Here is a 57,338-nt window from a genome sequence, read left to right on the forward strand (position 1 = left end):
TGCCGGGCCGTCAGGCGGGCTGGACGGTGATGGTGCAAAGGCGCTTGGTGGCCCGGGTCAGGGCTACGTACAAGTCCCTTTCGCCGCCGGGGCGGTTGGTGATGATTTCCTCGGGGTTCAGGACGACGACCGTGTCGAATTCCAGGCCGCGTGCTTCGGACGCCGGCACGATGCGTGCGTGGTGAGCGATGCCCTGGGCCGTCAGTTCGCTCACCCTGGTGTCCGCGCAGATCACTCCCGCAAGCTCGCCCGGGTACGCGGCGCTCTGGGCGCGGAGTTCGTGAACGACGGCGGTGACCAGCCCGTCCGGAGGTGTGGTCACGGTGCGAGGGTTCTCACCGCTTCGCAGTGATCGTGTGGGCTTCTGGTCCGGAGCGATCCGGGTGAGCAGGTCCCGGACGCTTGCCAGGATCTCCTGCGTGGTGCGGTAGCTGACGGTCAGGTTGTGCAGTTTGAACCTCGGTCCGGCGTGGGGGCCCAGTGCTTCCTTCCAGTCGCGTGCCGTCGCGACCGGGCCTGCCTGGGCGAAGTCACCCACCAGCGTCATCGACCTCGACGGGCAGCGGCGGACGATCATCCGCCACTGCATGGCGGTCAGTTCCTGCGCCTCGTCGACGACGACGTGCCCGTACGTCCGCTCGGGTGGGCCGTCGACCAGGCTCGCCGCCTCGTCCAGCAACGGCGCATCGGCAACGGTCCACGGGTCGTCCGGGCCGCGCAGCAGAAGGGACCGCTCGTGCGCGGTCAGGCGGGGCAGGTGCTCGGCGAGAGCTGCGGCGTTCGTCAGGAGTGCCTTCACGAGGTCACCGGGTGCCAGCCGCGGCCACAACACCTCGACCGCTCGGTCGACGCCGGCGTCGTCGAGGAGATCGGCCCGGACGGCGTCCAGGTCCAGTTCGTGGGCCGGGCCGGGATCGGCCGCGCCTTCGACGCGGCGCTGGGCGGCTCCCGTGAACCGGTCGAGGTTGATGCCCGTCATCCTTTCGGCATCGGCGTCGATCTGCTCCAGGAGGTCACCCATGTCTCGTCGCATCGCGTCGGTGACGGCGTCGGCCAGGAGCTCTTTGAACACCTGGCGCGCGGGGTTGTGCCCCGCAACGGCTGCCACGGCGGCGTCGCGTGCCGTGGCGACCTCCTCGCCGGAGAGGTGAACCAGTTCCTGTCCGACCCGCACGGTGAAGTCACCGGCGGGGGCTTGGTGGACGCGCAGCAGGCCGGCCAAGGCGTCGGCGAGGCCGGAGCCGCCCTTGAGGCGCGCCGTATCGAACGGGTCGACCGTGTCCGTGGACGCTCCGGCCAGTTCCCGGCAGGTCGCCAGGACGACGTCGTTCTCGCCGAGCGAGGGGAGGACCTGGCAGATGTAGTCGAGGAACCGGGCGTTCGGCCCCACCACCAGGACACCTTCCTCCGCGGCGCGTGGGAACGCGTACAGGACATAGGCCGCCCGGTGCAGGGCGGCCACCGTCTTGCCGGTGCCGGGGCCGCCCTGCACCACGGTCACCCCGCGGTGGGCGGAGCGGACGATCTCGTCCTGCTCGGCCTGCAGCGTCGCGACGGCCGCGTGCATCCTGCCCGTACGCCGTGCCGACAGAGCCTCGGTCAACGGGCCGTCCCCCACGATGTCATCGTGGGTCGGGGCGGTCCCGTCCAGCAGTTCGTCGCTCACCGAGATGACCGTGCGCTCCTCGAGGCGCAGGTGCCGGCGCCGCCGCAGGCCCATCGGGTGGACCGGTGTCGCCTCGTAGAAAGGCCGCGCCGCGTTCGCGCGCCAGTCGACGAGCAGAGGCAGGTCGTCCTCCTCCGTATGCAGTCCGATGCGCCCGATGCGCAGGGCCGTGCCATCCGTCCAGTCGATGCGTCCGAAGACCAGCCCCTTTTCGGCGCCCTCCAGCCGGCCGATCTCCTTCGCCAGACGCTCGGCGGCGATTTCCCTCGCGTACGCCTCACCGGGGCTGCCCGCCGGGGCCTTCAGCACACTCGCCCGGTGTGCTCGCGCCTCGCAAAGCCGCTCGGTGAGCAACTCGTACACGGAGGACACATAATCCTGCTCCAAGTCAACCGCACGCACAGCTGGGTCATTCATCTTCGACAACAGGGAGGCTCCTTCGATTGGAGCCACACCATACGACCAAGGATTCCGAAAGGTAAGTCTTGACTTACCTGGCGAGCCATGTCATTACGTCTGAATCCGTGACGGCTGACCGTGTGGCGTATCACGCATTCCGCCGTTCCGTACATCGCCAATCGCGCTCCCGGTGCCCGCCTGCCTTATGGGCGAACCCGCCCTTGAACGCCGGCGGTGTCTTTCCGCGCCATCGAGTTCACCACTGCCCGGCCTGGATTCGCCGGTCACCGGCCTCCGCGCTTTCATGTCGCCGTAGGAAAGAATGACGACAGGCCCGGCGGGGCCCGATGGACCGGTCTTTTCCGGGCTCCGGTCCAAGGAGATCCCATGAAATCCGATGACGGCCGGGAACAGGGTCCACTGGCGGCTAAGGCCCGATCCGCCGGAGCATTCCGACACAGCCGGCGTGCGATTTTCCGCGGGGTGTGTCCGGCGAGGACGCGTTGTGGTGCGAGGGATACGGCGTCCGGGGAGAACACGGTGGAGACCGGGTCGGGCACGCCCAGACCGAGCGCGGCCCGCGCGGCGTCGTCCAGTTCGACGGTGCGGAGGAAGTTCCCGGACCGGTCCGGCGGTCTCACCGGGGCGCCGGGGCGGCAGATCAGGCGCGGGCCGTGATCGCTCGTGTGGGCGGGCGGGCGGAGCCGCCGCGGATCATGTTGTGCGTGCCGGTCCGATCTGGTGGGTTCCGGTGAGCAGAGCTTCGGCGTGTTTGCGGAAAGCGGTGACCAGACGGCTGCGGTCGCCGGCGCGGGTGGCGAGCACGACCTGGCTCGGTCCGACCCCGCGCAACGGGACCGTGGTGAGGCTGGGATGCAGCCCGGTCGCGTAGTCGAGGGGGCGGCCCGATGGCCACGGCCTGCCCGGCGGCGATGAGTTCGTGTTCGTCTTCGAGGGCTTCGAGCAGGGGGCCGTCGGGCGCGGGCCGCCCGTCGGGCCGGGGATCGAGGCGCCAGTAGGCGTTCAGCAGCGGGTCGGACCGGCGTACGCGGGGGATCGGCTCGTCCACGATGTCGTCGAGGGTGACCGACTCCTTGCCGGCCAGACGATGGTCCCGCGCCACAATCAGCACGCGCGGCTCGTCGTAGAGGACGGTGACGCGTAGCTGGCCGGTGGGGAACAGCAGACGCGTCACCACCGCGTCGACGCGGTGCTCCAGCAACGCGCCGCGCGAGTCGTTCCAGGCGAGCAGGCGGGTGTTGACCTCGGCACCGGGATCGCGGTCGCGCAGGGCGCGCACCGCCGGAGTGATGATCAGCCCCTTGGTGTAGCCGATGGTGACGCTGCTGGGCCGGGACGCGGCCCGGGTGCGGGCCATCGCCTCGACCGCGGCACGCAGCAGCCCCTTGGCCCGGGGCAGGAAGATCTCGCCGGCCTCGCTGAGCCGGGTGCGTGCGTGGTGCGGTCGAGCAGGCGGACGCCCACTTGCTGTTCGAGGCGGCGGATCTGCCGGCTCAGCGACGGCTGCGTGGTGTGCAGCGCCTCGGCGGCACGGCCGAAATGCCGGTGCTCGGCGACGACCGTGAAGCACTGCACCAGCCGCAGGTCGAGGTCGACGGGCGCGGGGAAGGGCTCGGACATCAACCCACCCTAACTGGCATTATGCAAACCCCGTATGACGTTTTGCGGAACAATCATTGGACCGCGAACCCGTGGTGGCCGCACCGTGGTGATCGTGACATCGAACAGCGTGACACCTTTTCGCATCGCCATTCCGGACAGTGCCCTGGAGGATCTGAAGGACCGGCTCCACCGGGTACGCCTGGCCGGCCGGCAGACAGCACCGGACAACAGCCAGGGGGTGCAACGGGAGCGCCTTGAAGAGCTGTTGGAGTACTGGGCCACCGGCTACGACTGGCGCAAGCTGGAGCGGCAGCTCAACGAGCTGGGCCAGTCCCGTACCACCATCGACGGCCTCGGCATCCACTTCACGCACGTGCGCTCGCCGCACCCCGACGCCACCCCCCTGCTGCTGCTCCACGGGTGGCCCGGCCCGTTCCTGGAGTTCCTGGGGACCGTCGGCCCGCTCACCGGCCACGGCTTCCACCTCGTCATCCCCTCGATGCCCGGCTACGGCTTTTCCGACCAGCCCACCTCCACCGGCTGGGGCCCGGACCGGATCGCCCGCGCGTACGGCGTACTCATCCAGCGCCTCGGCTACGACTCCTACCTGGCCCAGGGCGGCGACTGGGGCGGTGTCATCGCGACCCGCATGGGGGCGCAGCGCCCGGCAGGCCTGCGCGCGATCCACCTCAACTTCCCCGAATTCCTCGCCGCGCCACCGGTCGGCGACGACCCGACCCCCGAGGAGAAGGCCGCACCCCAACAAGGCAGCCGCTTCCTCACCGTCCATTCCGGATACCACGTCGTGCAGCGCACCCGGCCGCAGACCATCGGCTACGCCCTGACCGACTCCCCCGCCGGGCAGGCCACGTGGATCTACGAGAAGTTCCTCGACTGGACACGGCCCGACGCCCTCACCCCCGACGAGATCCTCGACCACATCTCCCTGTACTGGTACACCGGCACCGGCGCATCCTCTGCCCGCCTGTACTGGGAGTACGCCCGGCAGCCACTCGCCCTGACCGAGCCGGACCTCCCCGTCGGCGTCAGCGTCTTCCCGGACGAACTGACGCGCACCCCGCGCATCCGGGCCGAGCGCGCCAACCACGACCTGCGCTACTTCACCGACGACATCCCCGCGTGCGGCCACTTCGCCGCCCTGGAGCAGCCGGAGTTGTTCGTCGAGGAGATCGTCAAGTTCGCCCGGACGGTGACCCCGTGAGAACAGTTGGGATCACGAAGACTCCACCACTACACCCGGGGGGCCTTGCCCGATGAGGCGGGTCAGCTACCGCTCCACCGACGGCTCCACACGCTGCGGCGTGGTGCACGACAACACCATCCACGCCCTGGGCACGAACCTGCTGGAGCAGCTGCGCGCCGAAGGCGGGCTGCAGACCGCCGCGACCAGGGAACCCACCGAGACCGTCGAGCTGGCCACGGCCCACCTGCCGGCGCCGGTACCAGTGCCTCCGGCAGTCCGGAACATCACCACGTTCGAACACCACATCAGCAACACGGGCAAGGCAGCCGGCGGCCACGGCACGGTCAGCCCGGTCTGGCACGAGCATCCGCTCTTCTCCTTCTCGAACCCGGCCGCGATCAAGAGACCCCACGACAAGATCCCCATCGCCCCGGACGCGCGGTCGTGGGACTACGAGGTCAAGGCCGCCGCGGTGATCGCCGGGGATTGCTCGAACCTCGACGCCGCCACGGCGGAGGAACACATCGCCGGCTGCCTGGTCTACTGCGACTGGAGCGCACGCGATGTCTCCGCGAGCGAGACGGGGTTCGTGTACGGCCCGTCCAAGAGCAAGGACGCCTCGACCAGCCTCGGCCCCTTCCTCGTCACACCCGACGAGTTGGAGCCCTACCGCTCGGGCAAGGGCTACGCGTTGCGGATGGACGGATACGTCAACGGCGAGCATTACGGCGGCGGCAGCTGGGAGGAGATCCACTGGTCGTTCGGCGAGATGCTGGCGCACGCGTCGCGCGGCACCACACTGCGAGCCGGCGCATCCTCGCCAGCGGTCCCGTGGGCACCGGCTGCGTCCAGGAGTTGTCCGGCCACCGTTCCTACCTGTCGCCGGGGGACACGGTCCGGATCGACGTGGAGGAACTCGGCGCGATCTCCGCACGGATCACCGCGCCGGAGCCGCCCACCGTTGCGCCGCCCCCTCACCGACGTTGATCCTTCGACCTGCCAGGAGACCACCAGCGATGCATCTCACCAGCACCTTTGGGCGTGCCACCATGGACATGCACGCCGTTCGCGAGGTCAGCCTCGCCATCAACGCGGCCCACCTGTTCATCTACTTCATCCCCGAGGCACCCCAAGAGGCTGCCAAGCTCGGCGTGACCGAGTACGGACCGGCGTACTTCGCGTTCCGGTCGGCCCCGATGGGCGCAGTCCCGTGGCAGGTCACGCTCGCTGCCTTCTACAGCTTCAGCGCGCGGTCGGTGCGGGCCATGGAAGGCGTGTGGGACACCGCGACGCCAGGGCAGTGGCAGGCCGCTCGCTTCGCGGCCGTCGACCGTGCGGTGCGGCGCGTCAGCGTCAGCCTCACCGCCGATCGGATCGCCGAGGCACGATCGCCGATCGACCCGGTCGTCGCGAGCGCCGACTACGCCGGGAAGACGATGGCTGCCGCCAACGCCTCGGTCCCCCTCCCGCCCGATCCACTCGTCGCCCTGTGGCAACAGATCACAGTGCTACGCGAGTGGCGCGGCGACGCGCATGTCACCGTGCTCGCCGCCAACGACCTCGGGCCGTGCGACTGCAACGTTCTGCAGACCGCCACAGGTCACTTCCCGGAAGCGATCGCACGCGCCACCCGGCTGTGGAACGACGAGGAGGTGGCTGCGGCAACAGCCCGCCTCGCCGCACGCGGCTGGCTCAACGCCGACGGCACCACCACCGAGACCGGCATCGCGGCGCGCGAGCGGATCGAGGTCGAGACCGACGAGCACTGCGCCGCGCTGTGGACGCCGATCGGCGACACCAACGTCCGACGCCTCACCTCGCTCATCACGCCGATCCACGACGCGTTCACCGCAGCCGGGACATACCCCTTCCACGTGGAGACGGCAGACACGCAGCCCGCCGATCCGCAGACCGCCAGATAGCCCGGATCCCGCCGGCCAGCCACCCCCCGGCTCAAGGGCGCGCCCGCCCCGACGAGGTGCTGTACCTGAACGCGGCGGACCTGGAGCCGGGCCCACCGGCCCGGAACGGTCAGGAGACGAACTCGGAGCTGCGGCGGAACTCGTGCGGGGTGGTGGGGAACTGGGACCACAGGATTTCGGAGCGGATGGTGGCGTCCAGAACGCCGACCAGGAACCGGGTGCAGGTCATGTCGAAGCGTTCCCACGCGTCCGGTACGACGCTGTACTGGATGACTTCCCCGTTCTCCACAGTCCCCTGATACCACCGCACCAGGCCCCAGAGCACGCGCCCCGAGGATGGCCGCCATGCGCAGCACCCGGGCGCCGGGGGACGTGCCGCTCACACGGGCGCCGACGATACGCGCCGTGCCGCGCGTCTCCGCCGCGGGCGGGCAGCCGGGAACGCGGGGTACGCCGTTTCCCGCGACCGGTGTCGTACCGGTGTCGTACCGGGGTACGACACCGGTCGTACGGTCCCGCCGCGGCTGTTCCGCCTGGTGACGGTCGTCAGGCGCGGCGGCGACCGCATAGCGTGGGGCCGTCCCCGCGGCACCCGCCGGGGTGCGACGCCCCGTCCAGGAGGAAGTACGGATCCCGCATGATCGAAGCGACCGCACTCACCAAGCGCTACGGCGACCGCACCGCGGTCGCCGACCTCAGCTTCACCGTCCGGCCCGGTGTCGTCACCGGATTCCTCGGGCCCAACGGCGCGGGCAAGTCCACCACCATGCGCATGCTGCTGGGGCTGGACGCCCCCACCTCCGGACACGCCACCATAGGCGGTCGTTCCTACGCCGACCACCCGGCCCCGTTGCACGAGGTGGGCGCCATGCTGGAGGCACGGGCCGTGCACACCGGGCGCACCGCCTACAACCACTTGCTGGCGCTCGCCGCCACCACCGGTATATCCCGCCGCCGGGTGGACGAGGTGATCGGCCTGGTCGGCCTCGGCGACGTGGCACGCAAACGGGCCGGCGGCTTCTCGCTGGGCATGGGACAGCGTCTCGGCATCGCCAGCGCCCTGCTGGGCGACCCCGCCACCGTCATCCTCGACGAGCCGGTCAACGGGCTGGACCCGGAAGGGATCCGCTGGATCCGCAACCTCCTCAAGGGGCTGGCCGCCGAGGGGCGCACGGTTTTCGTCTCCTCGCACCTGATGAGCGAGATGGCGCTCACCGCGGAGCAGTTGATCGTGGTCGGCCGAGGCCGGCTCATCGCGGACATCTCCGTCGAGGAGTTCACCCACCAGGCGTCGACCGGCTCCGTGCTGGTCCGTACCCCGGACGCGGAACGGCTGCGGGCCGCGCTGGCCGGGCCGGACGTCACGGTCACCAGCGAGCGGCCCGGCGAGCTGGTCGTGTCCGGACTCGGCAGCGAGCAGATCGGCCTGGCCGCCGCGGAACACCGGGTGGTCCTCCACGAATTGACGCCGCAGCGTGCCTCGTTGGAGGAGGCGTTCATGGAACTGACCCGGGACGCCGTCGAGTACCAGGCCGCCGCCCCCGCCGCCACCGGACTGATCAGCGAAGGAACCGCAGCATGAGCGCCGCGACCGCCCCCGTCGCCACCGCCCCGGCCACCGGGCGCCGCCGGGTCACCCTGCCCCGGGTGGTCACCTCCGAGTGGATCAAGTTCCGCTCGCTGCGCTCGACATATCTGACCCTGCTCATCGGCGTGGTGGTGATGATCGGCATCGCGGCACTCGCGTGCTGGGCCACCGCCAACCGCTGGCCGCACCTGCCGATGGGGGAGAAGGAGGGCTTCGACGCCGCCGGACGCAGCATCGACGGCTTCATGTTCGCGCAGCTCGCGATCGGCGTCCTCGGGGTGCTCGTGATCAGCGGCGAGTACGCGACGGGCATGATCCGCGCCACGCTGGCCGCGGTGCCCAAGCGGCTGCCGGTGCTCTGGGCCAAGCTGCTCGTCTTCGGCTCGGTGACCCTGGTGGTCACCGCGGTGGCCTCGCTGGTGTCGTTCTTCGTCGGGCAGGCGATGCTGTCGGCCCAGCACATCCAGACCTCGCTGTCCGCCTCCGGCGTGCCCCGGGTCGTGCTGGGCACCGCGCTCTACCTGACGCTGGTCGGACTCTTCGGTGTCGGCATGGGCACGGTGACGCGGTCGACGCCGGGCGGTATCGCCGGTGTCTTCGGCACGGTCCTCGTGCTGCCGCTGATCCTGCACGCGCTGCCGTCCTCCTGGGTCGACGCCATCGGCCCGTACCTGCCCAGCAACGCCGGCCAGGCGCTCACCGTGCTCCACGCCGAGCCGCACCAGCTCGCGCCGTGGACCGGGTTCGGGGTGTTCTGCCTGTACGTGGCCGCGGTGATCGCCGCCGGCGCCGTCGTCCTCAAGCGACGGGACGCGTGACGCGGTCGGAGGCGGCCGTCGGCCCCGGTGCGGAACAGCCGCGCCGGGGCTCCGGCCTGTCCGGTGTTCTCGCCCGCCACACGGCGGTGGCCGACGCGCTGCTGACCGGCGGGCTCTTCCTGGTGCTCACCGCGGGCATGCACCACTACCTGCTGAGCCATCCGCCGCTGCTGCTCCTGCAGGCCGGCCTGGTGGTCCCGCTGATGTGGCGGCGGCGGTGCCCGTTCGCGGTCTTCGCCGTCATCGCGGCGGTCGCCTTCGTCCAGTGGCTGTGCGACGTGCTGGTCCTCAGCGGCGACATGGTGTTGTTGTGCGCCCTGTACACCGTCGCCGCGCACTGTTCCCGTCTTCGCGCCGCGGCCGCGGCTGCCGTGCTGGGGCTGGGCAACCTGCTGGAGGCGACCCGGTTCCCGGACGTGGAGCGCGGCGTGAAGGGCTTCGCCGCGCTGTGCGCCATGGCGGTCGCGGCCGGCGCGATCGGGCTGTACGTGCGGGGCCGGCGGGCCTACCTCGCCGCCCTGGAGGACCGCGCCGCCCGCCTGGAACGCGAACGCGACCAGCGGGCCCAGCTCGCCGTGGCCGGGGAACGCGCCCGCATCGCCCGGGAGATGCACGACATCGTCACCCACAGCCTGTCGGTGATGGTCGCACTGGCCGACGGCGCCGCGTTCGCCACCCGGCACGCACCGGACAAGGCGGTGGCCGCCATGGCACAGGTCTCCGGCACCGGTCGCCAGGCCCTCACCGACATGCGCCGCTTCCTGGGCGTACTGCGCGCCGACGAACCCGACGCGCTGCGGCACCCGCAGCCCGGGCTGGCCCAGCTCCACGACCTGGCCGCCCAGGTACGGGCCGCCGGCCTGCCGGTGCGGCTGACGGTCGACGGCGACGTGACCGCCGTACCCGCCGCGGCCCAGCTGACCGTCTACCGGCTGGTGCAGGAGGCGCTCACCAACACCATGAAGCACGCCACCGCGGTGAACGGCGCGACGGTACGCGTAAGCTGCCCCGGTGACCGGGTCGAGGTCGAGGTCCACGACGACGGGCGGCCGGCCGGCGGGACGGCCGAGGGCGGCCACGGGATCGTCGGCATGCGCGACCGGGTCGCCGCCTACGGCGGGGTCCTGCACGCCGGACCACTGCCCGAAGGAGGGTGGCGGGTGGCCGCCTGCCTGAAACTGGAAGGGGAGTCGTGACCATCAAGGTCCTGCTCGTCGACGACCAGCCGCTGATGCGGGTGGCGTTCAACCTGGTCCTGGAATCCCAGCCCGACCTGACCGTGGTCGGCGAGGCCGGGGACGGCGCGGAGGCGGTCCGACTGGCCCGGCGACTCCAGCCGCAGGTGGTGCTGATGGACGTCCGCATGCCCGGTGTCGACGGCATCGAGGCCACCGAAGAGATCATCACCGCCTGCCCGGAAACCCGGGTACTCATCCTGACCACCTTCGACCTGGACGAATACGCCTTCGCGGCACTGCGCGCCGGAGCCTCCGGCTTCCTGATCAAGAACGCGCTCCCGGAGGAACTCCTCTCCGCCATCCGCACCGTGGCCACCGGCGACGCCGTCGTCTCCCCCCGCGTGACCCGACGGCTCCTGGAGACCTGTGCCCACCAACTCCCGGTTCCGGAGGGCCCGTCCGACACCCGCCTGTCACCGCTGACCGCACGCGAACGGCAGATCCTCACCGAGGTCGCCAAAGGCAAGTCCAACTCCGAGATCGCCACCGATCTGCACCTCGCCGAAGCCACCGTCAAAACCCACCTCGGCCGCGTACTCGCCAAACTCGGCCTGCGCGACCGGGTGCAGGCCGTGGTCTTCGCCTACGAAACCCGGCTGGTCAAACCCACCTGACGGCGGCGCGCCGAGGAACCACTGCCACCTCGGAACGGACCCGCAGCCGTGACCGCCCCCGCCCGTCCGAGAGTCCGGCCCCGGTACGCGCGGCAGCCGTCCAGGGCCGGTGAGGCTCCCTTCCCCTGGGGATACGGGTTCAGCGGCGCAGGGAGGTCTCATGCTCCAGGCGTGACAACTTGCCGGGGTTGCGCACGAAGTACACCCCGGTGATCAGGTCGTCCTCGGTCCGCACCGCCAGGACGCCCTCGATCTGGCCGCCGATGCGTACGATCAGTGCCGGGTGGCCGTTGACCTGCGCCGACTGCACCGCCGCGGTGCCTGCGATCCTGCCCAGCCCCGCTGTCAACAGGGCGGCGACCAGTTCCGCGCCGACGACGGGTTCCAGGGCCGCCTGGACGACTCCGCCGCCATCGCTCAGGAAGACGACGTCCGGGGCGAGTTGGTCGAGCAGGCCCCGCAGGTCGCCGGTTTCGACCGCGCGCTGGAACGCCAGCAGGGCTGCGCGGTTCTCGGCCTGGGAAACAGCTGTGCGCGGGCGCCGAGCGGTGACATGGTTGCGGGCCCGGTGTGCGATCTGCCGGACCGTGACCGGGGTCTTGCCGACGGCCTCGGCGATCTCGTCGTAGTCCAGGCCGAACACCTCCCGCAGTACGAACACGGCACGCTCGGTGGGTGTCAGCGTCTCCATCACCAACAGCATCGCCATCGAGGCACCTTCGGCCAGTTCGATGTCCTCGGCCACATCGGGCGCGGTCAGCAGTGGCTCGGGCAGCCAGGGGCCGACGTAGGTCTCCTTGCGCCTGCGCAGCGAACGCAGCCGCATCAACGCCTGCCGGGTGGTGACCCGGATCAGATAGGCGCGCTGATCGCGCACTGTGCCGTGGTCGACATCCGTCCACCGTATCCAGGTCTCCTGCAGGACGTCCTCGGCGTCAGCCGCCGAGCCGAGCATCTCGTAGGCAACCGTGAACAGGAGGTTCCGGTGGGCGACGAAGGTCTCGGTGGCGTGATCCGCGCGGTCACCTCCGGTGGTCGGTTCGGTCGTCCGTATGGATCCGTCACCGCGCTCGCTCATTGTCGGCTCCCACCCGTTCTGGATCTTCCTCGTGCCGCACGCAGGATGCCGGTGCCGCCGGTCCCGTGACATCCGATCACGGTGATGCACGTCAAACCATCGTCGGTGTCACGCCGCTCGGGCCACCGGCATCTCCTGTTCGACCTCAAGCCCAACGACGACGAACAAGGGGCACACCATGACCGTTCGTTTGAGCCTGCTCGGCAACCCGGACGCTCCCGCGGCCAAGGCCGCCGACCACTTCGGCGCCGCGAGCAGGACGATCCTCCAGGACTCGACCCTTCCCGCCGCACTCCAGAAGCTGGTCCTGCTGGGGGCCAGCCAGATCAACGGCGACGCCTACGCCACCGACGTGTGGGCCAAGAACGCCGCAGCCGCCGGAGAGAGCCCCGCCCGCATCCACCTGGTCGCCGCCTGGCACGAGTCCACGGTCTTCACCGACGCCGAACGCGCGGCGCTGGCACTGACCGAGCAGGGCACCCGCATCGCCCACGCGGCCGGTGGCGTCGGCGACGAGGCCTGGACGGACGCCGCCAAGCACTACGACCAGGACCAGCTGGCCGACCTGGTGATGCTCATCACCCTGATCAACGCGACCAACCGCATGAGCGTCATCGTCCGCCGGCCCGGCGGCGACTACGAGCCCGGCGGCCTCGGACAGCGCTGATGCCTGCGCCGGCGCGACCACGACACCCGCCACCCCGACGTACTCGCCGCCCGACGACGGAAACGTACCCGTAACCACAGCGAGAGGGGCATCCGGTGAGTGGACCGACGTCTCGCAGCCGATGTCGTCCGGCCGCTCCACCCGGACGTCACACGCCCCTCGGCTGCTCACGGACCCGGCCGTCGTGCGGGCACGGCCTGCGTCACACCCCCGAACAGTGCGCCGAGGCCTTCTTCGACGCCGCGTGGACGGGCGTCACCGAACGGTTCATCACTTCAAGCAGCACAGGCCCCTGCCGGGAGTTCGGCAGGGGCCCACGGTGCGGTGAACTGCGGAGGGCCGGGACCTGTCCTCGGCGAGCGGAATGCCGGCCGAACGTCAGCTACCGTCTGCTGCCGGCCTGGCGGCCCGCGCTCACTTCAGATGTCGGGTGAAGAACTGGGCCACGGCGTCTCCCTCGAACTGGGGGACGCCGGTGTGCCCGCCCATGTTGGCGTGCAGGGACTTCTCCTTGGAGCTGAAGGCGTCGAACAGGTCCAGGGCCGCCTGCCGGTCGTTGCCTTCGTCGTCCCACTGCAGCAGGACGTGCAGGGGGATGGTGACCTGGCGGGCCTCTTCGAACATGGCCCGGGGGACGAAACTCCCGGCGAACAGAGCGGCGGCCACGATGCGCGGCTCGACCACCGCGAGCCGGACGCCGATGGAGATCACTCCTCCCGAGTACCCGACCGGGCCGCCGATCTCGGGCAGCGAAAGGAGGGCGTCCAGGGCGGCCTGCCATTCCGGGACCGCCTTGTCGACCAGCGGGAGGATGAGGGCGTCGATGATCTCGTCGCTGACCGCCTCGCCCGCCTCCAGCGCCCGGCGCAGGTCGGCGCCGGCCTGCTCGGCGGCGGGCCAACGGGGCCGGTCGCCGCGTCCGGGAAGCTCGATGGTGGCGGTGGCGAAGCCCTCCGCCGCGCAGTGCCGAGCCCGCGCCACCAGCCGGGGGTACATCTTGCGCAGTCCGAGGGGAGGGTGGCCGAGCAGGATCAGCGGCACCGGCGCGGACGCGGATGCCGATGCGGGTGTCCACAGGATGCCGGGGATCTCGGCGAGGGTGAATTCACGCTCGAAGACGCCGTCGTCGAGGCGCCGTGCTGAAGTGAAACGCATGGTCGTGCCTTTCGGGAGTGCACTGGAACGGCGCTCCCGGACGACCTGTCCTATCGCCCGACCGTGACCCCGGAGGGGAGCACCCATGTCGATACTGCGTTCACGGGTACCACCTCCTCGATCTCTCGCACGGCCTCCGGAAAAACGTAGCAGTGGCCGTCCTCGTCCGCCAAACGGATTTCCGCGGTGTCCCCGTGGCCGGGTGCCGCCGAAGACACCGCGTAGAGCTTTCTTGGGGTGCCGTCGACGTCCCGTCCGGCGGCGCCGCGACGGCGGGTGTACCGGCGCTGTCGTTCCTCAACCGAACACGACGCACAGCCGACGCCCCCCGAACTGGCAACCCCATGCGGAGGCCGCCTCAGGCCAGTTCGCGCAGCGTCTCGCCGAGTGTCGCCACTCCTTCGGTGATCGTCCCCGGCGGGGTGGCCGCGTAGCCGAGGACGAGTCCAGGTGGGCCGGGGAGCTGCCGGTGCCACGACAGCGGCTGGCACTTCACGCCGCGGGCGAGCGCGGCAGCGGCGAGCTCGACGTCGGGTACTTCCAGCGCATAGGTGACGGTCAGGTGCAGGCCGGCCGCCGCACCGTGTACGACCGCACCCGGCAGATGCTCGGCGAGGGCATCGATCATCGCGTCGCGTCGGCGTCGGTGACGTCCGCGCAGCACACGCAGATGCCGCTCCAAGCCGCCGGACTCCATCAGCCGGGCGAGCACCAGTTGCGGCAGCACGGCGTTGCCCAGGTCGGTGAAGCGTTTCGCGTCGGTCAGCGCGTCACGGTAGCGCGGCGGCGGTACCATCCAGCCGATCCGCAGCGCGGGCGCGAGCAGCTTGGACACGCTGCCCATGTAGCACACCTGGTCGGCCAGGAGCGCGCGCAGCGCGGCCACCGGCGGCCGGTCGTAGCGGTGCTCCGCGTCGTAGTCGTCCTCCAGGATCAGCCCGCCGTCCCGCGCCCAGGCCAGCAGCGCGCGGCGGCGCTCCCCGCTGGTCACCACGCCGGTGGGGAATTGGTGGGCGGGCGTGAGCAGCACCGCGCGGGCGCCGGTGGCGCGCAGTGCGTCGACGCGCACGCCGCCGTCGTCGACGGGGACCGGTGGGGTGGCCAGGGCCCCGTTGCGCAGGTGCTGGCGGGTGCCGAGCGAGCCGGGGTCCTCGACCGCGACACCCTCGATGCCGTCCGCCCGCAGCACGGGGTGCAGCAGCGTGAGCGCCTGCGCGGTACCGGCGACCACCAGCACCTCGTGCGGCTCCACCCGGATACCGCGGCTGGTCGCCAGCCATCCGGCGACAGCGCGACGCAGTTGCGGGGCTCCGCGGGGATCGCCGTAGCCGAGGTTCCCGGCCGACAACTCGGCGAGCACGGCCCGTTCGGCGCGCAACCAGGCCGCGCGGGGGAACGCGGTGAGGTCCGGCAGGCCGGGGGTGAAGTCGACGCGCGCACGGGTAGCGCGCAACGCGTCGAAGACATCGGCATCCGGTTCACCGGCGAACAGCGCGCCTGGCACCGTCAGGCCGGCGGCGACCGGCTCCGGGACCCGGCACGGTCTGCTGCCGCTGGGCACCGACGGCTGCGAGAAAGGTGCCGCGACCACCACCGTCCCGCCGCGCCGGCGCCCCTCAACGTGGCCGTCCTCCGCCAGCCGCCGGTACGCCTCGGTGACCACCCCGCGCGAGACACGCAGTTCGGCGGCCAACACCCGGGTGGGCGGCAGCCTGCCGCCCACCGCCAGCCGGCCATCGGCTATCGCCTCCCGCAGCCGCCGAGCCAGCCAGTCCGCCTTGCCACCGGCAGGTGCGTCACCAGCGTCGAGCTGCAGGAAATCGCAGCCGTAGGCCGGGGATCCGCAGTTGGCCAACGTGGCTGCCGTCACGGGCCCGCCGGCCGTTCCGTCCGCTGCCCGTCTCCCCTCATTCACCTCACCGATGGTGTCATACGCCACCGCAGCCTCCGCTAGCTCACCAGGGGCCTACCCGCCGAAGACGACTTCCGGTGCCAGTCCGGTGAGAACAGCCGTCGCCGGGTCGGTCGGCCAGTGCGCGGCCAGTTCCTCGGCCACCATCCTCAGCAGTTCCGGGACGGTCTCGGCTCCGCCGCCGTGCACGGCCTTCGCCACCACCAGGATCCGGCTGGTGCGCTCACCGACCGCGCAGCGGCCGCTCTGCCGATTGGTCCAACGGCGGACGTGCGCCCGTCCGGAAGAGCCGGTGAACGTCACCTCGCCGGGCCGGAGATGCTCGGTGCCGCCGCCGAAGATCGTGCAGTGCTCGTCACCTCGGGCACAGCGCACCTCCAGCAGAGGGCCGACGATGCGGTCCGTGTCGAAGACCGCCACCGGCACCGCGTACGCGACCCGATATCGCGTCGCACAAATCGACCACCGGGTGGATGCGCGGCAGTTCTTCCCTCGTCCTCAGCCGCCGCAGCAAAGACTCCGAGGCACAGCGGTACTGCGTCGGCTTGAGCCCCGTCCGGCCGAACGCCCGCCGCCAGGCCAGCACTTCGGGGAACTCACTCTCGGCGGCAGCGGCGAACCGGGCAGCGGCACGGGCCGTGTATTCGGTAACGCGCGGGCCTACATCGGCTGCGGCACCAACACCGGCGGCCCACATCGCACCAGCGGCGAGTCCGAGTTGGCCGGACCAGATCGCGTCCGCGTGCCGGAAACGCATCTCACGCCACCGCCAGCCATGCGCTCAAACCCACGAAACAGGCGGCGAACCCCCGGCGGATACCGGTCATCACCCCCGGCCTGGCCAGCACACGGTGCCGTACGGCGGCGGCACACATCCCGTACGCGGTGAAGACGATGAATGTCAGCGCCATGAACACAACGCTGAGCCGGAGCATCGCACCAACGGAACCGGACTCGCCGGCCGGCACGAACTGCGGCAGGAAGGCAACGAAGAACAACGTGAGCTTCGGGTTGAGAAGGTTGATCAGTACCCCGGAAGCGATCACACGCCCCGCCGACCGCGGCTCGACCTCCCCCTCGACGGCCAGCACCTCCTTGTCGCGAAGCGTCGCCCACGCCATGTACAAGAGGTATCCGACACCGAGGTACTTCACCACCTCGTAGGCGACAACACTGGTGTGCAGCAGCGCGGCGAGGCCGGTGATCGTCGCCACCAGATGCGGCACGATGCCAAGCGTGCAGCCGAGCGCAGCCACCACGCTCGCCCGGCGACCGTGGGACAACCCGGCAGCCAGTGTGTACACCACCCCGGTGCCGGGAGTGACCACCATGACCAAGGCGGTCAGCAGGAACGCGATGCTCAAGGAGACCTCCACAAAGTTCAAGGTCTTCCCACCCTGTCCCGGCCATGGCTCGGCGGACAGAGCCAAAGTACGCCCAGTCCACTGGTCCATAACGTCGAGTCGACAACGCAGTACGCCGCCCACTTCAGGCGTATCGTCTACGCCCGCACAGGGCATTGGCGGACTGGGCGCCGCTCTACGGGCATAGGCTCTGCCCTCCCAGCTCCGCGTACTGCCGCCACACCCGATTCCGACAGCCGGCAGACGGCGTCGCCCACGGCGACTTCGTTGCCCCGCCATGCCGGTCGAGCCCGACGACCCGGATGCCGGTCGGCAGACACGGCGGCCACGGTCCCCACGGACGAACCCACGCGATCACGAGGGCCTTCGTCCTCGGCCTGGGCGGCCTCGCACGCCTCCAGGGCGACGACGTCCGCCGCGGTGGCCACTCCGGCGACCAGGTACTCATACGGGATGTACCGGTCCAGCAGCACCTCGATCAGGGCTCGGGGGTAGTCCCGTTCGCCGTGGACCGTTCGGGCTCGGGTCCGCGGGCAGGTTCGAGGGCAGTGGCCCCGGACGACAGCGACGACAGCGGCTTGCGTACCGTTCGGCCAGGCGACGTTGTGCTCGCGCTCCAGCCCCCGCATCGTCAAACCGGCCCGGCGCTCGCGGCGGTGCCCGCACCTTCACACCGAGCGGCCGGTGCGAATCGGGTACGCAGGGACGCCGACCGCCCGCCAGGAGCCGACGAGCCGGTGTGGAGCGGTGAGGGGCAGAATGCCCTCATGACACTCCACTGCGCAGTGCTGGACGACTACCAGGGCGTCGCCCTGTCCTTGGCGGACTGGAGCCCCCTCGTCGGCCGCGTCGAGGTGCGCACGCTCCGCGAACACATCACCGACCGGGACGACCTCGTGGCCGATCTCGCCGACTGCGAGATCGTCGTGGCCATGCGGGAGCGCACCCCCTTCGACGCGGACCTGCTGCGCCGCCTGCCCCGGCTGCGCCTGCTGGTGACCACCGGCATGCGCAACGCCTCCATCGACCTGGCCGCGGCGGCGGCCCAGGGCGTGACCGTCTGCGGCACGGCGAGCAGTCCCACCCCGACCGTCGAGCTGACCTGGGCCCTGATCCTCGGTCTCGCGCGGCACATCACAACCGAGAACCGGGCCCTACGGGAGGGCGGCCCTTGGCAGTCCACCGTCGGCCAGGACCTGCACGGCCGCACCCTGGGGCTGCTCGGGCTCGGCAGGATCGGCACCCAGGTAGCCCGCGTCGGCACCGCCTTCGGCATGGAAGTCCTCGCCTGGAGCGAGAACCTCACCGCCGAGCGGGCGGCCGACGCCGGGGTCCGGCTCGCCGAAAGCAAGGAGGACCTGCTGCGGCACAGCGACTTCGTGTCCGTCCACCTCGTGCTGTCCGACCGCACCCGCGGCCTCCTGGGCGAGCCGGAACTGCGCGCCATGCGCCCCCACGCCTACCTCGTCAACACCTCCCGCGCCGCCATCGTCGACCGGACGGCACTGCTGCGCGCCCTGCGGGACGGCTGGATCGCCGGAGCGGGACTCGACGTCTTCGAGACCGAACCGCTCCCCGCCGACGACCCCCTGCGCTCCCTGCCCAACGTGCTGGCCACACCACACCTCGGCTACGTCACCGAGCGGAACTACCGCGCCTTCCACGCGCAAGCGGTCGAAGACATCACCGCCTTCCTCGCCGGTACCCCCATCCGGCAGCTGACGGACGGCTGAGCTTACGCGCCCTGGCGTGACCGGGATTTCACCGGTGACAGCAGCACGTGCCCCCCGTACTCGGACTGGGGTGAGGATCACGAACCCGTTGCGGCGATAAAGGCGGGCGGCAAAGGCAGTTGACCGTGCTCCGGGTGCTTTGAGACGCTCGCGGGGTGACGGTGATCCGGAGGTTCGAGTCGGGTGACCTGCTCGGTGTCCTTCGTCTGTGCGAGGCCGAAGGCTGGCCTTCCTTCCCGGCCGATCCGCCCCGAGCGATGAGGATCCTCACAGCACCCGGCGTCACTACCGTCGTCGCCGTTGACGACGGTGCCGTCATCGGCTTCGCCGAGTTGTTCAGTGACGGACACCTGCAGGCCTACCTTGCCAACCTGGTCGTTGCCGCCGATGAGCGCGGCTCGGGCATTGGGCGGCGACTGGTAGGCGAAGCACTGCGGTTGGCCGGCGGTGAGCGGATCGACGTCCTCAGCACAGAAGAGGCGATCGGCTTCTATCGTTCGCTCCCCCACACCGACAAACCCGGCTTCCGGATCTATCCCTTCCACGAAGGCCCATAGAGTTTCACGGGTCTGATCTCGCAGGAGGGCCGGCGGGCCGCGTAGCCGGAGAACGCATCCGCGCAGGTGCAGCCCGGCGGCGCAGGTCTCGGGTGTCTTCTCGACCGCAGGAAGAAGGGGCGTTCAGGGGCCGCCCGATCAGCTACGACGTCACGCTCCGCGAGGACCACAACGTTGACTGCCTCGTCGGCCTTCTCCGGGACCAACGCCTTGATGGTGCGTCTGCGCAGACGGCGGCGTTCCCCTCACCTACGCCGCGTCGGCCCCGGAAGGCCCAGGTCCATGCGGTCGCCAGCGTCATATCGGCTGTCAGGAGGCTGCCGGGGTCGTAGCGGGGACGAGGGCCGTCACGCGGCGACACCCCACCACACCGCCCACGGTACGAACCCGACCGCGGCCAGCCCGACCGGCGCCAGACGCAGCCAGACCGCCCAACTCGTCGTCAGCCGCCGGCGCCGGAGTGCGGCAGCGCAGACGCAGGCGGACACCATCACGGCGACGGCGAGCCCCTGCACCACCAGCCACGAAGCCGGACGGTCCCACACAACGGGCGCCATCGCGCCGTCCCCCGCCACGAAGACGGCGATCGGACAGGCCACCGTCGCCACGACCGCCAACAGGCCGAGCCCGGCCAGCCACCGCACCGGCCGCAGGACCGGGCCACGGCGCAGGAGGGCACCGACCGGATAGGCGGCGAAGCCCAGGAACAGCAGCGCCGGGGCGAGCCATGCGTACCAGGCACGGCCCGGTACGGGGGTGGTGGCGAGTGCCTGCCCGGGTGCGGGGGCGGCGCTCGACGCCGGTGGGTGACCGGCCGCCACAGCACGCACCCACGAGGTCATGGTCTGCGCATAACTCGGTGCCAGCTCCCCCAGCTTCTTGCCGTGGAAGAGTGGGCCGCCGATCCGGTCGAACCCGTCCGACGTGCGGTGCCCGTTGTGCGCACCACCGGCGACGAAGCCGATGACGGCGTGCCGGTTGCCCGCACGGGCCAGGGCCTCGCGGAAGATCCGTGCGCTCTCCTGGGGCGGCACCTGCGTGTCGTGATCGCCCCACAGCGCCAGCACCGGCGTTCGGTCGAGCCGCGCCAGCACCGGCAAGGGGTCGTAGCCGGCCGTGGGAAACAGCCCGGCCGAGGCCAGGAACTGGGCGGCGGGACCGGCCACGGTGCGGCGGAACGGCCCGCCCACCCCCTGATGGCGCAGATGGATCGTGAGGTTCCATGTCTGGGTGCGCAGCGGATCGTAGCCGGAGCCGCCGATGGTGACGACGAACGCGACGTCGGTCGAGCGCGACGCGGCCAGCGGCGCCACCCAGCCTCCCTCGCTGAAACCCCACAGCCCGACCTGGCCCGGGTTCACCCCACTGCTGGACCGCAACAACCGCACTCCGGCGAGCGCGTCGTCGGCCAGCAGTGCGAAGTCCCGGTGGAGCACGGAGTAGCCGACGGTCCGCTTGTCGTAGACGAGCGTGGTGATCCCGGCCCGGGCGAACGCCTCGGCCTCCTGCCGGTACTCCTCCCGGGGACCGGGGCCCGAGCCGCCGACGAGGACGATGCCAGGTTCCGCGCCGGTTGCTCCGTTCTTCCGGAGGACGGTGCCGTGCAGGACGAGTCCGCCCCCGCCCCGGAAGGTGACCTCCTGGCGGACCAGCCCGTCCCCGTCGGCGTACGCCATCGGCGCGGCCAGCAGGAGCAGGGCGCCGGCCAACGCCCCGGACAGCGAGGCCAGTACGGTGCGTATCAGTGTTGCGGACGTAGCCGAGAACAGCACGGCGCGTTCCCCCTTCGTTGTCGGATCGGGCCGCGCGGTCAGTCGGTTTCGGGAATGGCGAGGAGCCGGACGAGCACGGTCCGTGCCTCGGGCGCGCCCTCTCGTTCCGAGGACGAGTATCGGTAGAGCAGCGCGATGTACTCCTCGAAGAACGCGCGGAGTTGGCCGGGGTCCACCCGCAGCGTGCCGCGCGAGAAGAGCGCCGCGTCGGCCCAGGGCCCCAGCGTGTCACGGGCCTCCTCGAACCGCCGGGCGGAGTCGAGCAGTTCGGCAAGGTCGAGCCGGTGCATCTCGGTCAGCATCTCGCGCATCTGCGGCGTCTGCCGGCTGTACGGCGGGAGCCGCCGGTCCCCCGGCACTGTCCGCCACCACCGCTCCCGCCCCTTCGCCAGCTCCGGGACCTCCTCGACGAAGCCGTGCTTGGCCAGCTGCCGCAGGTGGTAGCTGACCAGTCCCGTGCTCTCGCCCAACTCGCGTGCCAGCGCGGTCGAGTTGGCCGGTCCGCGGCGCAGGCATCGCTCGATCTTCTGCCGCATCGGGTGCGCGAAGGCGCGCAGCGCCTCGGCATCGGTGATCTCTTGGGCAGGCGGTTGTTCGGCCATGCCGGAAGACTACGAGTTGCAAAGGCTATTTGCAAGGACTCTTTGCAACTCTGGTGCGACCGGACTGCCTCCCTCTCGCCGCACGTTGCCGACTGGTGCGTTGTCGAGTTGCCCCATGGCGCGTTCCGAGCTCAACGAACCGTGACCGGCGAGCCTTTGCGGGTTCGTTCAGGGGGTGGCAGAGGCTTCCGGCTGCGGCTGGATGCGCGTACGCGTCGGCCTGACCCGCGCCCGCCGTCACCGTGCTGTCGGGCACCGCGCTCGTACACACCGGCCGTCACGGTCGGCCCGGCGAGGTACCACCGCGCGCCGGCCGCCGCACACGGGCCGACCGCGCAACACAGGCGCGGCGATCGCGGGCGCATCGGGGGCCCGCCCCCGTGCCGCAGTGAGTTCGCCGGCGAGGCGGGCCACATACCCGTCCAGGCCCACCCGGACGGGCGGCCCCCGCCGGGGGCGCGCGGCCCGCCCTCACAACATCCATGCCCCGAGGGTGACGCCCGCCACCGACACACGGCTCCCCACACGCGGATTCGCTCGCCGCCTCGGCGTCCCCGTCTCCGCGCGTGGCGAGAGCCCTTGCACACGCGGACGGCTTCGGCATCCCGTACGCGGCGTCCGCGTCACCGCAGATGCTGATCGACCAAGCGCTCGAAGGCACGAGCCGCCGCGCTGGCAGAGCGGTTGCCGGGCGTGGCCAGGGAGATCGGCCAGTTGAGGTCCGCCCCGGTGATGGGCAGCGCGACGAGGTTGCCGTCGGGCCCGGCACTGCCCCGGGGCAGCAGAGCGACGCCCAGGCCGTGGCGGACGAAGTCGGCACCGGCCCCGATGGCGGTGATCTCGATGGCGACGTTGCGGCGAAGCCCGGCCGTTGCGAACGCGCGATCCGTCACGGCGCGGTTGCCGTAACCGCGGGGGAAGTCGATGAATGCCTCATCGGCCAGTTCCCCGAGCGTCACCCGGCTCCGCTCGGCAAGCCGGTGACCTGCGGGAACGACGAGGTACAAGGGCGTAGTGGTGAGGTTCCGCCACCGTACGCCGGGCGGCGGCGAGCCCGGAACGGAGACGAAAGCGAGGTCGAGCCTGCCCTCGGTGAGCGCCTTGACAAGCCCGGGGGAGGCGCCGCAGGACGCCGCGGTGGCCAGGCGCACGGAGACAGCGGGGTGCTCGCGGTGGAAGCGGCCCAGCAGCGCCGGCAGGTCGATCGACCCGAGAGAACTCAGCGTCCCGACGCGCAGGGTGCCACGGACGCCACCGTTGACGTCGTCGACGGCATCACGCGCGTCCCGGACGGCGTCGAGGGCCGCCCGGGCCTTCGGCAACAACGCACGTCCCGCGTCCGAGAGGTCGACCCGCCTGGACGTGCGCTCCAGCAGCCTGGTGTGCAACTCCCCTTCCAGCGCCGCGATCGTCGCGGACACAGCCGACTGCACGACGTGCAGGCGGGCGGCGGCGCCCGTGAAGCTCAGCTCTTCCGCTACCGCGACGAAGCACTCCAACTGGCGCAGTTCCATCTCCGTACCATCTCCCATCACGATGGCTGTTGAGCAAAATCATTCGTTGGACCTGATCCATCGAGGAGCGGAGTGTGAAGGCGTACGAGCCCACTTCTCCGGGAGCCGACCACCATGACCGCTGCACCGTCCGGCCTCCGCCACACTCCGCGCACCCGCCGCGAAATCCGGCTGGCCGCCCACCCCACGCCGAGGACGCCGCTCACGGACGACCTCTTCGGGATCGCCGAGGTCCCGATCCCCTCCCCTAACTGATCGTTTCAGAATGAGTTCAGCCGTGGGTCTTGCGCTCGACGATCTTGGTCGGCAGGGTGTCCGGGGTGCGTGCTGATCTTGTTCCTGACGATCTGTGGGAGCGGGTGGCCCCGCTGTTGCCGCCCGCTCCCGAACGGCGCCGTCGCCACCCCGGGCGGCTGCGTGTTCCCGACCGAGTGGCGCTCGCGGGCGTCCTGTACGTGTTGCGGACCGGTGTCGCGTGGCGGGATGTCCCTGCGGAGACCGTGGGCTGCTCCGGGGTGACGGCCTGGCGCCGGCTGCGGGACTGGACCGAGGCCGGTGTATGGCCCCGCCTGCACGCCGCCCTGCTCAGCGAGTTGCGCCGCGCCGATCTGTTGGACCTGGACGACTTTGCCGTGGACGGCTCGCACGTCCGGGCGTTGAAAGGGGGGATCACGTCGGTGCCTCGCCCGTCGACCGGGCCCGCCCCGGCTCCAAGCACCACCTGATCGTCGACCGTCACGGCACCCCGCTCGCCGTCACCCTCACCGGCGGCAACCGGCACGATGTCACCCAGCTCCTGCCCCTGCTGGACACGGTCCCGCCGATCCGGGGCCTGCGGGGCCGCCCCCGCCGCAGGCCCCGGCGGCTGTATGCGGACCGGGGCTACGACTCCGACAAGTACCGCCGCCTGCTGTGGAAACGCGGCATCAAGCCCATGATCGCCCGACGCGGCGTCGCCCACGGCTCCGGGTTGGGCAAGGTCCGCTGGGTGGTCGAGCGTGCCTTCGCCTGGCTGCACCAGTTCAAGCGACTCCGCATCCGCTACGAGCGACGCGCAGACATCCACCAGGGCCTGCTCGAACTGGCCTGCAGCCTCATATGCCTGCGCCGCCTACGAACCTCATTCTGAAACGATCAGTAAGCCCGGCCAACTCCTCGTCCGCAACGTGGTGATGAGCGTGGCCGCCGTCATGCGGACGCTCATGGACGAGTCGACCAACGTACCGATGCGACCCTTCGCACTCGGTGAGCCGCTGTACGGCCCCGCGATCGGCGAGGTCGTGTCCGCCCCAGGCACCGGTCTCGCCCCAGGCGATCTCGTGCGACACGACCTGGGCTGGCGCGAGTTCGCCTTGCTGGACCCCTCCGTCGCACAGCGCGTCGACCCGGGTCTGCTGCCCGACCCGGCCATCCTTGCGCATCAGCGTGCACATCGTCTCGTACCGCTGGAGCGAGCCGTCCTCGGCCTCCACGTCCCAGGAGTCGAGCTCGCGGCCGAAGGCCCGGTAGCCCAGGCGTTCGTAGAGGGCGCGGGCGCGCGGGTTGCTTTCCTCGACGCCGAGTTCGGCGCGGGTCAAGCCGCGGGCGCCGATCCGCTGCTCGGCGGAGCGGATCAGCAGGGTGCCGATTCCGCAGGACTGCAGGGCCGGGTGGACGCTGAGTTGCCAGAGCGTGCCGGCGCCGGGCGTGACCGTGTAGTCGATGCCGCCGATCGCCACCGGGAGCCCGGCCGGCGTGCACACCGCCAGGTAGTCGATCTCGCCCGCCTCGGCGCGGCGTATGTGACCGGCGAGTTCGCGCACGTGCTTGGGTGAGCCTGCCCAGCCGCAGGACGGCAGGTCAGCCTCGGTGAGGCCGCGCACCGACAGGCGCAGCCTGATCTCGGTCATCGCCGCATCCCTTCGTCTCGAACAGCGGCGTCTCCCATTGCAGCAGCCGGGTCCTCGTGCCGTCCAAGAGGTTTTCGGGCCGGCTCCGAGCCAATCGGCAGGGCTTGCGCTCGCGACCGGGGGCCGGGCCTCGGCGAGGTTCGGGGCGTCCGGGGGCCAGCAGCACGGTGACACCTGTGGTCAGGGGAACCGGGCCGAACTCAGCGGTGGTGACGGGGAGTTGCTCGGGCGGTGCCGGGCGGACAACCGGGTTCGGGCTCGGCGAGGACACTGGGCCTGACCAGGCGCGCGAGCTTGTGCCGGGTGCTCTCGGTGTACCGGCAACACGCGTGCCGTTCCTTGTCTGCCGCACGTGCGGGTCCCGCCGGAGGCGGTGGCCACGTGACCGGCACGTTCCCCGTTGCCCTGAGTGGGTGTGATGGTCCCCGGGTGGCCGGAAGGTAGGGCGGAGGTGCCTGTGGTCCGGGCGCATCCGTCAGCTACCGGACACGCTCGACCAGCTCGGCCCGTCGCCGACGCTCGCGGGCGCTGGTGGCCGGGAACCCGATCAGACGTGCGCGGCGTCTTCTTCGGCGAAGCATGAGAAGGAACGGGGTCGGCGAAGGCCGGGGAGAGGTGGACGCGATCGTGTGGGGCCGGCTGGTGCCCGTGCTGTTGGGGTTGACGGTGATCGGAATCGCTGTCTACGAGATCGCCCTGCAGTGTCGGCTGCGGCGCGAGGGGGTTCGCGTCCGGGGGGTGGTGGTTCGACACACCGTCAGCAGCACTGGTGAGACGCGTTCCCGGCACGCGGTGGTTGGCTTCGTCGATGCGGACGGTACGTCGCACGAGTACCGGAGCGCGCTGTCGGGCACCGGCAAGCTGCCGGTCGGCGGGGAGGTGCCGATGATCTACCTGCCCGGCGCACCGGCGAAGGCCCGCATCGACATCGCCTCCCGGCGCTGGGGGCAGGTCGCCGTCCTCATGCTGTTCGGTGTGGCGTTCACCGCGGTGGGCCTCCTCTCGATGGTCTCCGGCATCGGCGTGCGACACCACTCGCTGTAGCTCACCCGATCCCCCGTGGGCATCTGTGGCAGCGTTCCTGATCGACAAGCGCGCAGCAGTCGGCGGCGGCGGTGGTGGTGGTGGTGGTCCACGGGAAGGGGACCACGCGGATGCCCGCCTTCTGCGCAGGAACCCCGTTCGGCCGGCCCGTTCCACGTACGGCCGGCCGATGGGCGTTCCAGGTCACCAGGGAACCGTCTGGCCGTTCCGGTCCAGGTAGGCGAGGCCCTTGGCGGCGAGGTGTGAGAGCAGTACGTCCACGATGAGCGGGATGCTCTCTTCAACCGTGTACGGGGCGTCGTCGCCGCCGAGGTCGGTGCGGATCCAGCCCGGGGCCATGAGGAGCAGGGAGCGGTCGGTGTCGGTCTGCCGGGCGGCGTAGCTGCGCATGAACATGTTCAAGGCTGCCTTGCTGCCGCGGTAGACCTCGCGCAGTCCGTTGGTGTTGTTGGTGATGCTGCCCTGGCCGGAGGACATCGCGCCGATCAGGCCGGTGGGGGTGACCAGGTCGTCGAGTGCTTCGATGACGCGCAGCGGACTGAGCGCGTTGGTCACCATGACATCGATGAAGTCCTGGGTGGGGACGGCTCCGATGGGGGTCTGCTCGTTGTTGGTGGTGCCCGCGTTGACGAACAGGACGTCGAGTTCGGCTCCGGCCAGTCGCTTGTGCAGGGGCGCGAGTTCTTCGGGGTTGTTGATGTCGAGGTGTTCGATACGGATGTGGTCGGGGTGTTGGTCGGCGAGGTCGTGCAGCGGGGTACGGGCGCTGCCGCGGACGGTGCCGATGACCGACCATCCTCGGCCGACGAGTTCGGCCGCCATGGCGCATCCGAGTCCTCGGGACGCTCCGACGATCAGGGCGGTTCGGGTGTGCTCGATGGTGGGGGGCTGCGACATGTCGCATCATCTCCGTGGCGCTGGTGCGGGTGCTTGTGCGGCTCGGGTCGTGGGAGTTCGTCCCGTTCGGGCTGTTGGTCAGAGGGTCGTGGGGTCGATGCCGAAGAGGGCGGCGGCGTTGGCCGAGCGGACCTTGTGGCGGTCCGCGTCGGTGGCGAGTTGGCCGAAGAAGGTGTCGATCTCGGCTCGGGTGGGCTGCTGGAAGGGGTAGTCGGTGGAGAAGATCAGCCGGTCGGTGGTCGTGACCGTCAGGGCGTGGTGCAGCAGGGCGGGGTTGAGCATTCCCGAGGTGGTGAGGAAGAAATTGGTGCGGATGTAGTCAGAGACCGGCCGCTCGAGGTCGGCGATGCGGGCGAGGCTGTCGGCGCGGTCGAGCCAGAAGGGCAGCAGCTCACCCCAGTGGCCCAGCACGACTCGCAGTTCGGGATGGCGGTCGAAGGTGCCGCGCAGGATGAGCCGGAGTGCCGCGGTCGCCGCTTCCACGTGCCAGCCCCAGCCGAAGGTGGCCAGCGCGAGGTCGGTCATGGGGTCGAAGCCACGGTAGGTGGCGTCGCGCAGCGCGTCGGAGGGGATCTGCGGGTGGATGAAGACCGGTTGGCCCAGGCCGGCGGCGGTGGCGAAGAAGTCGTCGTAGGCACGGTCGTCAAGGAGTCGGTCGCCGGATCGGCCGTAGACCATGGTTCCCACGTGGCCCTGGGCCGCGGCGCGTTCGAGTTCGGCGGCGACGTGCCGCGGTGACGACATCGGCAGGGTCGACAGTGACCGGAAGCGTGTCGGGTGGGCGCGGACCGCTTCGGCTGCGGTGTCGTTCGCGAGGCGGCTGAGTGTGACTGCCTTCTCGGCGGGCAGGGCTTGGGTTCCCGGCGGCGTGAGGGCGAGGACGGCCAGGTCGATGCCCTGGTCGTCCATGGCGGCGATCCGGCCGGCGCCGAGGTCTTCGAGGCGCTCGCCGGCGTCACCGCGCTCGTTGAACAACAGGCTCTCGTCCGGGTGGACCACGGCCTTGAGGGCGGAGGTCAGCTCCGGCAGCGTCCAGTGTTCTTCGATGGCGATGAGGGGCATGCTCAGGGTTCCTTCGGTGTCGCGAGCGCACACTCCCGCGCTCTGGCGGGGGGACGACGGCGGTGCGGGGTCTCACCTGGTGCGGAGTGGCTCTGCCCGGCGGGGACGCCCTTGGGGAAGAGTGCGAACCAGGCAGCGGCCAGGCCGGCCGGGGCCACGCCGACGACGGCCGACCCGGCCCCGGTCGCGTGGGGTACCGCGTGGCCCGGCCGCGTATGAACCCCGGCTGCCTGGTACGGGAACGGGGAGGCCCGGCGCCCCAGGAGCCGGGATCCGCCCCGCCGGGCGGTGCCCCGACCAGCAATGGTCCCCGCCGGCCGTAGCCGTCGGACAGCGGCCCGCCTGCCCCGCGGCCGACCCCAGCAGGAACGTCCACCGCCACACGGGGAAACACGTCGATCCGAACGGAACAGCGCCGACCAGCACCGCGCATGGATACCGCAAACCTCCCTGCGGAGCGATTCCTGCTCACATATGGGCAAACCTAGGCCGACCGCAGTTACCTGTCAACCGATAGCTATCGACTGACAGGTAATCTACACTGGGGGACGTGGACGACAAGCAGAAGGACAGACTGTTCGAGCTGGCCGACCTGATCCTGGCGATCAGCCGGCACCTTCACGCGGCCAAGGCGGACGCGGCGGAGCCGTGGACGCCGCTCGAAGCAGCCGTCATGCGCTACATCGACCACCAGCCGGGCGCCACCGCGACCCAGGCGGCCGAGGCAACCCGGCTGATCTCCAGCAACTTCAGCCGGGCGCTCCGCAAGCTGGAGCAGAAGGGCCTGGTACGCCGCGAAGCCGACCCCGACGACGCCCGGCGCGTGCGCCTGTACCCGACACAGAAGGCGGCCGAAAACCTGCGGCACCTCCAGAACACGTGGAGCCGCCTCCTGGACCAGGCCGTCTCCGACGCCGCCGAGGCAGACGCGGTGATCACCGCGCTCCGACGCATCGAGTCCCAGCTACTCGGCCGAAGCTGAAGCGACGCATGCCACGGCGTCCCGAAACCGTCACCCAGGCGTGCCCGGGAGTCGGGCCATGCAGCGGAGCCACCGCGACGGCTCGGCGGTACGGCCGGGTTGGGCGAGGGTGACGTAACGCGGGCGCCTGCTCGGTGATACGGCGGGCGGTGCCGCACCGGTCACGCGGACATCCCGCGGACGCCGCGCGGCCCCGAACCAACAGAACTCGCCGCGACCGGATACGTCTGGCCCTTTCCGCCCTGTCCTCACCCGGCGCCCGGGGGGGGCGGGAAGCTGCCGGGTGCGGTCCCGGGCCTCTTGCTGTGCCGTATGACGAGCGTCGAGCGGGTTCGGGTGAGGTTGCGTCTGACGTCGCTACGGCGGGTGTCAACCCCTTCGGCCGACTCGCCCGCCGGAACGGTGCTCCGGCCGCATTCCACCGTGCCGTACCTCCGGCGGTTTCGCTCCGTGTGCCGGGGCGGCTTCCACTTCGTCCGAGCGCCGTCGCCGGAACGTCGCGCTCGATAATGTCCGGTGTGGACCAGACGCGGAAGCACCCTGTTGACGAAGTCGACGTGGCCCTGCTGGACGCCCTGCACGTCAATCCGCGGGTGAGCTTCGAGCGGCTGGGGGCCGCGCTGGGGATCACCCCGGGGACGGCCGCGCGTCGCTGGCGGCGGCTGGTCGCCTCTGGTCACGCGTGGGTGTCCTCGGTGCCCGGGCCACGGCTGGCGATGACGTTCGGGGTGTGCGAGATCGAGGTGCGTCCCGGACGGGCGGACGAGGTGGGGCGGGCGCTGGCGGCGCTGCCGCAGGTGGCCAGCGTCTACCTCACCAGTGGCGAGTACGCCGTCCACGCGATGGTCTTCGCCGGGGACATGGCGTCCCTCGGCGCGCTGCTGCTGGACGAGGTTCCGCGGGTGGCCGGAGCGGTACGGGCGCGGACCCATGTCGGGACCGGATGGTTCAGCGGGACGCGGTGGCGGCTGGGGGCGATCGACGGCGACCAGCGGCGTTCGGTGACCGGGGCGGAAGCCGGGCAGGATCAGCGCCTCGCCGAGCGGTCGCTGGTGTTCGACGCGCCCGAGCGCGAGCTGTACCTGGCGCTTCAGCATGACGGCAGGGCGGGCTACCAGGACCTGGCGCGTACTCTCGGCGTGCCGGAGCACCAGGTCCGGCGGCGGATGGCCTCGTTGGTGCGGCGGGGCATGCTGGCCTTCCGGACCGACTTCACCCGTGGGGAAGGCGGCTGGCCCGCGGAGTTGGCGCTGTGGTTGTCGGTCCCCGGCGACCAGTTGGAGCGGGCCGGTGTGGAACTGGGTGGCTGGCCGGAGACCCGTGTGTGCATGTCCGTCGCCGGTGCGGCCAACCTTCTGCTGATGGTCCAGTTGCACCGGCTGGACGGTCTCGGTGCCGTCCTCGACCGCCTGTGCGCGACGTTGCCCGCGGTCCGGGTGGTCGACCAGCGGGTGGTGCTGCGTCCGGTGAAGTCGTGGGGCCGGCTGCTGGATGCCTCATGGCACGCCACGGGTGTGGTCCCGGTCGATCTGTGGGCGCCTCCCCACCGCGCGGAGGTGTAACCACCGGCACGGTCGGCCGCCCGTGTCGGTTTCCCGCACGGAGGATGCCGAGACGTCGTATTCCGTGACCGCCAGGGCATCCGTCACCGGTTTTCCGCGATTCCGGGGGGCTCGCACTCGCCCGGGGATTCACTTCCCGCATGAGTGAAGAGACCGTATCGGGCAGCGGCCGAGGGAGCCGGGCGTTCGAGTGCCGTCGGCCCGCGGGAAAGGGGTGGGACCGATGGGCATGACGATGATCGAGAAGCTGCTCTCCCGCAAGGCCGGGGTGCCCCGGGTCGGGCCCGGTGACGTGGTGACCGTCGAGGTCGACATGTGCGTGCTGATCGACCTTCAGTTCGCGACGGGGTGGGTCCAGCCCCTGCGCATCCACGATCCCGGCAAGGTCGCGGTGGTCATGGACCACGCCGTGCCGGCCCCCACCCTCAAGGACGCCCAAGGAGGCCCGCGGGCACGGAAGTTCGTCGCGGACTTCGGCATCGACCGTTTCTACGACGTGGGCCGGCACGGTATCTGCCACCAGGTCGTCGCGGAGAACGGGCTGGCCCGCCCCGGGGAGGTCCTGGCGTGCACCGACTCCCACACCTGCGCCGCCGGTGCCTACAACACCGCGGCGCGCGGGCTGGGCCCCGCCGAGGTCTACTCCATCCTGTGCACCGGCACCACCTGGTTCCAGGTCGCGCCGACCGTGCGCTACGAGTTCCACGGCGCCCTCCCGGCGGGCGTGAGCGGGAAGGACGTCTTCCTGTACCTGGCCGACACCTACGGTGACGCCACCAACCAGAACCTGGAATTCGCCGGCCCCGGTCTGGCGAGCGTCCCGCTCAACGACCGCCGCACCATCGCCACCCAGGCCGCCGAGGTCTCCGCCGACTTCGCCACCTTCGGCGCCGACGACGTACTGCGCGACTTCCTCACCGCACGCGGTGTGACCGACTACCGGGCCGCGGAGCCCGACCCGGACGCCACGTACGCGGACGTGCGCCGTGTCGACCTCGACGCCCTGGAACCGTACGTCGCCCGGCCCGGCACCGTCAGCCGCAACGGCGTCCCGGTCTCCCGCATCGAGCCCCGGCGCGTCGACCAGGCCTTCATCGGCTCCTGCGCCAACGGGCAGTTGGACGATCTGCGGGTGGCCGCGGAGGTGCTGCGCGGACGCAGGGTCGCGGACGGCGTACGGCTCCTGGTCACCCCCGCCTCCCAGGAGGTCTACCGGCAGGCGATGCGCCTGGGTTACCTCCAGGCCATCGCCGACGCGGGCGGTGTCGTCACCAACTCCACCTGCGGCGCCTGCTTCGGCTACCACATGGGGCTGCTCGGCCCGGGGGAGGTCTGCGTCACCTCCTCCACCCGCAACTTCACCGGCCGCATGGGCAGCACCGACGCGGAGATCTACATGGCCTCCCCCGCCACCGTCGCCGCCTCCGCCGTCGCCGGACACATCACCGACCCGAGGAGCGTGACCTCGTGACCCTTCTCGTCACCGGACGCGTGTGGGTGTTCGGCGACGGTCTGAACACCGACGCCATGTACCCGGCCTTCGCCATGAAGATGGACGTGTCCGAAGCCGCCGAGCACGTCTTCCACGAGGTGCGGCCCGGCTGGACGCGCCAGGTCACGCCGGGCGACATCGTCGTCGCCGGAACCAACTTCGGTCTCGGCTCCTCACGGCCGGTCGCCCAGCTCTTCCAGCATCTCGGCGTGGCCGCCCTGGTGGCCGAGGAGTTCAACTCCCTCTTCCTGCGCAACGCCGTCAACGCCGGCCTGCCCGCGCTGAACGCGCCCGGCGTCACCGCCCTGTTCCACGACGGGGACCGGGGCAGCTTCGACATCGCCGACGGCACGTACCGCAACGAGACCACCGGGGCCGAGGGCCGGGGCAAGCCGTTGCCGCCGCTGGTCCTGGAGATCCTGGCCAGCGGTGGTGTCCTCCCCCGGCTCCGGCGACAGGGATACCTGCCCCCGGAACCCCCCGGCACCGGGGCGACCCCCTGACCGGCCCCCGCGCCGACGCGCCCGGGTTCCCCGCGCGGGCCCCGGGACCCACCACCGGTTCGACACCCGCAGGCAGGACAGCGATGACCGTTCCACCGCACAACACCGACAGGACCACCTCACCCACCGCCGACCTGGCCGCCTTCGCGGCACACACCCGTTACGACGCCCTGCCGTCCGCCGTGGTCGAGCGCCTTCAGCAGTGCCTGCTCGACTTCGTCGGCGTCACGGCGCTCGGCGCCCGCGAGGCGGAGTCCAGCCAGGCGCTCCGGGACGGCGTCACGCACCTGGCCGGCCGGGACGGCGGGGCGATCGTGATCGGGCAGTCGCGGCGCCTGCCCACCGAGTACGCGGCCCTCCTCAACGGCGCCCACGCGCACAGCCTGGACTTCGACGACACCTTCATCGGCGGCGGGCTGCACCCCGGGGCCGCCGTCATCCCCGCGGCACTCGCCACCGCGCAGGACACCGACGTCTCCGGGCCCGGCTTCCTGACCGCCGTCGCGGTCGGCTACGAGACCAGTTGCCGCCTCGGCGCGGCCCTGGGTCAAGGGGCCTACCGCCGCGGGTTCCACCCCACCGCGATCGCGGGCGTGTTCGGAGCCGTGGCGGCCGTCGGCCGGCTCCGTGGCCTGGACGCCGAGCGGCTGGAGCACGCCTTCGGCCTGGCCGGGTCCATGGCGGCGGGATCCATGCAGTACCTGGCCAACGGCGGCTGGAACAAACGCCTGCACCCCGGGCTCGCCGCGCGCAACGCCCTGCTCGCGGTGGCCCTCGCCTCGGCCGGTGTCATCGGCGCCGCCCAGGCGATCGAGGGCGACCTGGGCCTGCTGGCCGGCTACAGCGCGGCGCCCGAGCCCGCGGCGCTCGTCGCGGGGCTGGGCACCGAGTGGCGGCTGACCGGCACCGGCATCAAGCCGTACCCGTCGTGCCGCCTCACCCACGGTGCCATCGACGCCGCCCGCCGCCTGCGGGACGCCCTGTCCGGCCGGCCGCTCGACGAGGGCCGGCTGACGGTCCGGATCTCCCCCGAGGCGTACGCCATCGTCGGCGCCCCGGAGGACCGCAAGGTCACCCCGGTCAACACGGTCGACGGCCAGTTCAGCGTCTACTTCCAGATCGCCGCCGCGCTGCTGGACGCCACCGTCACGTGGGACAGCTACCGCCGCATCGGCGATCCCGCGACCAGGCGGCTGGCCTCGCGGGTCAGCGTCTCGGCGGACGACGCCATCACCCCGGCCGGAGCGGTGCTGACCTGGCACGGGCCCGACGGCCGCGACATCGAGGCGCGCGTCGACGAGCCGTCCGGTGAGCCGGGCACCACCTTGTCCTGGGAGCTGGTCGAGGCGAAGTTCGACAGCGCGGCGGCGGCGGTCTACGGAGCCGGGACCCGCCGGGCACTGGCCGCCGAGATCCGGACCCTCCACCAAGCCCCTTCGCTCGTCCGGCTGCAACGCCTGCTCACCGCGGCCTGACCGCGTCACATCCCCACACCCGTCAGGAGGACACCATGGCAACCGGCGACCAGGCGGCCATCCGCTGCGTACTGATGCGGGCCGGGACGAGCAAGGGCCTGTTCTTCCACGACAGCGACCTTCCCCGGCCGGGCCCGGAGCGGGACCGGGTGCTCAAGCGCGTCATGGGCTCGCCCGACGTGCTCCAGATCGACGGTCTGGGCGGTTCCCGGCCGATCACCTCCAAGGTCGCCGTCATCGCCCTCTCCGGCCGCGACGACGCGGATGTGGACTACACCTTCGCCCAGATCGAGATCGAATCGGACGGCATCGGCTACGGCGGCAACTGCGGCAACATCTCCAGCGGCGTGGGCCCCTTCGCCGTGGACGAAGGACTCGTGCCCGCCGTCGAGGGAACCACCCGGGTCCGCGTGCACAACACCAACACCGGCACGATCATCGTCGCCGACGTCCCGGTCCGCGACGGCCGGGCCGAGGTGGCGGGCGACTTCGCCCTCCCCGGTGTGCCGGGCACCGGAGCGGAAATCGTCATGGACTGGTCGTCCACGATCGGCGCGAGCACCGGACACCTGCTGCCCACCGGCAACCCCGTCGACACGGTCACCCTGGACGGCGGCGCCCGCCTCCCGTTCACCCTGTGCGACGCCGGCAACACCGTGGTGTGGGTGCGCGCCGCGGATCTCGGCTGCTGGGGAAGCGAGTTGAAGGACGAGATCGACCAGGACCACGGGCTGCTGGACAGGCTGCGGGAGATCCGCGGCCGGGTGACCGCGCTGCTGTGCCCCGGCTACGACTGGCGTGGCGTCGACGACGACGCCACCCGCGGACTCCCCCTGATCGGGCTCGTCGCCCCGCCCGGCGGATACCCCACGCTCGACGGGGGCCGCGCCGACGCCGCCGCGATGGATCTGCGGGTCCGGCTGGTCTTCATGAACCGCCTGCACGAAAGCATCGCCGGCACCGCCTCGGTGTCGCTCGCCGCCGCCTCCCGCGTGCCGGGGTCGATCGTCGCCGAGGTGGCGCGGAACCTGGTCCCGGACACCTTGCTGATCGGCCATCCGTCCGGGATCACCGCGAGCCGGGTCAGGGCCACCACGACCGGCGAACCGCCCGGCGTCGCCTTCCAGTTGCTGGGTTTCAGCCGCACCGCGCGCCGCCTGATGGACGGCACGGCCTACGTCCCGGCCCGCTGAGGAAGGCGGCGCACCGCACGCGTCCGACGGAGCACCGCCTCCCCGGGCGGCAGCCGCCGACGGCCCCGACCCGCCCCACCGACACCACGTCACGAGGGAGACCATGACCACGACCAACAGCCCCGGGGCCCGCCTGCGCCACCTCCTCGCCGGACCCGGCCTGATCACCGCCCCCGGTGTCTACGACGGACTCGGCGCCCATCTGGTCGCCCGCTGCGGCTTCTCCGCCGCCTACCTCACCGGCGCGGGCGTGGCCGCCGCCGGCTACGGACTGCCGGACATCGGCCTGCTGACCGCCACCGAGATGGTGGACCGCGCCCGCGTCGCCGCCGAAGCACTCGGCGACGTCCCCCTGATCGCGGACGCCGACACCGGCTACGGCGGCCCCATGCACGTGGTCCGCACCGTGCGCGCCTACGAACAGGCGGGCGTCGCCGCCGTCCAGCTGGAGGACCAGGCGTTCCCGAAGAAGTGCGGCCACCTGCCCGGCAAGGAACTCGTATCGGCGCGGGAGTTCGAGGACAAACTGCGTGCCGCGCTGGACGCCCGCGCCGACGAGAACACCGTGATCGTGGCCCGCACCGACGCCCGCGGACCGCTCGGCATCCACGAGGCCGTCGACCGCGCCAACCGCTACGCCGCGGCCGGCGCCGACGTCCTCTTCGTCGAGGCCCCGCGGGACGTCGACGAGATCGAGCAGATCGCCGCCCAGGTCGAGGCCCCCTTGCTGATCAACATGGTGTACGGGGGGCTGACGCCGGACACCGCCCCCGGCACGCTGTCCGCTCTCGGCTACCGCATCGCGATCCACCCCGGTGCCCTTCTCGTCCCCGGTGTGCTCGCCGGTCTCGACGCCCTGCGGCGCCTCGGCGGTACCCCGCCCGCCGACTTCACCCCGGGGCCCCGGGGCCTGTTCGACCTCGTCGGCCTGCGCGAATGGTCCGCCGTGGCCGAGCGGTACCGGGCCGGCACCCCGGATCCGGCATGACGTCCGCGGCACGGCCGGGGCGGCAACCGGCGCGCGCCGTGGGCGTCACGGTCCGGACTGCCTCGCGGTGACCCGTCACGGCGTCCGGCTGGTCGACGTGCGGCCCGAGGCTCTGATCAAGGGGTCGGACCGGGAGTCGTTCGCCGCGACCGCCGAGGTCGCCATCGCCCGCGGCTGGCGCTACAGGGTCGCTGCCCGCCGGCGTGAGCACGCCTTCGCCGGTCCGGACGCGCCGGCCTCGCGGCGCCGACCGCAGTCCGACCCGCCGGGACCGCGCCCGGTGCTGTTCGCCGGGGTCGCCGACGGGCGGCCGTTGGGGGAACTTGCGCCGCTACCGTGCAACGGGAGCGGGGCGCTGGGCGGATGAGCCACTTCAGGCCCAAGTCCTCACAGGCCGCCTCGGCAGCCTCTGCTGGAGAATCCTGGCCAATTATGGTCTGGACCGCATGGCCAAGGTGCGTTTTGCTCGTACACCGACCGGCCCCACAGGGGCCGGAGGAACCGGGGGAAACACACTATGGCCCGTGTCACCAAGGCTCTCGCCGCGCTCGTCATGGCTGGGACATCCATCTTCTGCGCGACCTCGCAGGCGTCCGCCGACCCGAACCCGAACAACCACGGCCTCGCCCCGCAGTGGGTCCAACTGGGCGGCCCCGCCCACGTGGGCGTCTACATCGCCCCTGACGCGGGATCCAGCAAGTACGACAACATCACCCTCTCACCGGGCAACTCGGTCTACGTGGACTGCTGGGTGGCTGGCGGAAACGTCGGCAACGCCGGAGACGTCTGGTACCGCACCACGGCTGTAGACGATGGGGAGCCCCAGCCGGTCTACGTGGGCGATTCCTGGACCTTCGCACCCTACGTGGACGGCGCAGGGCTGTTCCACGCCGTGCCCGGTCTGCCCGCCTGCTGAACCAGCGGACAGACATACCGCGGGCCCGCGCACCGGGAACGGTGCGCAGGCCCGCGGATAGGCGCTTCGCACTTCATTTGGGGAGTTGCTCGAACAACGCGTCGCCCCGCGCGGTCAGACAGGCGTACAGCTCCGACCGGAAGCGCGACACGTCCGCGAACGCGTCCCGCAGGACACCCTGACGACCCAAACGCACGACCACGGCCTTCGTACTGTCCCGCTGCCTCTGTGAGGAGCACAGGATCGGACGAAGGCCACCTTCGCCTCTGATGAACCGCGAAAACGCTCACCGAGTTCGAGTCACGTTCGACACCGGGCCTTGAATGACAGGCTCATGGACACTCCCCCGCGTGTGAGCCGGGGCCGTTGGCTGGACGTACCACCCTCGCAGGGAGGTGACGATGTCGGCGGTGAGCCGGGAGCTGAGGGCTTGGACGTTGTCGAGGGGGTAGGTGTGGTTGCCGGGGAAGAGGCGCGGGGTGGCGGGCCGGCTGGTGATGTCGTTCCAGCCCGCCAAGGCATCCGGGGAGATGACGGGGTCGTCCTCGCCTCCGTAGAGGGCGAGTTGGGTGTCCAGCGGTGGTCCCTGGTGGGGCGGGGACTGGAGGGCGAGCAGCAGATCGGCGAGCTTCGGGATCCACGTGTTGATCAGCGCCCTGGGGTCGTGGGCGGCGTGGTCGGGCAGGCGGCCGAAGAGCTTCTCGATGCCCTCCCGGCCGCCGAGCAGGACGTCCGGAGCCCGCGCGGTGAAGTCGGGGTGGTGGGGGGCGGCCATGGCGGACAGGGCGAGCAGGGTGGGCGGGCGGTGTCCCTGCCGGGTGAGGGATGTGACGGTCTCGTGGGCGATGAGCGCTCCCACGCTGTGACCGAACACGGCGTACGGGTGGCCGTCGTCGTCCTGGCGGATGCGTTCGGCGAGGAGCTGTCCGAGGCGGTGCGGGTCGGTGTGCACCGGCGTGCCGGTGGCGCGTCCGCGTCCGGGCAGTTGCAGGGCGTGCACGCTGATGGTGGTCGGCAGGTAGGGGGTGAAGGCTTGGAAGTAGGCGGCGTTCATCCCCGCGGGCGGCATGCAGTAGAGGCGTAGGAGGTGTTCGTCACCGGTGGCCGGGCGCAGGGTGACGAAGTCCGGTTGGTCGATGGCGGTGGTGGGACGGGCCGGATTGCCCGTGGGAACGTGGGCGTTCACGCGTGTTCACTCCGCTCCGGGACGGCGACGGTCGTGGTGGGGTCGGGGGAACCCGGCCGCTGGATGCGGTGCAGGGCCCGTTTGGCGATGTCGGGGAGGTGGGCGGCGCCCATCAGTTCCAGGGTGGGGATGTCGCAGCCGAGGTGCCGGTGCAGTGCCGTGGAGAGTTCGAGGAACATCAGGGAGTCGATGCCGAGCAGGTCGAGGCGGCTGGTGCGGTCGATGCGGTCCACGGAGGTGTGCAGGACGGCGGCGGCGAGCTCGGCGACCTTGTCCTCGATCAGGACGATGGCCTCGTCGCCGCTCATCGTGGCCAGTTCGCCGCGCAAGGTGGTGAGACTGTCGGTGCTCACCTGACGCTGTTGGAGCAGTGCGCCGGTCCTGGGGGCCGCGAGGCGGGGCAGGACGCGGCTGATGCTGTCCCAGTCGAAGCGGCCCAGTGCGACGACGGGCCCGTTCGGGTGTCGAGCAGCCGGTCGAGTGCGGTGAGCGCGTCGGTGGCGGTGACGGGGGCCATGCCGTAGGAGGCCATCTCGTCGATGCGTCCGGTGCGGTGGACGTATCCGGCGTCCGCGATGACGCCCCATTGAACGGCGAGGGCGGGGCTGCCGCAGCGGTGCCGGGCCCGGATCAGCGCTTCCATCGCGGCGTTGGCGGCGGCGTAGGGGGCTTGCTGGATGTTGCCTGCGAGGGCGGCCACCGAACTGTAGGCGAGGAAGAAGTCGGGATCGTGGTCCTCGGCGAGGGCGGCGAGCGCGTGAAGTCCGGTGATCTTGGGGGCGAGGACGGTTTCCAGGTGGGTGTCGGCGCAGTCGGTCAAGGGAGCGTCGGCGAGGACCATGGCGGCGTGCACGACACCGCCCAGGCGCCGTTCCCGCAGGGCGGTGCGCACCGGATCGAGGGCGCCGGGCCGGGTGATGTCGGCGCGGTCGACGGTGACCTCGACGGTCGCGGCGCGAAGCTCGTCGAGCAGTTCCTCGGCGCCGGGCGTCCGGGCGCCCCGGCGTCCGACGAGGTGGAGGTGGCGGGCGCCGCGTGCGGCGAGGTGGCGGGCCGTGGCGGCGCCGAACGCCGCGAGGCCACCGATGATGACGTAAGCGGCGTCGGCGTCGAGTGCGCTCGCGGGCTTGTCGTCGGCGACCGGCGGTGGGGCGTCGAAACTGATGACGACCCTCCCGATGTGCCGGGCGTGGTTCAGCAGACCGAAGGCCTCCCCGAAGCGGTGCGCGGGGAACGTGTGATGGGGCACCGGCCTCACATGGCCGGTGGTGACGGCTTCGGCCAGCTCCGTGAAGTGGCGCCGGACCAGGGGCGTGCGTCGATCGTGCAGGTCGAGGGTGTCCACTGCGAAGAACGAGACGTTGCGGGCCGGCGGGGAGACGGGCAGTGGCGCGTCCCGCTCCGCGTCGCGTCGGGCGAGTTCGATGAAGCGCCCCTGCGGGGCGAGCAGGTGCAGGCCGCGCAGGCGGGCTTCGCCGGGCAGGGAGTTGAGGACGACGTCGACGCCGCGGCCGTCGGTCAGGTCCGCGACCTGCTCGGCGAAGTCCAGGGTGCGCGAGTCCAGCACGTGCTCGACGCCCAGCAGGCGCAGCAGGCTCCGTTTGGCGGGGGTGCCGGCGGTGGCGATGACGCGTGCGCCGGCGCGCTGTGCGAGGTGCACGGCGGCCAGTCCGACGCCCCCGGCGGCGGCGTGCACGAGGACGGTGTCGTCCTCGGTCAGGGCGGCGCACTGCTGGAGGGCGTGGTGCGCGGTGAGGAACGCGGTGGGCAGGGTGGCTGCCGCGGTGAATTCCATGGTGTCGGGCAGCGGTATGACGTGGTCGCTGGAGGCGAGGACGTGGGAGGCCAGGGCGGTGTGGGCCATGGCCGCGACGCGGTCGCCCGGTGCGAGACGGGTGACGCCGGGGCCGACGGCGGTGACGGTGCCCGCGCAGTCCAGGCCGAGGCCGAGGAATCCGTGGCGCCGGGCCGCGGGCGGGGAACCGTTGCCGGTGGCGGTCAGCAGGTCGTGGTGGTTGAGCGCCGCCGCCGCGGTGCGGATGACGACCTCTCCTTCGGCCGGGTGGAGGGCGGTGGTGGCGCGCCAGGTGAAGACGGGGTGGCGTCCGGTGGCATCGATGTGCAGTGCGTAGTGGGGCCCGGGTTCGCAGGTGGCCTCGGTGGCGGGCAGTGGTGTGACCCGCGTGGCGAAGCGCCCGTGCGGTGTGAGGACCACCTCGTCGTCGACGACATCCTCGGGGTTGCCCTGGAGATGCCGCAGTTCGTGCAGGAGACGCTTGACCGTGTCGTCGTTGCCGGGTTCGGTCAAGGCGACGCGACGTATGTTCAGTGAGGGGTCTTCGTTCGCCAGGCTTCGCGCGGCGCCCCACAGGGGGGCGCCATGGGGTGAGGGCGGCGGGGTGGGCGGCTGCTGGCTGTCGGCGTCGATGATCCAGACACGCAGGCTCCCTTCGCGTGACCGCTCGCTCCGGCTCCAGGCACGGGCGAGGTCACGCAGCGCGGCAAGCTGCCGTACGCCGTGGTCGGTGTGTTGCCGTGGCGCTGTCTCGCCGGCTGGTTCGGCGAGGAGGATCACGTCGCTCACCGGTCGGGGTGCCTCGGAGCCGTCCGCGGCGCCGGTCAGTTCGCGGGCCCAGGGGTCCGCGCCGCTTGCCCGCGCAACGTGGTGGACGCGGTCGTGGGGGCGTGCGGTGAGCAGTGCCCGGGTCAGCCGGTGCGCCAGTTCGGTGGGGGCGTCGGCGGTAGGTGTGCTCAGCAGCCAGGACCGCTGTGCCGCGTCGTCGAGCGCCGTCGGGGCGGGAGAAGTACGGTCCGTTGCCTTGTCGGGGACGGCGTGGGCGCCGCGCTCCGCGACGATGAGGGATACGTAGGGGCGGTCGGCGGCGGTGTCGTCGTAATGGGCCGTGGACGGGAAGCCGCAGTCGGCGAGGAGTTCGGGCCAGCGGTCGTAGGGCACCAGTGGGCCGTCGGGGCGGACGTCCTCGTCGGTGGGGAGCCAGAAGGAGTCCAGCAGGCCGAACACCGGGGCCAGGAGTTCCACGCTGTGGGTTTCCAGGGCGATCAGGTGGCCGCCGTCGGCGAGCAGGGTGGCCATGGCGCGCAGGGCGCGGGTGATGTCGCTCGTGGCGTGCAGGATGTTCGCGGCGATGACGAGGTCGTAGGCGCCTGGCTCGAACCCTTGGGCCACGGGGTCGCCGCCCGCGTCCAGGACCTGGTGGGTGAGGAAGTCGTAGGTGTGGAAGCGCTTCTTGGCGGCGGGGAAGAACGCGGGTGACACGTCGGTGAAGGTGTAGTGGACGCGCTCGGGCGGCAGGTGGGGCAGCAGGGCCGCGGTGGTGGCGCCGGTGCCCGCACCGACCTCGAGGATGCGCAGCGGCCGGTCGGCGGGCCAGCCGTCGACGACGTCGCGGATCCAGCCGACGAGCGCGTGGGTGTGCGGGGCGACGAAGGTGCTGGCCTCGTAGAACCGTTGGACGAGGTTGTCGGACTCGGCGAAGAGGAGTTCCAGCGGGTTGGCGTCACCGGTGAGGACGTCGGCGAGGCGGCCCGCGCACTCACCGTAGGTGAGGACGGTGACGGACTGGCCGGGAAAGTCTTCGAGCAGACGGCTGAAGAGTTCCTCGGCGCGTGGCGTGGCCGTGATGCTCCAGGCGCCGGGTCCGGTGGCGGTGAGGGCGCCGTGGCCGGCGGCCTGGGGCAGCAGGACGTCGAGGAGCTTGGCGTGTTTGGCCTGGACCCCCGCGTCGACGAGGTCGGCCAGGCCGAACGAGGAGTGCTTCGCGGCGGGGAGCAGGTGGCGCATGGCCTGGGCCGTGAAGTGGGAGCAGACTTCGAGCAGTCTCGGCAGGAGGGCGTCGCTGATCCGGTGGAGCCGGCCCAGATGGGCGTCGTTCCGCTGCCTGACCAGTTCCGGCAGTGTCCGCGGGGCGGGCAGCGGGCTCCGGCCGGGCTCGGGTTGGCCGGGGAGGGGCGCCGCGCGCAGGACTACGGTGAGGCGGTCCTGCTCGTCGGCGGTCGCGGTGTCGAAGCGTCGTAGTTCGCAGCCGAGCAGTTCCATGCAGACAGCACCGTGGTCGTTGCACACGGCGATGTCCCAGAGGGCGTCGGGGCCGGTGGCGCGGGTGACGTGGACGAAGCCGGAGGAGGGCAGGGGCTGCCAGCCGCGGACGGTGGTGATGCGGGCGGGCAGGAACGGGGCGGGGCGGTCCGCGGTGAACACCAGCGGCAGACAGCTCTGCAGGGCGCCGTCGAGCAGCGTGGGGTGGGCGATGACTGCGGGCTCGGGCTGGACCGGCGCGGTGAACTCGTAGCGTCCCAGGGCTTCGTCCGGCCCGGTGTGCAGGTGGGTGACGGTCCGGAACGCCGGCCCGTAGTCGAGACCGGCCCGATGGGCGGCTGCGTAGTGCTCGATGGCGGGACGCTGGTTCGGCAGGCGGCGTTTCAGGGCGGTGATGTCCAGCCGGGGGCGCTGTGGGCGCAGCAGACTCCGTACGCCGGCGCGGACGTGCTCGGTCCAGTCCTGTTCGCCGGTGCGGCTGCGGATGGTGAGCCTGCCGTCCTGGGCGAGGTGGGTGGCCAGGTGGATGTCGTCGCCGTCCGTGGGGCTCGCCGGGTCGGCGCTCCAGTCGAGGGTCAGGGCGCGGCCGATGGACAGGCCGGTGATTTCGAGTGGTTCGTCGTGTCGGCTCCGTCCGGCGGCCAGAGCCATTTCCACGAAGCCCGCGGCGGGCCAGACGACGGCGTCCGCGACCCGGTGGTCCTCCATCCACGACAGCCGGTCGGCGTCCAGACGGTTCAACCACGCTGCTTCCGGGCCGGCTTGGCGGGATCCGAGAAGGGGGTGGGCATCGGCGGTGTCCTCGCCGGGGGCGTCTTCCCGCCACCAGGACGGGTCGCCGTTCCAGTGCCGCTCGCGCTGCCACGCCACCGTCGGCAGGTCGGCCACCGCGCCGGGACGGGGGAAGTAGCGGTCCCAGTCCGCCGCTGCCCCGGCGGCGAGTACGCGCAGGACGGTCTGTCGCAGCGCGTCCACGGTGGCGAACGTCCGGGACAGGGTGGGAACGATCACGCCGGGGGCGGGAGCGCCGGCGGTGGTGCGTCGCAGGTAGGCGGTGAGGACCGGATGGGGGCCGATTTCGACCAGGACGTCGCAGGCGGCGTCCCCGGTGGTCAGTTCGGTGGCGGCCTGGTGGAAGCGGACGGGGCGGCGGATGTTGGCCCACCAGTACTCGGCGTCCAGCGCGTCCGCCGACTCGGCGCGGCCGGTCACCGTGGAGATCAGCGGAATGCGGCAGGAGCCGGGGACCAGGGATTTCAGTGCGCGGGTCCGCTGGTCACGTACGGGGTCCATGGCTTGCGTGTGGAAGGCGTAGTCGAGGCGCAGGTCCCGGAAGAAGACACCGTCGGCATCGAGTGCGGCGCCGAGGGCCGCGAGGTCCTGGTGCGGGCCCGCGAGGGTGACGTCCTGGTCGGAGTTGATCGCGGAGATCTCCACGCGGTCGTCCAGCCGCGCCCGCTGGAGCCGTTCCCTGGCGGCGTCTTCGCCCAGGCCCACCGCGGCCATGCCTCCCGACCCTACGGTGGCGGCCTGCGCGAGGCTGCGGGCGGCGATGACGCGGCAGGCTTGGGCCCGGGTGAGGCCGCCCGCGCAGTACGCGGCGGCCACTTCCCCGACGCTGTGTCCCATCACGGCGTGCGGATCGACGCCCCGGGCGGACAAGGCGGCGACCAGGCCCGCCTGGACGGCGAACAGCATCGGCTGCGCGACTTCCGTACGGTCCCAGCGGGAGGCGTCGGCGTGGGCCAGCTCCTCGCGCACGTTCCAGCCGAGCAGGGGTTCGAGTTCGTCGCTGACGGCTTCGACGTCGGCGGTGAACGCGCGGTCCTGGCCGAGGAGTTGGGCTCCCATGCCTGCCCACTGCGAGCCGTTCCCGCAGAAGACGAAGCCGATCCGGCCTCCGTTCACCCGGCGTTCGGTGGTGGTGCCGCCCTCCTGTCCTCGCGCCGCCCGGGTCAGGACTTCGGCGGCTTGGGTGAGGTCGGTTGCGAAGAAGGCCGTACCGTGGCGGCGCCGGGTCCGTCGTCGGCATGAGGTGAAGGCGGCGTCGTACAGGGCCTCGGGCCCCTGCGAGGAGTCGGCGGCCAGAGCGGTGAAGTGTTCCGCCCAGGACTCCAGGGCGGCGGTCAGCGCTTGGGGCGTGTGCGCGGAGACGACGACCGGCACCGGCCGGACCGGCGCGACGGCGACATCGGCCCGGGCCGGTGGCGTCGAACGTACCGGCGGTGCGGCCAGCACGGCGTGCGCGTTGGCACTACCGATGCCGAAGGAGTTGACGCCGACCACGACACGGCTGGTGCCGGGAACGGGGCGGGCGGTGAGTACCGGTCGCAGACCGAGGCGGTCGAAGTCGATCTTCGGGTTGGGTGGATCGGCGTGCAGAGTCCTCGGTATGGAACGGGATTCGATCACGACCAGCGACTTCAGGACCCCCGCCATCCCGCCCACCGCTTGCAGGTGCCCGAGGTTGGACTTGACCGAACCGACCGGAAGCGGCGCGTCGGCACGGCTGCTTCCGAGCACCTCCCCCAGCGCCGCGCACTCGACGGGGTCGCCTGCCAGGGTCCCCGTGCCGTGCGCCTCCACGTAGGACACGTCGCGCGGGTCGATGCCCGCGGCGGCGTACACCCGGCGCAGCAGAGCAGCCTGGGTGCGTGAACTCGGCGCGGACAGGCCCACGGTGCGGCCGTCGGAGTTGACCCCGGTGGCCAGGATGACGCCATGCACCCGGTCGCCGTCGGCGAGCGCGGCGGCCAGGGGTTTCAGGACGAGCATCACGGCGCCCTCGGAGCGCACGAAGCCGTCGGCCGCGGCCCCGAAGGGGTGGCAACGACCCGTCGGCGAGACCACTCCGGCCTGCGCGAAGCCGACGAAGGGGGCCGGCGACAGCATCACGTTCACCGCGCCCGCCAGGGCGAGCGGGCTGTGACCGGTGCGCAGATGCTCGCACGCCTGGTGCAGCGCGGTCAGGCCGGAGGAACAGGCGGTGTCCACGGCGCTGGACGGACCGGTCAGATCCAGTTCGTACGAGACGCGGTTGGCCGTGATCGACAGGTATCCGCCGGTCGTGGTGTAGGGGTTGGTCGAACGCACGCGGCGCGCCTGGAGGTCGGCGTAGTCGTGGTTGGAGACACCGGTGATGACGGCGGTTTCGCTGCCGGCCAGGGCGTTGATGTCGAGGGCGGCGTCGTCGAGGGCCTCGACCGCGCACTCGAGCAGCAGACGCTGCTGCGGGTCGATCCGGGAGGCTTCCTTGGGGGGTGATGCCGAAGTACGAGGTGTCGAAGCCGGTGACATCCGGTTCGGGCAGGAAACCACCCGCGGTGGAGTGGAACGTGCCCGGTTTCCCTGGACGACGGGCTTGATGGGCACTGATGTCGAAGCGGTCCGAGGGCATGGCGCCGACCAGGTCGCGTCCTTCGAACAGGGCCTGGCCGAGCTGGTCCAGGCGGTGGATGCCGCCCGGCAGACGCAGGCCCACCCCGATCACCGCCACCGCGTCAGCAGGCACAGCGGCGGTGGAGGTGTCCGGAGCGGGTGGACGGGGTTCAGCCATGGAGGCCTCCACGTAAGCGGCGCGGGTTCGGTCTCAGGGATGATGAGGCGACAACAAGGCGTGTCGGGGCAGCGCTCAAGCGCTGAGGGAGGTGCGGGGACCGGGGCGGCGGTGTCCACGCCCGCAGGTGTCCAGGCCGAGGGGTTACCCGGTCGGCTGTCCGGGCTTACGGGCCCATACGGAGACGGCGTGCATGCCGAGGTCGGTGAAGTCCGGATGGTCGATCAAGGAGAGCGCCGCGTCCAACTCGCCGGCCAGCGGGGAGCTGTCCCGGGCCTGGAAGTCGCGGAGTTGGGCGAACGACAGACGCCAGAACTCGTCCGCGGGGCCGCCGTCACCGATCATCACCGGCTGCACCCCCATGCCGCCCGAGGTGAAACCGGCGTCGGTCACCAGGGCTCGCAACCGCCGGCCCAGGCGGAGATCGCTGCCCTGGGAGCCCCCGAGGGTCCGCTCGGCGACGTGCAGCCCTTGACGCATCACGGGGTGGGGTGAGGCATCGGCGGGCCCCAGGTCGAGATCCTCGACCAGGAGCAGTCCACCGGGGGCCAGCCACTCGGCCATGGCGGCCAACTCCCGTGCGGGGTCGGCCAGATGGCACAGGACCATCCGGGCGTGGATCACCTCGAAGGAGCCGGCGGGAAAGCCGTCCCGGGTCACGTCGTGGCACAGGACGGTGATGCGTTCCTCGGCCGCCAGCTCCTCGAAGAAGCGGGTGTCGATGTCCGACGCGGTGACCTCACCGCTCGGGCAGATCCGGGCCAGCATCCGGGCCACCGACCCGGCGCCTGCCCCGACTTCCAGACAGCGGGCCGTGGCGGGCAGGCCCGCCTGTCTCAAGTAGTGCGGGGTCCCACAGGTCCTCCAGGGCACGCAGCCTGCCCTGCTCACCGTTCCTCCGATGGCCGAAGGCCCCGGCCTTGTAACCGGGCGCCGCCTCGGATCCGGGCCGGCGCCGGGTTGTGGGTTCGAGTCGAGTCAACGATGGACCTCTCGTGGTTGAGTCTCGACCTACTTGCCGGCGCCCACGGGGTCCACCGTGATGGCGGGCGAGGAGTTGCTGTCGGCGGGGACGTTGATACCCAGCGACATGGTGTGGGAGTGCGTCTCGTTCGGCGGGGTGACCACGACGTCGGTGAACGTCACCCCGCTGCCGCCGGTGTGGTTCGGCGGGAAGTGCAGGGTGAAGTGGGTGGTCTGCCCCGGCGAGAGGCTGACGGTGGGCACGGTCGTCGTGCTGCGCGCAGCGCTGACCGTGCCGTCCCGGCCCTTGAGGTCCACGCCGGGGAAGCCGTGCATGGAGCACGTCGTGGACCCGATGTTCTTCATGTTGATCAGCGCCTCGCCCTCGGCCATGCCCCAGGAACTGCTGAACGACAAGTTCGCGGTGTGGCAGGCCGCCGAGGAGGAGCCGCTGGAGCCGGTTCCCGCGGAGCCGGTGCCGGAGCTGGAGCCGGTGCCGGACTGGGCAGCCGACCCGTTCGAGGCGGAGGTCGTACCCCCGGTGGAGGACTGGGTGGCATTCGAGCCGCCGGAGGAAGGACCCGCGGCGCCGGCCGGGTCATGGGGACCGCACGCGGTCAGCGCCAGCCCCGCGGCGACGAGTGCGGTGACCGACAGTGCTCGGCGGGCGGTCTTCGTACGCATGGTGTCCATACCTCTCTCACTTTCGACATCCCCCCGCATCCGGCGGCGACCTGTCCGGTCCGACCCTTGGACGAACACGATCGCTGCTGACGGCAACGACTTTCGCACACGCGACCGCCCAGGTCGGCGCCCGTTACAGCCCTACGACACAACGTCAAAGTCCCGGCGACAAACGGCTCTTGGGCCTCGTCCGGGCCAAGAGCCTCGCCCACCCCCCGGAGGTCGTCCCCACGACGTGGCTCACTACTGGTGGTCGTCCTCACCGAAGTCGGGGAACTCGGTGGCCAGCAGGTGCTCCGCGCCGCCTTCGAGGGTTCGGGCGATCTCGGCCGCGCGGGGGAGCATGGTCTTCTCGTAGGCGTGGACGGCGTCGTCGACGGTCGCCGCGTTCGCCAGGGCCAGAGCGAGGTCGCTCGCGTCGAGCATGGCGAGGTTGACGCCGACGCCCAGTGGCGGCATGAGGTGGGCGGCGTCGCCGAGCAGGGTCACCGTCGGGTCGTGTTCCCAGGTGTGGGGTACGGGCAGGGCGAAGATCGGGCGGTCGACATAGGGGCCGTCGTTGTCGGTGATCATCTGCCGCAGGCGGGGCGACCAGTGGGCGTAGCGCTCCAGGAGCAGGGCGCGGACGGCGTCGGTGTCCTCGGATGTCAGGCCGCCCGCGGCGATCCAGTCGGCCGGAACGCGCTGGATCAGGTAGACGCGGATGTGGTCGTCGCTGTTGCGTTGGGCGAACATGCCGCGCTCGCCGTCGGCGGCGTGCGCGCCGCCCTGGCCGACCAGTTCGGCGATGTCGGGGTGACGGGCTTCGACGTCGGAGAACCACGCCTCCAGAAAGCTGACCCCGCTGTATTCGGGGACGGCCGGCGAGACGGCCGGGCGCACCCGGGAGAAGGCGCCGTCGGCCCCGATGACCAGGTCGGCCTCGACGGTGGTGCCGTCGGCGAAGTGCAGCAGGCGCGGCCCTTGGGCGGGTCCGCCGACGCGGTCGAGGGCGTGGCCCCAGCGCACCGTGCCGGGCTGGAGGGAGCCGAGCAGCAGGTCGCGCAGTTGGCCGCGGTCGATCTCCGGCTTGAACCGCTCGTCGGGCTCGGGGACTTGGTGGGAGGTGATCGTTCCCGTCAGGTCCATCTGGCGCATCTCCTGCCCTTCGGGGCGGGCCAGCTCGAAGAACTCGTCGAGCAGGCCGGCTTCACGCAGAGCGATCTGGCCGTTGTCGGCGTGCAGGTCCAGGGTGCCGCCCTGGTCGCGTGCGTCGGGGCCGGCATCGCGGTCGTGAACGGTGACCGCGATGCCGTGCCGCTGGAGGATGCGGGCGCAGGTCAGCCCGCCGGGTCCGGCTCCGATGACGCTGATCCGGGCGTGCCTGGGGTTCGGAGAAACCATGGGTCGGTCCTTCGCTGAGGGACGGGTGGGATGTCGCGGCCGGAGGTGACGTCGCCGGCGCTGGGAATCGGGCGCGTGACGTGCCGTGGCAGGCGGCGGTCGTCGGATCGGTCGCCGCGGTGGGACCGCGGTGTCTCGTCCGCGCGGCCCAGGGGCCCGCGGGACGGAGTTTGCTCCGCGATCTCTGAAAGTAGAGTACGAAGAAAAGTAGAACGTGACAACTCTTCTTTGGATGGCACTTTCGGATAGGCTCACGGCATGACCGAGCCCGTTGTCAGCCGCCGCGAGCGCAAGAAGGCCGCCACCCGGCAGGCGATCGCCGACGCCGCACTCCGACTCTTCCTGGAACACGGCTACGACCAGGTGAGCATCAAAGACATCGCCGAAGCCGCGGACGTGTCGACCGCCACGGTCTTCAAGCACTTCACCGGCAAAGAAGCCCTCGTGTTCGACCAGGAGGAGAGCACGGACGCGCACCTGGCCGCGGCCGTGCGTCAACGGCCCGCGGGCCAGAGCGTCCTCGACGCCCTGCGCGAGCACGTACTCGCCACCTGGCTGCCGATCGCCGCGCACCCCCGGGCAGCGGAGTTCACCCGCCTGGTCAACTCCACCCCGGCGCTACGCGCCTACGCCGAACGCATGTGGACCCGGCACACTGACACCCTCGGCGCGGCCATCGCCGACGAGTACGGCGTGGACCACGACAACCTCGCCTGCACCGCCCTGGCCCGCTTCGTCCTGGAGGTCCCCACCCTCGCCCAACGACAGAAGGACCGCAGAGCGGCCGTCGAGGAAGTCTTCGACATCCTCACCAACGGCTGGCAGCCCCCCGACCGCCACGAGACGCCAAAGGGCCCATGAGTCCCACCGGAACCCGTCGACCGGTCACCCGGAGCGGGCGGTCCGTACCAATGCGTCACGGAATGATCACACATGGTGCGCCACGCTTTGCCGACAGTCGGCGCCGGGTAGGAGCGAGGAGGCCGACCCGGCCGGCCGCCGGTCGCGTCGTCCCAGGAGGAGCACCGTGAGCCGCACCGCACGCGCTGCCGCAGCCGCCGTACTCGGGCTCGGCATGGCCGTCCTTCCCTCCGCCGCGCACGCCGCCACCGCGACGGCCTCGCCGGACGGGGTCATCAACCACAGTTGCGGGCTGAACGCCAACCCCCACCAGGACTTCCTCAGCCCGCCCGTCACCGAGCACTCGGTACGCGTCGGCTCCGCCGTGGTGGAGCTCCGCGCGGGCACCACCCCGGCGCAGGTGCTCGAACGGGCCCGCATCCGGCAGGCGGCGGTGGGCGACACCGTATGGCTGGACTGGTCCGACAACGGCCGGCGCGACTGGCACGTGTGCGGTCCCAACCGGGTCGCCAGCGGGCACGACGCCCTCACCAGGGCCAACAACCCGGTCTCCGGCCGGTCCATGCGCGCCTGCGGCCACCATGCCGGGGTGACGAGGTGCACGGTCTGGGACTGACCCAGACGCGGTCCACCAGGACGGCGGGGAACGAACGAGCCGGGCCACGGCGCGGAGCCGTGGCCCGGCTTCCATCGGGAACCGGTCAGTACCGCGTGCTGACCGTCACGCCGCTGAAGTCGGTCTTGGCGTAGAGGCTGATGTAGCGGTAGCCGGCCGTGGTGTTGGTGACGGTGATGTGCTGGGTGGTGCCGGGGTTGGTCGACGAGGCGGTGAAGGCGGTCGGCGAGGCCCAGGTGTCGGCGTTGTAGTACAGGTAGGCGGTGCCGGTGCCGCCGGATGCGGAGACGTTCAGCGTGGTGGTGCCGGCCGGCAGGTAGATGTACATGTAGTCCAGGTTGCCGGCGGTCGTCGCGCGGTTGGCGCGGGAGCAGTTCCGGCCCATCGCGTCGGTGCGCGGGTCGGCGCAGGTGGGCAGGGTGGAGCCGCCGCCGCTGGTCACGGTGACCGAGGCCGGGGTGCTGGCGGACTTGCCGGCGCTGTCGGTGACGGTGAGCGCGATGACGTAGGTGCCGGCGGCCGAGTAGGTGTGGGTCGGGTTCCGCAGGGTGGACGAGGTGCCGTCGCCGAAGGTCCAGTTCCACGAGGTGATCCGCGCGGAGCTGCCGGTCTCCACGGAGTTGTCGGTCAGGCTGACCGTGGCACCGTTGACCGACTGGCTGAAGCGGGCCGTCGGGCCGGGGGCGTAACAGCCGCCTTGCGAGCAGTCGTTGAGCCAGTTGTCGAAGTCGGCGTCGTAGGCGGTGCCGATTGCGTGGTAGACCGCGTAGCCACCCTGGTAGTCACCGGTGCGGAAGTGGCCGAGCATGGCGTGGATGTCGGACGGGTGCTTCTCGAACATGTACCGGACCGCGAGGTAGCCCCACGGGTAGGTGCGGACGGTGTCGGAGTTGTCGTAGGTGTTCTGGAAGATCGTGCTGAGCTTGTAGGTGTGCTTGGCCGCTTCCGCCATCGCCTCGGTGTCGGTCGTGCCGCGGTAGGCGTAGGACTCGTACTCGGCGACCCCTTCGATCCACCAGACGTCGGGGACGGAGGTCTCGGTGGGGAAGCTGCCCTTCAGATCGTAGATGTTGTCGAGGTAGTGCGTGTATTCGTGGTTGAGGTTCCACACGTTGGCGGTGAAGCCGTCGTTCCAGGGCTTCTGGTACATCACCGAGACGGCCTGGTTGTTCGGGTCGGTCGGGTCCATCAGGGTCTCGCCGCCGTTGTCGGTCGAGTTGCCGAAGATGGCCCAGGAGTAGGTGACGTAGTCGGCCTGGTCGGTGAAGACCGCGAGGGTGACGGTCTTGTCGTACTGTCCGGGGATGGGGCCCTGGTCCTTGACCATGGTGTGGAAGAAGGTGTCCTCGCCTTCGAGGCTGCGGCAGACCGCGGCCAGGCCGGACGGCGAGAGGGCCTCCGTCTCGATGGTGCGGTTGCCGCAGACCAGGGTGTGCGGCAGGACGGCCGCGGTCAGCTTGGCCGGCAGGTCGCAAGTGCCGTAGTACGAGCACCGGGCGCCGTCGAACGCGTCCGCCTGGTAGGCGGTGTGCACGTAGAGCGGGCCGGTCGTGCCGGTGATCCGGGCGGAGTCGAGCACCGCCTTCACCTCGGGCCTGGCCACGGCCTCGGTGGTGGCGCCGTCACCGGCCATCCGGGCCAGGTCGTTGCCGGCGTTGACGTCCAGGAAGGAGTCCGCCCCGCCGAGCAGGTCCTCGTGGTGGAGCGCGAAGCCGCTGAGGGTGTTGACGATGCCCGGGTCGGCGTCGACCGCGTTGACGAAGTCCGGGTTCCAGTTGGCCCGCCACAACGGGGCGAACAGGACGGCGTTGACGGCGTTCGCCATCGTCGGGAACGCGTTGTAGGAGTTGTTGTAGCCGTTCAGTACCCGCTGGTAGACGTCCAGGTAGTCGGCCTGCAGGTTGGCGCTGTCGGTGAGGACCAGGACGTCGTAGAGCACGCTGCCGTTGTCGTCGTCCACGTCGGCCGAGTGCGGATCGGCGAAGAACGCGTCGAGTCCGGCCTTGACGGCGTTGGAGAGCGTGGCGTCGTAGTCGCCGACGGCGCCGGTGTTGTAGGACTGGACGTAGTAGCCGGCTCTCAAGAAGAGCGCGAGCTGCCAGATGCCGGTGGAGTCGTCCCCGGTGTAGTCGGCCGCCAGGCCCTGGAAGGCGTTGGCGACGGTGAGCATCTGCTGCTCCTTGAAGATGTCGCCGGCGTCGGTGCCGGTGACGTCGAACAGGGTGTTGACGCAGTCCGTGGTCGAGCCCTTGACGTAGGAGACCAGGCTGGAGCCGCCGCGGCTGCCGAAGTCCGCGGGGGTGCAGCTCTGTGCGGCGGGGGTCGCGGTGCGGTGGGGGCGGGCCCCGGGTCTCGCCGGGGCCGGCTCGGCTAAAGACGCCTCCCGCGTCGCGGGGCGGGGCGTGGTCTGCACGGCGGTTCCGGCCGGCAGACCCATCACGGCCTGGCCGAGCAGGGCCGGTGGCAGCGGGGCGGCGACCGGGGCGGCGTCCGCCGGGTGCGCGGCGACGACGGGGCCGAGCGGTTTCGGGACGGCGCGGGAGGCGGAGGCCGCCGGAGGGGCGGAGGCGGGCCCGGGCCCGGCGAGCGCGGTGGTGGGCAGCAGGGTGGCGACGGCGGTGCAGCCGGCGATGAAACCGGCCATGAGTGTGGGGAGTGGTATGCGCAGACGCACGGCTTGTCCTTCTCCGGTGGGGGACCTCACTGAGCATCAGGAAGGGGGCTGGGAGGTGACGTGCATCCTGTCACCGGGCGGATGCCAGTACAATGTCACAGGTCATATGACGTCGTCGGCGTCTGCCATAACACGTCTCGGCCGCAAGGTGATCGGTGACGGCCCGGTCATGGACGGGCCGCCCGGTAGGTCCGGGCGGCCCATGCCTGGAAGTGCGGCGAGCCGGTGATCAGATCCCGGTAGGTCGTGTTCGCGGCCCCGAACAGGGCTTCCACGACCTCGCCGTTCACCGCCGCGCGGCGCCAGGCCAGCAGGTAGCGGACCCAGATCGGCGTACCGGCCAGCGGTTTGACGACCACGTCGCCGAGCGGCCGAGTGGTCGCCTGGACGACGGAGACACCGAGTCCGGCCGCGATCAGGTCCTGCAACTCCTGCCGTCCGCCCAGGAATTCGTGGACCGTCGCCGGGGTGAAGCCGGCCGCGGCGCACGCTCCGTAGAAGACCTCGTGCCAGCCGGTGCCGTCGTCGGGCGTGAGGAACCACGCCTCCCCGGCCAGGTCCGCCAGCGTGATGTCGGTGTGGTGCCTGAGGGGGTGACCGGCCGGCAGTGCCACGAAGACCGGCTCGGTGACGATGCCGCGGTGCGCGACGGCCTCCGAGTGCCGCAGTTCCATGCCCGGGTAGTCCACGGCGATGGCGATGTCGGCTTTGCTCCGCTCCAGCAACTCGACGATGTCCGAGGAGCGGTAGACGGAGCTGACCGTGAACCGCAGGTCGGGCCGCTGGTGCCGGACCCGCAGCAGCAGCCCGGGAAGGACGGGGGTGATGGTCGCGGCCATGCGCAGTTCCCGGGGGACGTGCGCGGTGCCCGCGGTAGGCCGACGGCCGAGGCGGTCGGCGCGGGCCAGGATGTCGCGCGCGGCGGTCAGCACCTCGACGCCGAAGGAGGTCGGCGCGACGCCCGAGGCCAGGCGCTCGAACAGCGGGGCGCCCAAGTGCCGCTCGATCCTGCGCAGTTGGGTGCTGGTCGCCGGCTGCGAAGCGCCGAGCGCCGCGGCGGCCCGGCCCACGCTCCCGGTGTCGGCGATCGCGCACAGCACCCGAAGGTGCCGAAGGTCCAACTCCATGAGCCCCTCCCCTGCCCGCGGACGGCCCGCCTGCCCAACGGCCATCACGTAAAATGTGCAATGGTACACATGACATGTCAGGTGTAGTGCCGCTCACCTTTGCTCCGTGTACATGCCACGTCAACCCCGCCCGTCCCGCGCCGTGCCGATCCGGACGGACGGGAGGAGGGCGCGCCGGGGCCGCCCCCTCCAGGGCGGCTATGGGGCGCCGCGTCGCCCGCGCGCTGCCCGGGCCCACTCCACGAGGACGGGGACGCCCTCCTCGGCGAAGTCTTCGTGGTCCACGGCGGTGTTGTGGACATCCTGCCTGTCCTGCCTGAACGAGAGTGCCCACACGACATCGGACCGCCTCCGGGAACGTCGAGAACGAGGTGGTGTCCCGGGTTTGACAGCACGTGCGGGACGTCACCACACCGGACGGAACGGGACGGGCCGGTCGCCGTAGACGTGGTGGATGTAGGCGCGCAGGTCGTGGCTGAGTGCGGCGAGGCGGTCGGGGCCGATGATGTCGGCGAGTTGCTGTTCGACCTCCGCCCACAGCCGGTCGGCGAGGCTGATGTAGTCCTGTCCCCGTTCGGTGAGGACGAGTTGGTGGGCGCGTTTGTCGGTCGGGTGGGGGCGGCGTCGGAGGTAGCCCCATTCCTGGAGTTCGGCGACCGCTTTCGAGGCCGCCTGCTTGGTGATCCCGAGGTGGGCCGCGAGGTCGACGGTGGTGGCGCCGGGGTGGGCGGCGAGATAGCGGAAGGTGTAGCCGTGGGCGGGGCGCAGCGGTTCGCGGCCGAGTTCGGTCAGGCGGTCGTGGAAGCGGTCGGTCATCGCCCGGTGGACGACGGCCAGCAGCAGCGGCACCTGGCCGGGACGCGGGTCGGCGGGGTCGAAGGTGGGCGGCATGGCTGCTCCCGAATAGCTCGCCGGGACATATGGTCAACAAGGTTGACCTGATCCTGGCGCAAGGCTTACGTTGAAGTGGTCAAACGTCTTGACTATATCCGACCGAAGGAACGCCCATGCCCCTGTCCACGCTCGCCGACGCGCCGGTTTTCGACCGCGACGGCTTCACCTTCCGCCCACTCGCCGTTCCCTCGCGCGGCAGCACCGAACTGGCCGTCTGGGCGCTGGACCTGGCACCGGGCGCTCGCAGCGAGGCCCACCACATGGACCGCGAAGAGGTCTTCGTCGTCGTCTCCGGCAAGGTTTCGGCCGAGATCGCCGGCGAGGAGGTGCTCGCCGGACCGGGCGACGCCGTCATCGTCCCCGCCCACGCCGTCCTGCGGATCGGCAACGCCTGCCCCGACAACCCCACGACGGTCACCGCCGTGACCTCGGCCGGCATGAAGGCAACCGTCGGCGACGCGACCTTCCCGCCGCCCTGGGCGCGGTAACCCGGCACCCGCGGCGCCGTTCCACCACGGTGACCGCCGAGCGACAACCACCGCATCCCGAAGAGAGGTCCGTCATGGACGAAGTCACCGAGGTCACGCAACTGATCCTCCACGAGCGACAGGCACGCGACCGGGGCTGGTGGCAGGCCATGCGGGAACGTCTGGCCCCCGACGCGGCCGTCCGTCTGAGCTGGTTCCGCGGGACCGGCGCCGAATTCGTCACCGAGTCCGAGGAGATGGCCGCACGCGGCGACAATGCGACACACCACCTGTGCCCACCCGTCGTCGACGTCCACGGCACCCGGGCCCTGGCGGAGGCACCGGCCACCATCCACATCCGCAGCGAACTCGGCGGCGTACCGGTCGATCTCACCTCCCACGCACGCCTGCTCTACCGGGCCGAACGACGGTCGGGCCGTTGGGTGATCACGTCCCTGGACGCCGTCTACGAGCACGACACCCTGCTCCCCGCCGTACCGGGCACCACCATCGACATCGATCCGGACGCCCTGCGGCAAGCACGCCCCTCCTACCGCATGCTCGCCCGCCTGCTGAACGCGAGGGGCTACCGCGTCGACGACCTCTACGGCGACGACCGGCCCGAGCCCGTCCAGCGGCTCTACCGGTCCCTGTCCGCCTGGCTCACGGCGTCGGGGCGCTGAGGTCCCCCTTGAAGCCCCGAGGGGCGCCGGTTGGGTCGGCGCCCCTCGGTCACTGCTGTGCGGGTGCTGCTCCCTGGTCACCGCGCCCCGGAGCAGGTGCCCTGGACGGCCACCCAGATGTTGTTGTCGGGGGTGGTGCCGCTGGCCACCACCTCGGAGTAACAGCCGTGCGGGAGCTTGCTGCCAGCATTCGCCCGGGCGCCGTCCAGCGAGCCGCTGACCCCGGTGACGTAGACGTAGTAGGTGGACGAGTCCGCCGTCACCACCGCCCGGACCGGCGCGGCAGTGGCGGCCGACGCCGGGGCGGCCAGCGCCACCCCGGACAGCAGGGTCGCCGCGACCGCGGCGAGTGTGGTCGTCGCGAGCTTTCCGTTCACGGAACCTCCCGATCAGTATCCCCACGGCGCGACGGTAGTTACGCCGTACGCGAGGAATCTAAGGGGCAACTTCGCATGTCGCAACAGCGGTTGCACCATGCGCAATCGCACGACGTAACCGCTGCCCCGTCCCCCTCGTCGTACGTGGCTTCCTGAGCGACGTCGACAGCCGGTCAGGGGTGCGGGTGCCGGTTCTGGCACATACTTCCGCCCGGTCTCAAGCCTTCGGTGACGAAGTCGGTCAGCGCGGCAGCGACGGCATCGGGCTGTTCGTCGGGGATGAAGTGTCCCGCGTCCGGCACGACGATCCCGGTGGCGTGGTCGGCCCACGGCTTGATGGAAGCCGCCATGTCGCGGATGGAGCCGTGGCTGCTGGAGATC

General features: G+C 71.3%; 49 protein-coding genes and 6 pseudogenes (1 of these 55 running past the window's edge). 28 read left to right on the forward strand and 27 right to left on the reverse strand.

Annotated elements, in window-relative coordinates; translation table 11 throughout:
- Positions 1–10: 10 nt before the first annotated feature.
- On the reverse strand, positions 11–2,038 hold the full coding sequence (locus tag SCATT_RS27545) for a HelD family protein (protein ID WP_014150470.1): 2,028 nt from the start codon (positions 2,036–2,038) through the stop codon (positions 11–13).
- Between the two features lie 741 nt (positions 2,039–2,779).
- Positions 2,780–3,706 (reverse strand): annotated as a pseudogene (locus SCATT_RS27550) (LysR family transcriptional regulator).
- Between the two features lie 94 nt (positions 3,707–3,800).
- Between SCATT_RS27550 and SCATT_RS27555 the strand changes: the two are divergent.
- From SCATT_RS27555 to SCATT_RS38195, 4 genes and pseudogenes are all read left to right on the forward strand, one after another.
- Positions 3,801–4,910 (forward strand): epoxide hydrolase family protein, encoded by a 1,110-nt coding sequence (locus SCATT_RS27555; RefSeq protein WP_050990271.1) that lies wholly within the window; start codon positions 3,801–3,803, stop codon positions 4,908–4,910.
- Between the two features lie 52 nt (positions 4,911–4,962).
- A pseudogene (locus tag SCATT_RS39815) lies at positions 4,963–5,643 on the forward strand (fumarylacetoacetate hydrolase family protein); the annotation flags it as partial.
- An 80-nt stretch (positions 5,644–5,723) separates the two neighbouring features.
- Complete coding sequence (locus SCATT_RS39105) at positions 5,724–5,879, forward strand: hypothetical protein (protein ID WP_014626667.1); 156 nt, start codon at positions 5,724–5,726, stop codon at positions 5,877–5,879.
- A gap of 62 nt (positions 5,880–5,941) precedes the next feature.
- Positions 5,942–6,814: an SCO6745 family protein gene (locus SCATT_RS38195; protein WP_407696584.1), complete on the forward strand. Its 873-nt coding sequence runs from the start codon at positions 5,942–5,944 to the stop codon at positions 6,812–6,814.
- A gap of 109 nt (positions 6,815–6,923) precedes the next feature.
- On the opposite strand, the gene SCATT_RS38200 is transcribed toward SCATT_RS38195, so the two are convergent.
- Positions 6,924–7,103: a hypothetical protein gene (locus tag SCATT_RS38200; RefSeq protein WP_014626668.1), complete on the reverse strand. Its 180-nt coding sequence runs from the start codon at positions 7,101–7,103 to the stop codon at positions 6,924–6,926.
- 348 nt (positions 7,104–7,451) lie between these two features.
- On the opposite strand from SCATT_RS38200, the gene SCATT_RS27575 reads away from it, so the two are divergent.
- The 4 genes from SCATT_RS27575 to SCATT_RS27590 are packed head-to-tail and all read left to right on the forward strand — an operon-like array spanning position 7,452 to position 11,072.
- Entirely contained in the window at positions 7,452–8,396 is a 945-nt protein-coding gene (locus SCATT_RS27575; protein WP_014152155.1) for an ABC transporter ATP-binding protein, read from the forward strand.
- Positions 8,393–9,220 carry an ABC transporter permease subunit gene (locus tag SCATT_RS27580; protein ID WP_014152154.1) on the forward strand — a complete coding sequence of 276 codons (828 nt, stop codon included), beginning with the start codon at positions 8,393–8,395 and terminating at the stop codon, positions 9,218–9,220. The genes SCATT_RS27575 and SCATT_RS27580 overlap by 4 nt, the downstream gene beginning before the upstream one ends.
- Positions 9,217–10,416, forward strand: a complete 1,200-nt coding sequence (locus tag SCATT_RS27585; protein ID WP_014152153.1) for a sensor histidine kinase — start codon at positions 9,217–9,219, stop codon at positions 10,414–10,416. Before SCATT_RS27580 ends, SCATT_RS27585 begins: the two co-directional genes overlap by 4 nt.
- Entirely contained in the window at positions 10,413–11,072 is a 660-nt protein-coding gene (locus SCATT_RS27590; RefSeq protein WP_014152152.1) for a response regulator, read from the forward strand. The genes SCATT_RS27585 and SCATT_RS27590 overlap by 4 nt, the downstream gene beginning before the upstream one ends.
- 139 nt (positions 11,073–11,211) lie before the next feature.
- Here the strand turns inward: SCATT_RS27590 and SCATT_RS27595 are convergent, their stop codons facing one another.
- Positions 11,212–12,150 carry an RNA polymerase sigma-70 factor gene (locus SCATT_RS27595; RefSeq protein WP_014152151.1) on the reverse strand — a complete coding sequence of 313 codons (939 nt, stop codon included), beginning with the start codon at positions 12,148–12,150 and terminating at the stop codon, positions 11,212–11,214.
- A 178-nt stretch (positions 12,151–12,328) separates the two neighbouring features.
- Here SCATT_RS27595 and SCATT_RS27600 point away from each other — a divergent pair, with 178 nt between their 5' ends.
- The gene (locus SCATT_RS27600) at positions 12,329–12,817 is read left to right on the forward strand and encodes a carboxymuconolactone decarboxylase family protein (protein ID WP_014152150.1); all 489 of its coding nucleotides are present in this window, start codon (positions 12,329–12,331) and stop codon (positions 12,815–12,817) included.
- Between the two features lie 414 nt (positions 12,818–13,231).
- Here SCATT_RS27600 and SCATT_RS27605 read toward each other — a convergent pair whose 3' ends face one another.
- The 4 genes and pseudogenes from SCATT_RS27605 to SCATT_RS27620 form a co-directional block, all read right to left on the reverse strand.
- Positions 13,232–13,972 (reverse strand): dienelactone hydrolase family protein, encoded by a 741-nt coding sequence (locus tag SCATT_RS27605; protein WP_014152148.1) that lies wholly within the window; start codon positions 13,970–13,972, stop codon positions 13,232–13,234.
- A gap of 358 nt (positions 13,973–14,330) precedes the next feature.
- Positions 14,331–15,842, reverse strand: a complete 1,512-nt coding sequence (gene pdxR / locus SCATT_RS27610) for a MocR-like pyridoxine biosynthesis transcription factor PdxR (RefSeq protein WP_014626672.1) — start codon at positions 15,840–15,842, stop codon at positions 14,331–14,333.
- A 96-nt stretch (positions 15,843–15,938) separates the two neighbouring features.
- A pseudogene (locus SCATT_RS38205) lies at positions 15,939–16,641 on the reverse strand (B3/B4 domain-containing protein).
- Position 16,642: 1 nt separating this feature from the next.
- Positions 16,643–17,248 carry a LysE family translocator gene (locus tag SCATT_RS27620; RefSeq protein ID WP_014152143.1) on the reverse strand — a complete coding sequence of 202 codons (606 nt, stop codon included), beginning with the start codon at positions 17,246–17,248 and terminating at the stop codon, positions 16,643–16,645.
- Between the two features lie 767 nt (positions 17,249–18,015).
- Between SCATT_RS27620 and SCATT_RS27625 the strand changes: the two genes are divergently transcribed.
- Both SCATT_RS27625 and SCATT_RS27630 read left to right on the forward strand, forming a co-directional pair.
- A complete protein-coding gene (locus SCATT_RS27625) occupies positions 18,016–18,981 on the forward strand; it encodes a D-2-hydroxyacid dehydrogenase family protein (protein WP_014152141.1) in 966 nt (321 codons plus the stop codon).
- A gap of 155 nt (positions 18,982–19,136) precedes the next feature.
- The gene (locus tag SCATT_RS27630) at positions 19,137–19,538 is read left to right on the forward strand and encodes a GNAT family N-acetyltransferase (RefSeq protein WP_014626677.1); all 402 of its coding nucleotides are present in this window, start codon (positions 19,137–19,139) and stop codon (positions 19,536–19,538) included.
- 347 nt (positions 19,539–19,885) lie between these two features.
- Here SCATT_RS27630 and SCATT_RS27635 read toward each other — a convergent pair whose 3' ends face one another.
- From SCATT_RS27635 to SCATT_RS27645, 3 genes are all read right to left on the reverse strand, one after another.
- The gene (locus SCATT_RS27635) at positions 19,886–21,310 is read right to left on the reverse strand and encodes an alpha/beta hydrolase family protein (protein ID WP_014152139.1); all 1,425 of its coding nucleotides are present in this window, start codon (positions 21,308–21,310) and stop codon (positions 19,886–19,888) included.
- Positions 21,311–21,348: 38 nt separating this feature from the next.
- The gene (locus tag SCATT_RS27640; protein WP_014152138.1) at positions 21,349–21,912 is read right to left on the reverse strand and encodes an ArsR/SmtB family transcription factor; all 564 of its coding nucleotides are present in this window, start codon (positions 21,910–21,912) and stop codon (positions 21,349–21,351) included.
- Between the two features lie 623 nt (positions 21,913–22,535).
- Complete coding sequence (locus tag SCATT_RS27645; RefSeq protein ID WP_014152136.1) at positions 22,536–23,426, reverse strand: LysR family transcriptional regulator; 891 nt, start codon at positions 23,424–23,426, stop codon at positions 22,536–22,538.
- A 114-nt stretch (positions 23,427–23,540) separates the two neighbouring features.
- Between SCATT_RS27645 and SCATT_RS36960 the strand changes: the two genes are divergently transcribed.
- The 3 genes and pseudogenes from SCATT_RS36960 to SCATT_RS39825 all read left to right on the forward strand — a co-directional run.
- Positions 23,541–23,681 carry a hypothetical protein gene (locus SCATT_RS36960; protein ID WP_014626679.1) on the forward strand — a complete coding sequence of 47 codons (141 nt, stop codon included), beginning with the start codon at positions 23,541–23,543 and terminating at the stop codon, positions 23,679–23,681.
- Positions 23,682–23,746: 65 nt separating this feature from the next.
- A protein-coding gene (locus tag SCATT_RS36965) for an IS5 family transposase (protein WP_086010125.1) occupies positions 23,747–24,555 on the forward strand; the annotation gives its coding sequence in 2 pieces (ribosomal slippage) (positions 23,747–24,086 and positions 24,086–24,555; 810 coding nt in all).
- Positions 24,556–24,616: 61 nt separating this feature from the next.
- Positions 24,617–24,739: pseudogene (locus SCATT_RS39825) on the forward strand (NADP-dependent oxidoreductase); the annotation flags it as partial.
- A 96-nt stretch (positions 24,740–24,835) separates the two neighbouring features.
- On the opposite strand, the pseudogene SCATT_RS39830 reads toward SCATT_RS39825, so the two are convergent.
- Positions 24,836–25,315: pseudogene (locus SCATT_RS39830) on the reverse strand (GNAT family N-acetyltransferase); the annotation flags it as partial.
- Between the two features lie 615 nt (positions 25,316–25,930).
- Here SCATT_RS39830 and SCATT_RS27660 point away from each other — a divergent pair.
- The gene (locus SCATT_RS27660) at positions 25,931–26,359 is read left to right on the forward strand and encodes a DUF3592 domain-containing protein (protein WP_157894793.1); all 429 of its coding nucleotides are present in this window, start codon (positions 25,931–25,933) and stop codon (positions 26,357–26,359) included.
- A gap of 183 nt (positions 26,360–26,542) precedes the next feature.
- Here the strand turns inward: SCATT_RS27660 and SCATT_RS27665 are convergent, their stop codons facing one another.
- Both SCATT_RS27665 and SCATT_RS27670 read right to left on the reverse strand, forming a co-directional pair.
- Entirely contained in the window at positions 26,543–27,256 is a 714-nt protein-coding gene (locus SCATT_RS27665; protein WP_014152132.1) for an SDR family NAD(P)-dependent oxidoreductase, read from the reverse strand.
- A 78-nt stretch (positions 27,257–27,334) separates the two neighbouring features.
- The gene (locus SCATT_RS27670; RefSeq protein WP_014152131.1) at positions 27,335–28,318 is read right to left on the reverse strand and encodes an amidohydrolase family protein; all 984 of its coding nucleotides are present in this window, start codon (positions 28,316–28,318) and stop codon (positions 27,335–27,337) included.
- A gap of 550 nt (positions 28,319–28,868) precedes the next feature.
- Between SCATT_RS27670 and SCATT_RS27675 the strand changes: the two genes are divergently transcribed.
- From SCATT_RS27675 to SCATT_RS27715, 9 genes are all read left to right on the forward strand, one after another.
- Positions 28,869–29,300 carry a MarR family winged helix-turn-helix transcriptional regulator gene (locus SCATT_RS27675; protein ID WP_014152129.1) on the forward strand — a complete coding sequence of 144 codons (432 nt, stop codon included), beginning with the start codon at positions 28,869–28,871 and terminating at the stop codon, positions 29,298–29,300.
- A 509-nt stretch (positions 29,301–29,809) separates the two neighbouring features.
- A complete protein-coding gene (locus SCATT_RS27680; RefSeq protein ID WP_014626684.1) occupies positions 29,810–30,862 on the forward strand; it encodes an Lrp/AsnC family transcriptional regulator in 1,053 nt (350 codons plus the stop codon).
- Positions 30,863–31,085: 223 nt separating this feature from the next.
- Entirely contained in the window at positions 31,086–32,333 is a 1,248-nt protein-coding gene (locus SCATT_RS27685; protein ID WP_014152126.1) for a 3-isopropylmalate dehydratase large subunit, read from the forward strand.
- Complete coding sequence (locus SCATT_RS27690; RefSeq protein WP_014152125.1) at positions 32,330–32,857, forward strand: LeuD/DmdB family oxidoreductase small subunit; 528 nt, start codon at positions 32,330–32,332, stop codon at positions 32,855–32,857. Before SCATT_RS27685 ends, SCATT_RS27690 begins: the two co-directional genes overlap by 4 nt.
- Before the next feature lie 83 nt (positions 32,858–32,940).
- Positions 32,941–34,332 (forward strand): MmgE/PrpD family protein, encoded by a 1,392-nt coding sequence (locus tag SCATT_RS27695; RefSeq protein ID WP_014152124.1) that lies wholly within the window; start codon positions 32,941–32,943, stop codon positions 34,330–34,332.
- Between the two features lie 35 nt (positions 34,333–34,367).
- Complete coding sequence (locus tag SCATT_RS27700; protein ID WP_014152123.1) at positions 34,368–35,525, forward strand: 2-methylaconitate cis-trans isomerase PrpF family protein; 1,158 nt, start codon at positions 34,368–34,370, stop codon at positions 35,523–35,525.
- Between the two features lie 103 nt (positions 35,526–35,628).
- The gene (locus tag SCATT_RS27705; RefSeq protein ID WP_014152122.1) at positions 35,629–36,513 is read left to right on the forward strand and encodes an isocitrate lyase/PEP mutase family protein; all 885 of its coding nucleotides are present in this window, start codon (positions 35,629–35,631) and stop codon (positions 36,511–36,513) included.
- A 67-nt stretch (positions 36,514–36,580) separates the two neighbouring features.
- Positions 36,581–36,880 (forward strand): hypothetical protein, encoded by a 300-nt coding sequence (locus tag SCATT_RS27710; RefSeq protein ID WP_014152121.1) that lies wholly within the window; start codon positions 36,581–36,583, stop codon positions 36,878–36,880.
- A 186-nt stretch (positions 36,881–37,066) separates the two neighbouring features.
- Positions 37,067–37,429 carry a hypothetical protein gene (locus tag SCATT_RS27715; protein WP_231904958.1) on the forward strand — a complete coding sequence of 121 codons (363 nt, stop codon included), beginning with the start codon at positions 37,067–37,069 and terminating at the stop codon, positions 37,427–37,429.
- 73 nt (positions 37,430–37,502) lie between these two features.
- On the opposite strand, the gene SCATT_RS40455 is transcribed toward SCATT_RS27715, so the two are convergent.
- From SCATT_RS40455 to SCATT_RS27745, 8 genes and pseudogenes are all read right to left on the reverse strand, one after another.
- Positions 37,503–37,625 (reverse strand): hypothetical protein, encoded by a 123-nt coding sequence (locus SCATT_RS40455; RefSeq protein WP_265736676.1) that lies wholly within the window; start codon positions 37,623–37,625, stop codon positions 37,503–37,505.
- 90 nt (positions 37,626–37,715) lie between these two features.
- Complete coding sequence (locus tag SCATT_RS27720; protein ID WP_014152118.1) at positions 37,716–38,615, reverse strand: thioesterase II family protein; 900 nt, start codon at positions 38,613–38,615, stop codon at positions 37,716–37,718.
- The gene (locus SCATT_RS27725; RefSeq protein ID WP_014152117.1) at positions 38,612–38,968 is read right to left on the reverse strand and encodes an acyl carrier protein; all 357 of its coding nucleotides are present in this window, start codon (positions 38,966–38,968) and stop codon (positions 38,612–38,614) included. The genes SCATT_RS27720 and SCATT_RS27725 overlap by 4 nt, the downstream gene beginning before the upstream one ends.
- Positions 38,965–45,969 carry a type I polyketide synthase gene (locus SCATT_RS27730; protein WP_014152116.1) on the reverse strand — a complete coding sequence of 2,335 codons (7,005 nt, stop codon included), beginning with the start codon at positions 45,967–45,969 and terminating at the stop codon, positions 38,965–38,967. The genes SCATT_RS27725 and SCATT_RS27730 overlap by 4 nt, the downstream gene beginning before the upstream one ends.
- Before the next feature lie 16 nt (positions 45,970–45,985).
- Positions 45,986–46,228: pseudogene (locus SCATT_RS40805) on the reverse strand (beta-ketoacyl synthase N-terminal-like domain-containing protein); the annotation flags it as partial.
- A gap of 144 nt (positions 46,229–46,372) precedes the next feature.
- Positions 46,373–47,068 carry a class I SAM-dependent methyltransferase gene (locus SCATT_RS27735; RefSeq protein ID WP_231904956.1) on the reverse strand — a complete coding sequence of 232 codons (696 nt, stop codon included), beginning with the start codon at positions 47,066–47,068 and terminating at the stop codon, positions 46,373–46,375.
- A 171-nt stretch (positions 47,069–47,239) separates the two neighbouring features.
- On the reverse strand, positions 47,240–47,875 hold the full coding sequence (locus SCATT_RS27740; protein ID WP_231904954.1) for a DUF4232 domain-containing protein: 636 nt from the start codon (positions 47,873–47,875) through the stop codon (positions 47,240–47,242).
- 243 nt (positions 47,876–48,118) lie between these two features.
- Positions 48,119–49,258, reverse strand: coding sequence for an FAD-dependent oxidoreductase (locus tag SCATT_RS27745; RefSeq protein WP_014152113.1), 1,140 nt, complete (start codon positions 49,256–49,258; stop codon positions 48,119–48,121).
- 258 nt (positions 49,259–49,516) lie between these two features.
- Here SCATT_RS27745 and SCATT_RS27750 point away from each other — a divergent pair, with 258 nt between their 5' ends.
- Together SCATT_RS27750 and SCATT_RS27755 are read left to right on the forward strand one after the other, a co-directional pair.
- A complete protein-coding gene (locus SCATT_RS27750) occupies positions 49,517–50,119 on the forward strand; it encodes a TetR/AcrR family transcriptional regulator (RefSeq protein ID WP_014152112.1) in 603 nt (200 codons plus the stop codon).
- Positions 50,120–50,285: 166 nt separating this feature from the next.
- Positions 50,286–50,735, forward strand: coding sequence for a hypothetical protein (locus tag SCATT_RS27755; RefSeq protein ID WP_014152111.1), 450 nt, complete (start codon positions 50,286–50,288; stop codon positions 50,733–50,735).
- A gap of 85 nt (positions 50,736–50,820) precedes the next feature.
- On the opposite strand, the gene SCATT_RS27760 is transcribed toward SCATT_RS27755, so the two are convergent.
- The 3 genes from SCATT_RS27760 to SCATT_RS27770 all read right to left on the reverse strand — a co-directional run bounded on the left by SCATT_RS27760 (position 50,821) and on the right by SCATT_RS27770 (position 55,427).
- On the reverse strand, positions 50,821–53,409 hold the full coding sequence (locus tag SCATT_RS27760; RefSeq protein WP_014152110.1) for a collagenase: 2,589 nt from the start codon (positions 53,407–53,409) through the stop codon (positions 50,821–50,823).
- 167 nt (positions 53,410–53,576) lie between these two features.
- Complete coding sequence (locus tag SCATT_RS27765; RefSeq protein WP_014152109.1) at positions 53,577–54,536, reverse strand: LysR family transcriptional regulator; 960 nt, start codon at positions 54,534–54,536, stop codon at positions 53,577–53,579.
- Between the two features lie 405 nt (positions 54,537–54,941).
- Positions 54,942–55,427, reverse strand: coding sequence for a MarR family winged helix-turn-helix transcriptional regulator (locus tag SCATT_RS27770; protein ID WP_014152108.1), 486 nt, complete (start codon positions 55,425–55,427; stop codon positions 54,942–54,944).
- Between the two features lie 116 nt (positions 55,428–55,543).
- Here SCATT_RS27770 and SCATT_RS27775 point away from each other — a divergent pair, with 116 nt between their 5' ends.
- Both SCATT_RS27775 and SCATT_RS27780 read left to right on the forward strand, forming a co-directional pair.
- Complete coding sequence (locus SCATT_RS27775; protein ID WP_014152107.1) at positions 55,544–55,918, forward strand: cupin domain-containing protein; 375 nt, start codon at positions 55,544–55,546, stop codon at positions 55,916–55,918.
- Positions 55,919–55,992: 74 nt separating this feature from the next.
- Positions 55,993–56,580: a nuclear transport factor 2 family protein gene (locus SCATT_RS27780; RefSeq protein WP_014152106.1), complete on the forward strand. Its 588-nt coding sequence runs from the start codon at positions 55,993–55,995 to the stop codon at positions 56,578–56,580.
- A gap of 77 nt (positions 56,581–56,657) precedes the next feature.
- Here SCATT_RS27780 and SCATT_RS27785 read toward each other — a convergent pair whose 3' ends face one another.
- Both SCATT_RS27785 and SCATT_RS27790 read right to left on the reverse strand, forming a co-directional pair.
- On the reverse strand, positions 56,658–56,957 hold the full coding sequence (locus SCATT_RS27785; protein ID WP_014152105.1) for a hypothetical protein: 300 nt from the start codon (positions 56,955–56,957) through the stop codon (positions 56,658–56,660).
- 173 nt (positions 56,958–57,130) lie between these two features.
- Positions 57,131–57,338, reverse strand: the final stretch of a protein-coding gene (locus SCATT_RS27790; protein WP_014152104.1) for an alpha/beta fold hydrolase. The gene runs 767 nt beyond the window's last position; 208 of the gene's 975 nt are visible here — the last part of the coding sequence; the start codon falls outside the window, past its right edge; the stop codon is at positions 57,131–57,133.

Origin of the sequence: Streptantibioticus cattleyicolor NRRL 8057 = DSM 46488 (assembly GCF_000240165.1) — a bacterium.
In the GTDB taxonomy this organism is placed as follows: domain Bacteria; phylum Actinomycetota; class Actinomycetes; order Streptomycetales; family Streptomycetaceae; genus Streptantibioticus; species Streptantibioticus cattleyicolor.

Bases quoted from the DNA above. Each gene is read 5' to 3' on its own strand.
- SCATT_RS38195 (WP_407696584.1), top strand. From the start codon at position 5,942: ATGGACATGCACGCCGTTCGCGAGGTCAGCCTCGCCATCAACGCGGCC.
- SCATT_RS27575 (WP_014152155.1), top strand. From the start codon at position 7,452: ATGATCGAAGCGACCGCACTCACCAAGCGCTACGGCGACCGCACCGCG.
- SCATT_RS27580 (WP_014152154.1), top strand. From the start codon at position 8,393: ATGAGCGCCGCGACCGCCCCCGTCGCCACCGCCCCGGCCACCGGGCGC.
- SCATT_RS27595 (WP_014152151.1), bottom strand. From the start codon at position 12,150: ATGAGCGAGCGCGGTGACGGATCCATACGGACGACCGAACCGACCACC.
- SCATT_RS27600 (WP_014152150.1), top strand. From the start codon at position 12,329: ATGACCGTTCGTTTGAGCCTGCTCGGCAACCCGGACGCTCCCGCGGCC.
- SCATT_RS27605 (WP_014152148.1), bottom strand. From the start codon at position 13,972: ATGCGTTTCACTTCAGCACGGCGCCTCGACGACGGCGTCTTCGAGCGT.
- SCATT_RS27625 (WP_014152141.1), top strand. From the start codon at position 18,016: ATGACACTCCACTGCGCAGTGCTGGACGACTACCAGGGCGTCGCCCTG.
- SCATT_RS27640 (WP_014152138.1), bottom strand. From the start codon at position 21,912: ATGGCCGAACAACCGCCTGCCCAAGAGATCACCGATGCCGAGGCGCTG.
- SCATT_RS27645 (WP_014152136.1), bottom strand. From the start codon at position 23,426: ATGGAACTGCGCCAGTTGGAGTGCTTCGTCGCGGTAGCGGAAGAGCTG.
- SCATT_RS36960 (WP_014626679.1), top strand. From the start codon at position 23,541: ATGACCGCTGCACCGTCCGGCCTCCGCCACACTCCGCGCACCCGCCGC.
- SCATT_RS27665 (WP_014152132.1), bottom strand. From the start codon at position 27,256: ATGTCGCAGCCCCCCACCATCGAGCACACCCGAACCGCCCTGATCGTC.
- SCATT_RS27670 (WP_014152131.1), bottom strand. From the start codon at position 28,318: ATGCCCCTCATCGCCATCGAAGAACACTGGACGCTGCCGGAGCTGACC.
- SCATT_RS27680 (WP_014626684.1), top strand. From the start codon at position 29,810: ATGTCCGGTGTGGACCAGACGCGGAAGCACCCTGTTGACGAAGTCGAC.
- SCATT_RS27685 (WP_014152126.1), top strand. From the start codon at position 31,086: ATGGGCATGACGATGATCGAGAAGCTGCTCTCCCGCAAGGCCGGGGTG.
- SCATT_RS27695 (WP_014152124.1), top strand. From the start codon at position 32,941: ATGACCGTTCCACCGCACAACACCGACAGGACCACCTCACCCACCGCC.
- SCATT_RS27700 (WP_014152123.1), top strand. From the start codon at position 34,368: ATGGCAACCGGCGACCAGGCGGCCATCCGCTGCGTACTGATGCGGGCC.
- SCATT_RS27705 (WP_014152122.1), top strand. From the start codon at position 35,629: ATGACCACGACCAACAGCCCCGGGGCCCGCCTGCGCCACCTCCTCGCC.
- SCATT_RS27715 (WP_231904958.1), top strand. From the start codon at position 37,067: ATGGCTGGGACATCCATCTTCTGCGCGACCTCGCAGGCGTCCGCCGAC.
- SCATT_RS27730 (WP_014152116.1), bottom strand. From the start codon at position 45,969: ATGTCACCGGCTTCGACACCTCGTACTTCGGCATCACCCCCCAAGGAA.
- SCATT_RS27740 (WP_231904954.1), bottom strand. From the start codon at position 47,875: ATGCGTACGAAGACCGCCCGCCGAGCACTGTCGGTCACCGCACTCGTC.
- SCATT_RS27745 (WP_014152113.1), bottom strand. From the start codon at position 49,258: ATGGTTTCTCCGAACCCCAGGCACGCCCGGATCAGCGTCATCGGAGCC.
- SCATT_RS27750 (WP_014152112.1), top strand. From the start codon at position 49,517: ATGACCGAGCCCGTTGTCAGCCGCCGCGAGCGCAAGAAGGCCGCCACC.
- SCATT_RS27765 (WP_014152109.1), bottom strand. From the start codon at position 54,536: ATGGAGTTGGACCTTCGGCACCTTCGGGTGCTGTGCGCGATCGCCGAC.
- SCATT_RS27770 (WP_014152108.1), bottom strand. From the start codon at position 55,427: ATGCCGCCCACCTTCGACCCCGCCGACCCGCGTCCCGGCCAGGTGCCG.
- SCATT_RS27775 (WP_014152107.1), top strand. From the start codon at position 55,544: ATGCCCCTGTCCACGCTCGCCGACGCGCCGGTTTTCGACCGCGACGGC.
- SCATT_RS27780 (WP_014152106.1), top strand. From the start codon at position 55,993: ATGGACGAAGTCACCGAGGTCACGCAACTGATCCTCCACGAGCGACAG.